The organism is Candidatus Marinimicrobia bacterium CG08_land_8_20_14_0_20_45_22, assembly GCA_002774355.1.
GTDB lineage: Bacteria > Fidelibacterota > UBA2242 > UBA2242 > UBA2242 > 0-14-0-20-45-22.
This window is the reverse complement of sequence record PEYN01000213.1, coordinates 1-49,006: the sequence shown is the minus strand read 5'-3', so window position 1 is coordinate 49,006 and position 49,006 is coordinate 1. Positions and strand designations below refer to the sequence as shown.

The window sequence follows — 49,006 nt, the reverse complement described above, 5'->3', positions numbered from 1 at the left end:
CCGTTTGCGCTCGGTGATATCAATATGGACTGCGACCTGAACTTTCCCATATACAGGATGTTCAAACATCGAAATACTGGCGTAACACCAAAAGGGCGTACCTTCTTTATTGACGTTATAAACTTCCCCACGCCATACATCGATTTTATCAATTTCCTTAACCTTTTCTTCAGGACTTTTCTCAGTGGGGGCATTTATTACAGAGACATGCTTCCCGATAATTTCCCCGGGAGCGTACCCAAACATCTTCTCAAATGTGGGATTAGCATAGACAATTGTACCATCGTGCGCTCGAATAAGACAGACACCCTCAGCCATATTCGTTGTGATTGCACTTTGAAGACTTAGCGCCTCCTTTGCCCTGGATAACTGAACCTCAAGTTCTTCGTAGGTCGGTTTTCGCTCACTCATTACTTTATTTCTTCTTAAAGCGAGCCTCGAAGATGCCGTTTTTATGAGAACGTGACAGGGCTTCAGGCTCTACCTGTGAAGGGAGTAAAAGCTCTTTATAGTATTTTCTATCAGAGCCCATAGCAGACAGGATGAGAATATCACCTTTTATTTCCAGCTCCACATCCTGCTCTTCAACACCGGGCATCTCTGCTAAAATCTGGATTTCATTTTCTTCTTCAAAAACATCTACAATAGGTTCACGAGCCTCCTCTACTACCGGACCTTTCGGAGTAGCTTTGACGTTTCCAAAAGGTTCAACCGCAGGTTTGCCGCCCAGTCCCATTTTTACCGAGAATCCATAGACTCCCTTTAGGTCTTTTAGGGCTCCTTCTCCCCGGAATTCTTTTGTTTTTTCTACAAATTCCTCGCCTTTTTCGGTCATTTGCCCGACGAGATCAATGAAATTCCCGATGCCCTTGAATAAGTTGCCGAACCCTAGATTGATCTTGATTTCATCTTTGTCTTTTTTTGTAGTCATAAAAATATCTCCTTTTCTATTTTACCGCTTTTATTTATTGGAACCTTTGAATAACCTTTGGGCGGCCGACTTACATGATTTTCAAGAGTCATATTCACTTAGTTTACCATCCAAATGATATTTTCACTCAGGTCGTTTCTCCAAATGTAACCAATATTTTCCATTCTATTAAGCACTTGTGCCTGTTTTCTCCCGTTCGGGCGTAGTTAGCCCACTATATCGAACATTTTGCCAACTGGCCAGCCCTCATGATATTGTAAATGATACAATTCATCGTAAAACGAAGTTCGTTGCGGGGCAGAGTCCTCGCCATGGCAAGATCAAGATTCAATATCCGTTTTATATAGGCAAAGGGATGTTCTACTTGAGAACGAATCGACGACAAACGTCGGTTCCGACGTTTTTGTTTGTTCGATAATTTCCGCCCTCGCCGACCCTTGTCAAGAATTCCATAATAGATTCCGGCTTCACGACAACGCCGTTTAACCTCGTCTTTGGCATAGGCCTTATCGCCCAACATGGACCGCTCATCGCCAATGATCAATTTATCGGCCTCTGTACTGTCGTGAACATTCGCCGACGTGTAACTCCTAGACCGGATGAGTATGCTGCCAACATCTGTCCCGATATGCCCTTTATAGCCATAATAACATTTACCGTTTTTCTTCGTCGATTGGGCATCCGTATCCACCTGGGAAGAAGGATTTTCGGATAATTGCTGACGACGCTGACGGCTCAGAGGACGGTTGACCGATCTGATGATCGTGGCGTCGACAATTGTACCTTTCTTGACAAACAGACCTTTGGATTCCAAATCAGACGTGATCATCTCAAACAGTTGGTCCGTCAGGCCAACCTTGATCAGAGATTCTTTGAAACGCCAAATAGTACTATGATCCGGTACCTTTATGTCCAAACCGATACCCGCAAAGCGTTGGAAGGAAAGACGGTCGTTAAGTTGATCCTCCAACTCCGGGTCTGACAGGTTATACAGATACTGGATGAATAAAATCTTGCACATCATCAGGATCTCTTTGCGTGGACGGCCCCCGGTACTTTTATCAGTCTTATCAATAACCGTTACCAGGTTGACAATGTGATCCCAATTCACAAATCCCTCAATTTCCGATAATTTCTTCTCCGCTCGTGTCGCTTTACGGTTTTGATGAACCTGATAATCCCCGATACTTATTTGCCGCCCTCTTTTCATCTAGTGCTCCCTGCTTTTCTTGACGACAATATAGCTAAATCAATCCTTTTAGGAAACAATTTCATCTGTATGTTTTGCAAAGATTCCTTATTTTATTCAACAATTTTTGCTTCTAATTCAGATATTTCCCCCGATTCGACCTTCATGGAAATATCCAGCAGCTCCCGTTTGATTGCATCGGGACTATAGTATTCCTGGTCGACGGCTTCGCTGACCTTCCGGGCAACCCAAACTAAAAACCTTAACACAGTAATGCGGCTCCCTCTTTAAACTTTCAAATGAATATCTACGAAACTCGCCGGTGGAGTTGGGCCGGTATATTTAAATTGAACTTTCCCTATCCGTTTCTCGGCGGCTTCATTTACCAGCTGGTCTAGTTGGGATTCCATCTGGTCCTTCACCAGCACGGCTAAATTTAAAAACATCAACTCGCCAAAGATTTTTGACTTATTCGTCTGTGACGCGATAGAGGATATTTCAGAAACGATGGCGTCCGCCTCTTTTTCACTTTCGGCGATAAGCGCGCGTTCAACCATCTGGCCAAGTTCGATGCTTTTATAATGTCCGGTCTGTCCTTTTAATTTTTGGATGGAGTCTCTGAAAGATCGAATATTCGGATAGCTGTTAATGATATACCCATAGATATACTCTTTCACCCAGAAAGCCTTTATGTTTAGTTCCCGTTTTCCCTGGAAATATAGCAGCTTTGATCGAATTATTGACGAACTTTTATTCAGACCATCATATAAAACGCCCTTAGTTGGAGCCACAATTCCGAATCGCATTGGTAGGACGGTATATTGTTCCATTAAAGATTCTAAAAGCTTTTGATGGGCCATCAGATTATCCCGCGTGGGTTGGACGGTTTTCCCATTAACCGCGCTATAAAGCACACCTATCCCGTGATAAGGAAGGTTATGAACTGAATCATTCCCTCCGACGGCTTTGGTTGTTATTTCAAGCGCTTGATTACAATCTATAAATCCATAGAGATAATAACCGGTGCTCGTGGCCAAAATTTCACCTCATTTTATCTTCTGCCAGCAGTTCTGTTAAAGGCAGTTCCGTACCGAAAGACTTTGAAAAGATGTGATAACGCTCTGTTGATCGCCTGTTTTTTGGGGATATAATAATAGGTAAAAGGACGCAGAATACAAACAGAATACCCAACGAAAAATTTGTAACCGCCCCATCCATACACATTTTCAATATCCCAGTTTCATTGTTTTCAAATTGTGGCTTTCTCCCAAATGGTCGTCAGAAATGTCCTCAACGGCAGTCACTTTCCGGTTCGATGCTTGTGGTGGATTTTCCAGTTCCTCAATTTGCCTTTCGATTACATCAAGCCGGGTTTGGTTTTTTTCAAGTTTGCCTCTGAGTATTTCGTTCACCGCAATCAGTATTTCCTTTTGCCTCGCAAGTTTGAATAAATCAAGATACTTTGATCGATGAGTCTTAGGAAGCGAATTTAAATTAGCATTGCTCGTTTTGGCTGATTTGACTTCACGTCTTTCAGGCATTTTTTACCTCCTTGTCGATCGTCATTTTTTCAGTTTGGGAAGGTTTCGTTTGAGAACAATACTTATCGATCAATCCTTCCACCAAATTCCTGATCCGGTTGTCCCCTCTTTTAGGCCCATAGCGCATCGTTTGCGAAGTTAAAATATCCATACAAATCTGGTGAAATAAAGGATTGGATGCATCCGGATTGATTTTCTGGAAACCGGTTGTTTTAGCGATCATAATACTTGTCCTGACGGTGGGAGCGAACTCACATATATCACTGTTACGCAGCGATCTGGAAATTGAAACAATTTTTTTAGCATCTTTTTTAGAAAGACCGGAGGCTGAGGCTGTTATGCAAATTTCGGTTTCCTCATCAAAGTCTTCGAGATCAATCGTAATCATGCGGTCTCTCAGGGCATCCTGAGTTTCATGGGTGCCGGCATACTCTTCCGGATTACTGGTGAAGATGGCTCTGAAATTTGGATGAACTTTCAGATAAGGATTGCCACCGCGTGCCGCCGGAAGCTCCAATATCCTTTCCTCCAATATTGACAGAAGGATATTATTGGCTTCAGGTCGTGATCGGGTAAATTCATCATAAATAAGGGTAAATCCGTTTTTGGCTGCAACCGTCAACCGATTGTCCACCCAGCGTTTTGTCATATCCTCTTCAGTTTTAAGCACAGAGTGGATAAAATTATCGACAATTTTACGCATCCGATAGCCATATTCACCACCAATCAGATTAGCGGTGGTAAATTCCTCATCACCGTGAATCAGCACTACCGGACGACCGATCTTATTCGCCAGATGCATTGCTAAAGTGGTTTTTCCGGTCCCCGCTCTTCCTCTGAAATGCACGGGAAATCCCGATTCAATGTATTTTAATGCTCTTTCTGAAATGTCCTGTATAAACCAGGTTTCCACAAATCCCGCTTTAGGGGAAGGCGCTATGACCGTTGTTGTGATCTCGTCCATGTTAGAACTCCTGTTTAAAAATTTCCTGCATTAACTGAATTTACTTCAGTGTCTGATTTCGATTTAACTTCTTAGCGGGTTGCCTTTCTGCGTGATATGCTGGTCACGACTCATCGGGTGCAGACTGGTTTAAACGATATGACGCCCAAACCGCGACACCTTATGCAAGGCAGCTTGCTTTCAAACTCAGTCCCGGTTCCGCGGCACTGCGGACAAATGGATATATTCTTCCGGAATAGTGACAGCCCCTTTGCCCCCGCAGACGGTACAGGTCAAGCGGGTATTCGGATACACTCCGGTCCCCCCGCAAAATACACATTTTCTGAAAGGTTTCTTGACCTCGACGGTACCAATACCGGTGCACACCTGGCAGGTGGATAGTGCCGAGAGAAGATCGAAAGGATCTTTGCCTTTTCTCCTGCAAAAGCCGCAGGTTTGTTGTGTTTTTCGCTCCAACCTTACTCTTATCTTCAAAATCATAATGCAGGGCAGTTGCATTCTTTAATCCTTTGCGCTCAAAGAAAGTCACATTAGACTCACTATCCAGGTGGATTTCCCATAGGCCTATAATTGCCATTCGGGCGTATTTGCGCATTTCTTCATCTTCAACCACCGTTTCCACAAGCACAAGCCACTCTTCACCTTCTTTTTTTACACTTATTAACCGAGACGGTTTGGCAAAGGTCTTCGTTGCAAATGATTCCGCCGCTTTAATAATAGACTCAATACCCATAATTTTTACCTTATTTACAGATGAAATTTTATACTATGTGATAAATTCCATCTTTATCTTTGCTTAGCTTTCCATCGTTAATTAGCTCGGTCATGATGGGAATAAGCGCCTGCCAAGCTTTGCCAACCACATTTCCAATTTCGGGAAGTTTTAAAGCATTCTTTTTGACGGCGTTTAAAATCATTGCTTTGGTTTCTTCCAATTCGCGCTGCTTCTTTTCCGCTTCTTCCTGTTCCAGTCTCTTTCTTTCGGCTTCCGCGCGTTCTTTTTCGATTCTTCTGCGTTCCGCTTCTTCCTGTTCCAGTCTCTTTCTTTCGGCTTCCGCGCGTTCTTTTTCGATTCTCCTGCGTTCGGCTTCCTCCATCTCATTAACCTTCGGTATGCCCATGGAACGGAAAGCCTGCATTTTTATACCGAGCTCTTTCCAGGCTGCATGCATATCGTTAATATCATCGCGGATTACTTTCATAATACTATTGAATTGCATTTGCCGGTCATGCTCGCTTTGGGATAAAAATTCCCCAAGTTCTTTCCGCATTGTTTCAAGCTCTTTTTTCGTAGCCTGATGGTACTTGGCCATATCGTCCATAAAGGCCGCTATTTCAGTTTTTCTGGATTCGGTGGCAGAGAAGAGCATTTTATTCAGATCGGATGCCATGCGAGCATGAATCTCCCTGAAATTTTTTAACATAGTCGCCGTATGCTGGACTAATTGATTTGTGAAATTCGCCAGGGATTCTTTCTGTTCGGCTCTTTTTTCCAATCTCATTTTAGTAAAATTATTCAGCAGGTTTTTGGTATCATTGGTGAATTTTTCATGAAAATCTAAAAGCGTTTGAAATGTCTCCTGCCGACGCTGGAGCCGTTCCTGACGCGCCCCGGAAATAAAATTCGCAACATCAGTTTTAATGTGCTTTAAATTTGTTTGTAGTGAAGTATGCAGAGATTCTGACCTCTCGGAATGCTCGCTGTGGAATTTTTTCAGCATTTCTGCAGTATCACTAGCCAGACCTTTTACAAAGCTTATCCTGGTTTCATAGGAATCCATGATATTTCTTGTAATGTTTTCCATGTCATTTGCTAACATAATAATTCTCCTACATATTGATATTAATTGGTTGTTTATACTGGTTATAATCCATATGAGTAAGGTTTTGTACAACGCATTTTACTTCATGGGTACTGATTGTCTGTCCTTTTTTTAAAAGATCATCAATCATTTCAGTAAAACATTTTTGCTCATTTTGAAATCTCCCGAGAATAGTTTTCACTTCGATCTCCCTCCTTTCTTGTTCTTTTTTAGTCTGTTCAAATCTTAAATGAAACTCATCAAGGCGTTCTTTTTCCGTGTTCTGTCGCTTTCGGTTATCCCGATCAAATTGGGTTCGCAGCTCTTCGGCCATTCGTTTATGGGCTTCGATAAAATTTTGTAGCATCATCTTTACTTCCGTTTCTCTCTCTTTATGCCGTAGTTGAATTACAGACATAATCCGGTCGAAGTCCGTTTTTCTCAGAGATTCAGAATGGGCCAGATTACGCTGAAGTTCTTCTAACATCACGATTCGTTTTTCTCTGAATCTTTCCACCAACAGATGTGCGCTTTCAATGATATCACTTACCGCATTTATTCTTTTCTCGTATGACTCGATAATTTCTAAAATAATTTTTCGCATTTTGTTTGACTTTCCGTAACAGATGGAAGGGCGACCATTTTGGCAGGATACGCTTTTATATAGGATACCCTGGCAAAAGGTTCACCTCTTTTTACTACTAGGCCGGAACTGCGGCGCTAGCGGTTAATCCGACTGCTTCAGCATACTTCAGGTACGTCTCAACCGAAGCGATGACGATGCGCGCTTCAATAGCCAAAAGCTCGATACCGACAAGCGATACGCGGGCCCAGATGTCGATCACGACACCCTTGTCAAGGATCCGATCGATTACCTCAACCAGGCTACTGGAAGCATTGGTTTTCTCGACTGCCATTTTTATCACCCCCTTTCATAGGCATTTTTAAAGTTCTTTACACTTCTCCATTTGCGGTTCTATTATAGAAATAATAAAAAACAAATGTTGTAGTTAATTATTGATTGTTTTTGTAGTTATTTATTGATTCCTTTGTAAATAACTACGGGATATTTATCGAGCTCGTTCTTCTTGTTTTAGCCAGTGGCGTTTATGGGAAGCTATCCAGCAATTTTGTATCGGGATGATTGATCATAAAACCTGAAACCGCACTGCGTTTTAAATGTGGATTTTTTCGGTTAATCTTTCTGTTTTTCCAGCTTGGCCGGTGCGTAAGTGTTTTTCTTCTTTTCATTCCGGCCTCAAAAAACAGGAGTCATAGAAGCCTGTCTGGGGGCTCCTTTGGGTAAGCAGTTACGGATAATGAATTGTTTGTTTCAGTAGAACTGACTCATAATTTTCAAGATGTCATCCTGAAGGAATGAAATGACTGAAGGATCGGCTGATTATCTTGATCAGGTATTTGAATCCTTCACTACGTTCAGGATGATATAATATAGCTTTCGGGACAACTCCCTACGGAGATTGGTTTAGGTGGAACTGTTCAAATTCAAAAGCGCTACTCATCTAATTTATGATTGATGGCATAGTGGATCAGCTCCGCAATGTGTTTCAGCCCCATTTTCTGTAAGAGGCGGGATTTATAGGTACGAACGGTGGTAACACCGATACACATTTCCTTGGCGATTTCATTAATTTGCCGGCCGGCAATGATTTTACAAAAGACGTCAAACTCCCGGTCTGAGAGTGTCTCATGAGGTGCATCAGGGTGCTCCACTTCCAATTCCGTCAACATTATATCTATCAACTTTGGGGTAAGATATTTTTCCCATGATGCAACCCGACGAACTGCTTTAATCAATTCCCGGGGCATGACCTCTTTATTGAGGTAGCCGGAGGCGCCGGCCCGAATATACCGGGGGCCATATTGTTCTTCAGGATACATACTTAAAACCAGGACACGCAAATCCGGATAATCATGTTTCACCTGCTGAAGCAGGTCCAGTCCGTTGCGATCAGGCATTTTGATATCCATCAGCAAAACGTCGCAATGATATTTTTTAATTTTGTCTAACAATTCTGCGCCACTGCGGGCTTCTCCCACCACCCGAATATCATCACAGGTCGATATCATTTGCCGTATTCCCTGCAGTACAATCGGATGGTCATCGGCAATAAAAAGATCAATCATCTCATGGTCCTTAAAGTTAAAAGCCAGTGGAAAACCGGGGATTTTTATCTATCGTCATACTTTCGATAGCGCCACCTCATCAGTAAATTTACTTAATATTACATTAAAGTTTCACAGTTATAGTTGTACCTTTTCCGGGTTCACTGTTGATCTCAAACTTAGCTTCTACTGATTGGGCGCGTTCCCGCATACCGTAAATCCCCAATGAATAATTACTATCGATAGTTTGCATGGTCATCCCTTGACCGTCATCATCAATTTGAAGCGTTGTCGATTGGGGCGTCTGGATTAGCTTTATGTCAATATTACTAGCCTCAGCATGCCGGGCAATGTTGGTCAGAGCCTCGTTGAAAATACCGAAAAAGGCCATATTTTGTTCGGGATTTAAAGAAATATCAACCGGAACTGATTTAAACAGAAAATGGATATTCGAATGTTCTTTAAATTGGCGGACTTTCCAGCGAATGGCGGCGCTTAATCCCAGGTCATCTAATATGACCGGCCGGAGTTCGGTCGCTATTTCACGAATTCTGTTCACCAGCGCCTGGATACCCATATTTATATCATCAATTTTCTGCACCATCATAGATCTCTGTATCACTATAGACAATGGATTTTTACCTTGCTTTAACATTTCCAGCTTGACGGATTCCAGGTCCAGTATTATTGTCGTCAAATGCTGTCCCAGGTCATCATGAATTACCTGTGAGATCCGGCGACGTTCCTCGTCCACAATCTCTTCCGTGCGTTTCTGTAACTTTCGAAGCATATGTTCTGAATTGAGCAGTGCTTTTTCCGATAACTTAAGTTCGGTGATATCCCGACCATACAGATTAACATATTTCGCCTCCACAACCGGTACGTAGAAGAAAGAGTAAATATTTCCACCAGATTGCGTTTCGACAATCCTGGTCGTCCGCTTTTCAAGCACTTCGGTGAGGATATTCCGCCAATATTCCGGTACCTTCTCACCTCTGTTCCAGCCCCAATCAACCAGCAACGAGTCACAGGCTTCGTTAGCGTAAAAGACCGTGCCATCATGGTTCAGACGCATAACCGGTTCCGGATCCTCAGAAGGAAATTTTGCCAACCTGGCTATTTCTTCCTCCGTTCGTTTACGCTCGGTGATATCCTTTAGAGAAACTACAATGTCTTCTTCTTCTGCTGCAAAAATTTTACCTGCAAAGTCAAATTCTAATATCAATTCCTTTTTTTCATCATCGACACTTATCTTTTCAGAGACTTTCTTAATTTCAATGAAGCCATGCTTTTTTCTCCTAAAATGGCTACGTAGCTCTGATATAATTTTTCCCCTCAGTTCTTCTTCAGAAATGTTTATTTTAGGAGCATATCTGCGAATAATTTCTTCAAATGCTTTGTTAGAGTTCAGTACCTTCATTTGATCGCTCAAAACAATTAATGATTCTGGTACAAACCGAAATATGTTTCGAAAATTTTTCTCACTATTTCTGAGGGCTTCTTCTATTCGTTTATGTTCGGTGATATCCTTTGAAATTACGTTTACAGCTATGATTGCTTCGGTTTTAGGATTTATAATCGGGCTTAATGTACTTATGAATACCCGGCCATCCCGATGACTTTTATGCTCATAACTGACCGGTTTTCCGGATTTATAGACCTGTTCAACTTTTGCAGAAAATTCCTGTGTGCCTTCCGGAGAATGAAACTGAGAATAATCTTGACTGACAAGCTCATCCAGGGATTTTCCAAGCCTTGATAAGAGTTTCTCATTAGCGAATAGATATTTGAGGTTTCGACCGACGATGTAAATAGGATCATCGCTGGATTCTACCAAAGAGCGATAGCGTTCCTCACTTTCCTGTAATGCCTCTTCTGTCTCCTTGCGCATAATCCCCTGTGCGAGTGTGACCGCTGAGCCAGCCAAAGGACTTAACGTCCTTTCAAGAAGCAACGTGCCTGCAAAGACGGTCAACACACCCACTAAATGGTTTTCGACAAAAAGGGGAAGTCCCGCATAGGCAATAATATTATGGTGACGTGCCCATGAGGCGTCTATCAATAAAGGGCTATCGGGGATCGAATTACTCGCAATCGTCTGTCCTTCAGCTACGACTCGGCTGGCAAGCAATTTTCCAATATGAATACATATATCGGATTCTGGGCAGAGTGTACTGAGTTCTCCATGGGCTTGAAGCTCCAGAGAATTTATTTCACGATTCATAGTCCAAATCTGAACAAAAGCAATATCAAAGTTACGCATGATGACCTCAGCGCTCTGCTGAAGTATCTCCCTAAGCGAAAGCTGACGATTGATTGAATATGTCATCTCGCTGCGGAATTTGTGCAGTCGTGTTTGATACGCCCGCTCTTCTTCTCTCTGCTTGCCTGCCTGTTCGGCAGACAGGCACTCGGTGATGTCTCGGCCGAAGTTAATAGTTCTGGTGATAATACCCTCGTCATTTTTTGGTAGTGTAAGACAAAGTGTATAAACTGCATTTGAATTTAGACATAATTTTTCAAAATATCTTCAAAATAAATTGAAAGTTGCAAATTAATAATTCCCCAATCCGGGTAAGCCATCGTCCACTTTTTTTCAATATCCCGCACCGCCAGAAAAACCAATTTGAGCAGCGCATCTTCTGTTGGAAAGACTGAGCGTGTTTTGGTCACTTTACGTATGCCCCGGTTAAAACTCTACATGGGATTGGTCGTATAGATCAGTTTCCGGATGGCTGGCGGAAATTTGTAAAAGGTCGATAATTCCGCCCAATTCTTCCGCCAGGATTTGGCAATATGGGGATATTTCGAGTCCCATTTCTCCTCGAATGCAGACAACTCCGATTCGGCCTGTTCAGGGGTCACTGCACTATAGATTTTCTTCAAATCAGCAGCCACTGCTTTGCGTTCTTTCCTCCGAAGGAGTTCCCATGGAACAGGGTACAAACTTAAGCGAATTGCGGATCTGGTGAACGATACATTTCTGGATTTCGGCTTTTGGGAAAGCCGTCGCGATAGCGTCCGATATGCCCGTCAGATTATCTACCGCAAAGATCAGGATGTCCTCAACTCCGCGGTTCTTTAATTCGTTCATCACCGTCAACCCGAATGTCGCGGGTGCTCATCCCTTTATCCGGCAGTTGCCGGACTGATGACTTTCATCTCTAACCCCGATATATCCGTCTGGCGCTTCCGTACGATCTCCGGATCAAATGCCCCCAGCCGATCCCGAGGCGGAGATAACTCAATCTCACCCAGGTGGCTCTTAACCGTCTTCTTCCCATGACCGTTCCGGTAATTGCCACCCTTTTCCCCTCCTTGAGCATGACGTTCATACCCCAGGTGGGCCGTCAACCCCCCTTCGTATATCGTATCTATCATCTCCTTCGTCAGATCTCGCAGTAAAGCCTGCAAATCCTCCGTCGTCTTGATGTCATTGGCCATTATCATCTGCTGAAGTGCCTTCTTGTCAATTTCCATGTGTAATTCCTCCAATTTTCTTGCATTAACTTAATCCCTATTTCGAAGGTTTACACACTTTATCTTACAGTCTCAGTTGAGCAAGTGTTCAAACGACCTGGACAAATGTTCAAATGATTTAGATACTTTATAAAATGATCTGAACATTTATCAAAATGACTTGAATGATTATCCGTGCCGTTTGGCAGAATCCGGAAAAGACGGATAACCTCATGCCATTCAGTTACATAAAGAGATTGAGCGCCCGATGAGATTGACGCAAAGGTTGCGTGTCAGGTATAACTTATTCAATAAAATAAATCCCGTAAAGTAACATGAAAATAGCCCACGATTTCAATCGTGGGAACATAGAATTACAAATGTTAATCTACGTCCCGTAAGGACGGATGAATCGAGACATCAATCGATCCATTCAATCGTCCCTACGGGACGGATTGTTACATATGTTATCGTTTCCCGGCAATGAATTGCCGCGTTATTATCGGATGTCCCTTCGGGACAAATAAAAAAAACGTATTTTTATTGATTATAATCCCGTAGGGATTGTGTGAAAATAGCCCACGATCTCAATTGTGAGGAAACGTTTGACATTTAAAAAACCTTGTGATAACGGGCCTATCTGTTTATTTTATACCATGTTCAATAAAGATGATATATTATCGATTTTAAAAAACAATTCAGAAATTCTGAGACGTGATTATCATGTTCAGAAAATCGGTTTGTTTGGCTCCTGCGCCCGAAATGAACAGAGATCCGGTAGCGATGTTGATATTTTGGTTGAATTTGATTTTTCCATAGAGAATATATTTGAAGTGAAATCAAAACTACGGAAATATTTATCAGAGCAATTTGGATGCGAAGTTGATCTCTGCAGAATCAAATATCTTAAACCCTATGCCAGGGAAATCGTTCTAAGGGAAGCGATTTATGCCGTTTAAAGATCGTTTAAATATTATATCGATAATAGAGTCGATCGAAAAGATATTTGAGTACACAAAAGGGTATGAAGATGCCGATCAATTTTATCAGAACTCGCGTGATTTCGATGCCGTTTTGATGAATTTCATTATCATTGGTGAAATGGTCAATCGTCTTTCGGAGGAATTCCTCGAAGATCAACGACAGATAAACTGGAGCAAAATCAGAGGATTCCGAAATATCGTCGCTCATGATTATTTTGGGATCGATGCTGAAGAGGTCTGGGATATTATCCAAAATCATCTGCCTCCATTTTTGATTGAATTGAAGAATCTTTAATAATTGATTAACAAATCGAGACATCGATCGATCCATTCAATCGTCCCTACGGGACGGATTGTTACATATGTTATCGTTTCCCGGCAATGAATTGCCGGGTTATTGTCATATGTCCCTTCGGGACAAATGAAAATAAAAACGCGTTTTCACTGATCATAATCCTGTAGGGATAAATGAAAATAGCCCGCGATTTTAATCGTGGGAACATGGAATTACAAATGTTAATACACGTCCCGTAAGGACGGATGAATCGAGACATCAATTGACCCATTCAATCGTCCCTCCGGGACATTTTTTAAACAATAAAAATCCAGTTGGAATAAATGAATTTGCTCGTCATAATGATCTTTGGAAATATAATATTTGATTGACTTTTAACTATTTCTTGGTTACAATGGACACGTTTTTGGGTTGGTTGAATGAATTAAGGTAATTGAATTTGAACTGAATGGTTGATCTGATATATAAAAGTTAGGTTATCAAATGGTTGAAAATAAGGATGTATTAAATCTGCCCGGATTGGGTAAAATTCTAATGAATAATGGGATGAAACGATTGGTTGCTACGTCGGATGGAACATTTCATGTCGGAAAAGATGATGTTCAGTCGATCATCTCAACAGGCGACGGCAAAGTCGAGTTCGTCAGTTTTCCTGAAAAGACGCTTGCCTGCGTGTTGTCTGCGATGGGTTATCCAGCTTACTATCCGGTTCTTGATGTAGAAATTAAAAAGCCCGTAAAGGCTGTTTTAATGGACTTAGATGGCACCAGTGTGAAAAGTGAAGGGTTCTGGGTGTGGATCATTCAGCAAAGCATCTCAAGCCTTTTGGGAAATCCGAAGTTTGAACTGAGTGAAAGCGATTTGCCGTATGTTTCCGGACACAGCGTTTCGGAACATTTACAACACTGCATCGCGAAGTATTGTCCTGATAAAACCGTTGAGGATGCGAGAGTTTTTTATTTTGAACATACTAGGCGGGAAATGAAAGCGATTCTGGATGGAAATGGTAGAGTGGGAGCCTTTACGCCGCGTGCCGGATTGAAAGAATTTCTCTTGAAGTTGAAAGAACAAAAGATCAAGATCGGTTTGGTGACTTCCGGCTTGTACGAAAAGGCTTATCCGGAGATTTTGTCGGCTTTCAGAACTCTCGATATGGGAGATCCGGCGGAATTTTATGATGTGATTATTACAGCGGGTTTTCCTTTAAAAAAAGGTTCGGTCGGTACGCTGGGTGAATTGTCGCCGAAGCCGCATCCGTGGCTTTATGCGGAAGTTAGTCGAGTCGGTTTGGGAATTCCGTTCAGCGAACGACATCATGTTGTAGGAATAGAAGACAGCGGCGCTGGAATTGTTTCCATCAGATTAGCAGGTTTTAGTGCAATCGGTATTTCGGATGGAAATATTGAAGATAGCAGGGCGAAGGCGCTTTGCAATCATTATTGTCGGGACTTGGATGAGGTTCTTCGCGTTTTATTGTGAGTTACAGAACCGCTAATTAACGCGAATGAACGCGAAAAATGCTGTAGATAAAACGCGTAGCGACGAAGAATCGTGGACAAGTAACGAGCAATCTCACTTGGGAGTGTTCAATATAAACAATAAAGATTCCCCGCAAGCGGGATTTCCACTTCGTTCCAACTTCGCCACGATTTTTCTTTTACACTAATCTTTAGTGTCAATTCTTGTTTGAGTTAGTGTTTCTTTATGCGATTTTCTCTGTGGCTCAGAATGAAAGGAGAGGAGTGAGTCTTTTTTTTCTGCCCGAATTAACCTTCGATGCTTTTCATCACATTGATCAATTGATTGATGTCATACGGTTTGGCAACGACGCCGCAGAATCCATAATCTTTGTAATGCGCCATTAACGGGTCATTCGAATATCCACTGGACACTATCGCTTTAATATTCGGATCGATCTTCAAAAGATGACCGATGGTTTCCTTTCCGCCCATTCCGCCCGGAATTGTCAAATCCAAAATTACCGCATGAAAAGGCTGACCGGAATGCATTGCGTCTTGATATTTTTGAATTGCCTGATCGCCGTTTTCTGCGAAATCCACGTGAAATCCAAGACCGGACAAAATCGAACCGAGCAAATCCCGAACGTAATCTTCATCATCCATCACGAGTATATTGCCGGTTCCTCTAAAATCAGTCGCGGATGATGTTTCTTTTGTAGTTGCCTCTTTTTCGGAAGCGGGGAGAAGAATTGTGAAAACGGCTCCTTTACCAATTTCAGAATCGACTGTTATCGCTCCGTTGTGATTCTTAATGATCGAATAAGTCGTTGCAAGACCTAAACCGCTACCTTTCGATTTGGTCGTAAAGTAAGGATCGAATATTTTTTGTAGATATTCCCTTTGAATCCCTATTCCGGAGTCTTTAAAGATTATGCGGATATATTTACCTGCAGGCAATGCGTACTTGGTTTCTTCGAGGATCGTATTTTCTGCAAAAATCTCAATAATTCCACCTGTAGGCATAGCCTGATCGGCATTGATCACGAGATTGGAAATTACCTGATTCATCTGAGATTCATCCACTTCGACCGTCCAAAGATCGTGTGGAATGGAAAAAACAGATCGCGCTTTTGAACCGCTGAGCGAGAGTGTAACTGTTTCCTGCAAAAGATTTCCGATAGCGATCGGTTTGCGAATCGGCTGACCGCCCTTTGAAAATGTTAGTAACTTTTGAATGAGATCTCTGGCGCGTAAAGACGCAATTTCGGAATTTGTCAGATATTTAACGATTTTACTATCGGGATTGATTAGAGACTTGGAAAGTGAAATATTTCCCAGAATAATCGTCAGGATGTTATTGAAATCGTGCGCAATGCCGCCGGCAAGAATACCAAGCGATTCGATTTTTCTCGCTCTCAATGCTTCTTCTTCAGCAAGTTTTTGATCGGTGATGAATCGTTTGACGCCGACGAGTCCGATAACTGCGCCATGAATATTTTTCATGAGTATTTTGGATGTCGCGGTCCATCCTAATTTGTTGTCTTTTCCGATATACGAACTTTCGACATTGAGCATTGGTTTTTGGGTTCTGAAAATGGTTTGTTCTTCATCCCAGAATATCTTTGCTCGTTCTGGGGGGAAGAGATCGAAATCGGTTTTCCCGACAATTTCCTCGCTTGTTGAAAATCCGTGCCCTTTTAAAACGGCTTGGTTAACAAGGATGAATCGAGAATGAATATCTTTGACGAATATTTCATCCGGGATGTTATCGATAACCAGCCGAAGAAGAATTTTTTCTTCGGCGAGTTTACCTTCGATCTTCTTTCGCTCTACAATCTCTTTAGTTAAATCTTCGGTGGCTTTTTTGACTTTTGTTCTTAAAGTCGATGTCCATACATGAGTTCCGAACAGAGTTGCGCTCATCAAAACAAAAGCGGCAATTAAGATATAAAATAAGGTCATTTTCAGTTTGCTAATATCCGCTTTGCCGAACCAGTGGTCGTATATCATGTAATATTCGCCGGTCGATTTGATAATTTTCAGCCCTCCGTCCAAACGTTTAAGAAGAATAGAGTCGCCTTCAGCGACGGCAAAACAATATCTGACATTATAAAATGAAGCGCCAGCAACGGTGAGATTCGTTATCTTTTTTAAATTAAGATAATATAACCCCTGCATTTCGGCAATCAGTGCGCAGTCGTGTTTTCCAGAAGCGAGCAAATCCAGCGCCTGCTCCGGATTTTCAACGGTGACAATTTTACAGTCAAATTTCCGATTCAGTAGATAATCGTGCATGATGTCGTCTTTTTGGACGATGACCGATTTTCCGACTAAGTCTTTTGGAGATTGAATCGCCGTATTGTCCGTTCGCACAAATATTGTATGAGATACAGTTGTATGCGGATCGGAATAATCGAACACTTTATCGCGTTCTCTTGAATAGAACATTCCTTCGAGGATGTCAATTTTGCGATTTTCCAGTGCAAAACGTGCATTGCTCCATGATTGCAATTGAATGTCGATTCGGATGTGGGCGGCTTTGGCGACTGCTCGCATAACATCAACGACGTAACCTTCCGGTTCGTTTTTTTCGTTTAAATATTCGTATGGCGGAAATTTGTGATCGCCCCCGACATAGTATATTCGGCTATCAGAAGAGGGAATTTCCTGAGAAAGACCGATATGACTTAGAACGATGGTTGAGACCCAAAGTACAAAAGCATAAGAAAAAGTAAACTTATTCGACAAAACAGATCTCTCCTTTTGTTATTTTAAAGCCTGAACAAGCCAGAGACTAAGACCCGGAATATAGGTAATGAGAATCAGCGCAACCAGCATCAGCAGAAGGAAAGGAACGCTCACGCGATAAAGTTCCAGGATTGATTTTTTGAACCGGAAACTGGAGATGAACAAATTTAATCCGATTGGCGGCGTAATGTAGCCGATTTCCAGATTGGTCAAAAAAATGATGCCGAGATGCACAGGATCGATCTGATAACTCAATGCGATTGGCACGATCAACGGCACGACGATAATAATCGCCGAAAAAATGTCCAGCAATGCGCCGGTAATCAGCAGGAAAATATTCAGAGCGATGAGAAATACGAATTTGGAATGAATGACTTCTTGAATAGCAGTTAGTAGGTTTTGCGGAATTTGTGCATCGATCAGGTAAGCCGTCAATCCCATCGCCGCGCTGAGAATGATTAAGATTCCGCCGACCAGTTGTGTTCCGTCTCTTGCGATCCTCACTAAATCCTTGCGGACGGAAAGGTCGCGATACAGAAAAAACTCCGCGATGAAGACATAAAAAGCCATTACCGCCGCCGCTTCGACCGCTGTAAAAATTCCACCGTAAATTCCGCCAAGTATGATGATTGGAATCGGCAATTCCCATCGGGCGGCTATTGTTGTTTGGATGAGCGATCTGATGGAAAATTTCTTTCGAATAGTCGGGCTGATGATATCCTGCTTCGCGGCGTAGAGAGAAAGAATCAGGATGAGCAGAGTTCCCGGTAAAATGCCCGCCAGAAAAAGTTGATCGATGGAAACCGACGCGACGACGCCGTAAAGAATTAATGGTAAACTTGGGGCAAAAAGCAAGCCGAGACTACCGGAGGCGGTGACCAATCCCAGCGAGAATTTTTCCGTATAATTATGCTTGCGTAAAATGGGATATATCAATCCGCCGATGGCGATGATTGTAATTCCCGAAGCGCCGGTAAAACAGGTGAACAACGCGCAAGTGATCAGTGAAACGATCGCGACTCCGCCCGGCGCCCAACCGAACAGAGAATCGGCGAGGTTCAACAATCGTCTTGGCGCTTTGCTTTCCGCTAAGATAAATCCGGCAAAAGTGAAGAGTGGAATTGCTAATAGTGTCGGCGCGGAGGCGATGCGGTAGAGTTCGACGATGACGACAGTTGGATCGATTCCCGACGACAAAAACAGAAGAACCGAGGAAATGCTGATTGCGGCAAAGAGCGGAAGTCCGGCAATAACAAGAAGAACGATAATTCCTGTGAAGATCAGTCCGTTCATGAATCCGCCTTTTGACTTTTATCGAGCAATCTCATTGGAAACGAAATTGCCAGTAGAAAGAAACCGATAGGAATGATGATTTCGATAAGCCACGCCGGACAAAATCCGGCGATGAGGGATTTCATTTGGATTTCCAAGATAATAAACTCGGTAGAATACCATGTCATTACCAGACAAATTATTGCGGCGGAAATGGTAAGCGTCCAATCCAGAATTTTCTTTCCTTTACCTTTTGCAAACCGAGGAAGAATGTCAATGGAAATGTGTTTCCCATGAAGCGTTGTCAGCGCCGCTCCGATAAATGCGATCCACAGAACGCCGTTTCGCATAAACTCGTCCGCCGCATCCATGCTGGCGCCGAACAGATTCCGTAACATGACTTGTAAAAATGAAAACAAGACGAGCGATAACATCAGAAATATCGCCATTCCTGTCAGAAATTTGTCAATGGTTTTCCGGATTTTAGTGATCATGCTTCGTCCGATATTCATCGAGAAGAGCGAGGACTTGTTTCAACAGTTCCTGAGAATAGAGAGAGCCGACGAGTTTTTCACGCGTCTGTCTTCCGATCTCATCGAATTCTGCGATCGTTTTCTTGTCGTTGACGGTCGTCAAATGAATGCCGGATTTCTGAAGAGCTTGGATGGAAGCGAGATTATCTTTACGGCTTTGGATGACGATTTTTAGCATGTTATTTTTAGTCATTTCGACGAAAACTCCGCGTAGATTCTCCGGGATGGAATTCAGTTTTTTCGTGGTGATGAGAATTGCGCCGACGGAATTGGTCAGCGGATAATTCAACATGTATTTTGTTTTGGTAAACCATTGCAAAGCCAGCACGCCGTAAGGCGAGATGTAAACGCCATCGACCAATCCCGTTTGCAGGGAAGTATAAACGTCGGTGATGTCTAACGGAACAGATTGGATTTTCATCACGTCAAAAGTCGCCTTTGCCAGCGGATCGCCTTTCCATAGCCACATCTTGATTTTTCGGAAATCCTCCGGCTTGGCGATCGGCGTCTTGGTAAACGTGTAAACGAATCCGACTTCCGCCCAACCAACGAGAAAGAATCCTTTTTTGATGAATTTTTGCTGAAACTCTTTAAACAGAGCCGTGTAAACGTAATCGACTTCCTCGCTGGTGCGAAACAGAAAAGGAAGATCGAGAATGCGAACTTCCGGGACAATCTCTCCAAGTCCAACGCCGGTAAAAGTTCCGACATCGATTTGTCCAAGCCGCATCTTCCGTAAAACGTCTTTTTCGCCGCCCTGAACCGCATTCGGATAAATCTTAAACTGAATCTGTCCGTTTGTAGATAGACTCAAATCTTTTTCGAAAGCGCGAAACTCTTTCATCCAACTTGATCCTTCGGGAGCGACCGTCGCAACTTTGACAATATGGGGCGCTTGCGGATAAACCGGATCAGCCAGAAATGAACCAATCAAAATTGAAACGCTGATCAGGATTTCTTTGGATAAAGCCACAGATTTACCTCCTTTAAAATGTGTTTGTCGCGGATAGATAGTCATTATTTTCTCATTCTCCAGTATCGAATAAATCCGCTTCCATAAGCCGGAGTTTTGCCGCCTTTTCTTTTGCGAGTGCGTTCATCAGTCGAATGTCTGGGCGCGCGTCAATGTCCGCCTGATCAATTTCAGTCAAAAGGGATTCAAACAGTTTTCGATCCTGCATTTGAACGGCGTAATACTTTGCCATAAAAAATTGGCTCATAAGGAATGAATTGCCGTTAAGTTCATTGTTTCTCTCGAAAAATTGCCTTCCTTTTTCGGGATTTCCGCCAAGAAAGGGTGGACGTGCGGCATAAAAGCATCCGTAAAAAAGATCGACGCCGGCGAAGTTGTAACTTTCGTCTAATTCCATGACGCGCCGCATGATCATCTCGACTTTCGATAGATGAACGATCGTCATCGGATCGTCAAGATGTTGCAGGATAAATTGTCCCCAGTTGTATCCAATCCAAAAAAGCGCCGGAACGTCGTCTTGGGTAAAGTTCGGTAAAAGGTTTTCCAACTGATCGATAGTTATCTGTTCGTTGAATCTTTTTTTCGGCGGAAGCGAGCGAAAGGAATACGCCAATCCGCGCTTGTATAGAGCCGATGCGCGTTCCGGATTTTCGTCTTCGACAAAAGCCATAGAGTACGCGCCGAATGTCTGTGCCGCTAACAAATTCATCTGCGTATTCGAAGTGTCTTTGGAAGCCAGTATTTCAATCATTTTCAGATTGCTCGCGAGGAAATTCTCGGCCAATTCAAGATCGCCTTCTGAATAGACCGATTGAATGCCGCTTTCCATGAACCCTCCGGCGGCGTTTATGACAATTCGATTCAAACTACAGGCAGAGTGAATCGTGATTCCTAAGCAGGCAAAAACCAGTAAGATGGAAGTTTTCAAGAGACTAACGCGCATATTTATGTTGCCTTTGTTCTTCTTCATCTGCCATCGAAATGGCGATTCTACCGACCCAGATTTCAAAATCCGAGCGAACCGGAAGAAAAGTGCGATCGTCGCGAAACCAGCCACGGAATTTTCCGGTAAGTCCAACGATTCCTTTGTAGTAGTTTTCGCCGGAAATGACCAAAGCGTTTTCCGTTTTGTTCCGAACGGCGACAGGTTCTTTTCTATTTTCATAGTTGATATCCGTTATGACGAAATTCTCGTCGATGATGGTCATAACGCGCTCTTTGCGTTTTTCCTTGACGACCTGTCGTGAATAAAAAAGGATGGAAGTCCCGTCGATTGTATTTTCAGGTAAATATTTTTCGAGTATTTGAATATGTCCGTCTTCTTCGATTGACCGACAGATGAATTTCCCTGTTTTAGTTTCGAAATCGTAAACTTTATCGCTGACGATATTATTTTCACGAATATGGAGGAAATGCTGGAGAACTTGTTTGGTGCTTTGATCGATAATCGTGATGTAGTCGCTGTGAAGCGATGCAATGAATTCCAGCGCTGGATTTGAATCTAGACTGAAAATAACTTTGTATGCGTCATGATTTTGAAAGCGGAGCGTTTCGGCGACGACCGTTTTCAACTCGCCAACGCGAATGGGTCCCCAATCGACGCAGTAAACGAAGTTTTCGCCGATTGGTAGAAATCGATCGGAAGTGTTTCTTGTTGGAATAGGTTTGAATTGATGCGAGTAAGGTTTCGTAACGCCATTATTTTTCAGCCAGTTCAAAACATTAATATTTTCAGGATGTTTGGGAAAAAGGTAGGAGAAAAGACCAAAATATTTTTTCGCCTCCGTCAGATTGCCTGCTTTTTCCGTTGCCCGCGCAAGTGTTAGAAGGATTTCCGCGTCATAAGAGATTTTCAGGGCATTGGTAAGAACTTCGACAGCGTCTTTAATTTTTCCCTGTTTGATCAGAATTTCGCCGATAAGTGGATATGGCGGCGTGAATTGTTTATTTTCCGAAACAGCGTCTTTCAACACTTCTAACGGTTCTTTTAATTGATTTCGCTTTGCAAGATGATAGCAAAGATAGAAAAGCGGAATTTCAGGATGCGGGTGATTTTTAGCGGCGGCGCGAAGATAAATGGTTCCAGCCCGAATGTTCCCGCGTTGAAACTCGATTTGTCCTTTTAAAAGAAGCGCCGGTCCGTAATTTGGATCGATTTGAAGCGCCCGATTGACGAATTTATCTGAAGATGATAAATCAGACTCGATAAACCGGATTGTCGCCGCATTCGTCAGCGGGATTTGTTTTTGAGCGGAAGTTTCGGATTCTTTCAGATAGAGTTCGAAAGATTCTTGGCGCTGATTTAACAACCATGCACGTTGAGCGGCTGAAAAATTTGCCAGCGGCGTATCGACGATTGCCGGCAAAAGATTCGCTCGCAGAGCGAGTAGTAAACAAAGGATTAGAGTTTTTTTCATGAACATACTCTTCTTAAGAAATGTCAATAAAGCTAACAGAAATTTATACGCTTTATCCATGAAATCAAATAGTTTATCATAAATTAAAAAAACGGTCCGATGATGAGTCGAAATATACATGCGATAATGAATAATCGCTTCCCCCAATTCACTTCGTTTTGGGGAAACGCCAAAATTTTAGTGATACGGGAATTCTCATTCTTGAATATCAAAGTTTAAAGCCGTAACTTCGCCAGAGTTATTTGTAAAGGATGAGGCAATCCAAGTTGAAGAAGAGATTATTTGTTCTTTTTATAGCAAGTTTATTGTTTATTTCCAACTGTGCTACGGTAGCATTACAATCCCGGGGTCCACGCTATATTCCCAAAACGAACGCTGAAAAAACGGTCATGAAGAAGACAGAACAATTTCTCCGCGTTTGTATACGGGAAAAGAAGCCGCTGAGTTTATCGCCTCAAACAAGGATCCGGAATATTGTCGTTGATTCACAGAAAAAGCACATCGACATTTATTTTAATTCTGATTTTTCCATTATTCCGCTCAGGGAAGAAAATACGAAAGCCGCTTATTCCTTCCTGAAAAAGAAGTTGGGCAAGCGGTTTAAAAATTATTCGCTCACGCTTTTTACATTGGATCGTCCGATAGAAGATCTCGTTCCAAACTTTTATAGAACGAATCTGTCGAATTATGACATTACTCGTTTGCCGAAGACAGGGAAGAAGGCTGTTTCTGTCATTAAAAACTTGAGCAAGCCGGTTCATCCTGAAAACGGTTTAGTAAACCATAATATCGCGCTCTGGAATAGTCACGGCTGGTATTATAGCCTTGATACAGATCGTTGGGAATGGCAAAGATGCCGACTTTTTCAGACCGTTGAGGATTTATTGCCGACCGCTTTTGTCTTGCCTTATATAATACCGATGTTAGAAAATGCGGGCGCCAATGTTTTCGTCCCACGAGAACGAGACATTCAAACGAATGAAGTTATCATCGATAATGATTCGCCGGAAAAAATGGGAACTTATCAGGAGAAATTAATCGATCCGAATACTGTCTGGAAAACTGGCGAAACGAAAGGATTTTCCATTGGAGAACCGCCTTACAAGACTGGGATAAATCCCTTTCAGACAGGAAGTTATCGATTGACACCTTCATCAAACAATGGAACCAGTGAAATTCAGTGGATTCCTGAAATTCCGGAGACGGGAGACTATGGGGTGACTATCGCATATTATTCAGATTCAATGAGCGTTTCAGATGCGATTTATACAGTTTATCATTCAGGAGGACAGACACGATTTTCCGTCAATCAACAGATCGGCGGCGGGACGTGGATTTATCTCGGAACGTTTCACTTTCAAAAAGGAGTAAATCCTGAAATTGGCAAAGTGACTCTGACCAACCAAAGTGCCGAATATGGAAAAATCGTCACAGCCGATGCGGTTCGATTTGGCGGCGGAATCGGTAACATTGAGAGATTCGGTAGTGTGAGCGCTCGCCCCAGATTCGAAGAAGGAGCGCGTTATTATCTGCAATATGCCGGAATGCCCGATTCTTTGATTTTTCATTTCCACCATGATTCGGATGATTATGTAGATGATTACCAGTGCCGCGGAGAATGGGTGAATTATCTGAATGGAGCGCCATGCGGTCCAAATAAAAATCAAAATGTAAGAGGATTGGGAATTCCAATTGATTTGTCTTTGGCATTTCATACGGACGCAGGGACAACGACAAGCGACACGGTTGTTGGAACGCTTTCGATCTATAGCATCGAAGATTCGGATTCTTCTCGGGTTTTTCCGGATGGAGTCTCACGTTTAGCTAATAGAGATTTTGCGGATATTTTGCAAACTCAGATTGTTGAGGACATTCGAATGAAATACGATGCTAAATGGAATCGTCGTCAACTTTGGAATCGACAATACAGCGAATCTTATCGCCCGAATATTCCATCTGCGCTTCTGGAACTGTTGTCACATCAGAATTTCTTGGACATGCGATTTGCCAGCGACCCACGATTTCGGTTCGATGTCAGCCGTTCAATTTACAAATCAATGCTGAAATTCATATCAAATCGATATGGTTATCCTTTTGTGGTTCAACCACTTTCGGTTTCTCACTTTCAGGCGGTATTTGGCAGAGCGGGGGAGATTATTTTAAAATGGAAACCAACTACCGATCCGCTCGAACCGACCGCGAATGCTGAAAAATTTGTCGTCTATACTCGGATAAATGACGGCGGATTCGACAATGGTGTTCTGGTCGATCGTCCGCAATTTGTCTTATCAAATTTTCAACAAAACACAGTTTACAGTTTTAAAGTAACGGCGGTTAACAAAGGCGGCGAGAGTTTTCCATCGGAAATCCTATCTGTTTGTCAAGTGAATCGAGATCAAACGCCGGTTCTGATAATTAACGGATTCGACCGGATTTCTGCGCCGGAGAAAATTGTGACCAGTTCGTTTGTCGGGTTTGCTAATTTTCTTGATCAAGGTGTTCCTGATAAATATGCGTTGGATTATACTGGCGCTCAAATCGATTTTATGCCAACATCGCCGTGGTTGACGAACGATCAGCCGGGTTGGGGCGCGAGTCATGCCGATTACGAGACGACTATCGTTCCGGGTAACACATTCGATTTTCCGTTCGTTCATGGACAATCGCTAAAAGCCGCCGGTTATTCGTTTATCTCGGCGAGCGACGAGGCGATCGCGGAAGGCGAACTGGATATTACAAAGTATAAAACCGTCGATCTGATCTTGGGCGAAGAGAAAGAGACGGAATGGCCAAAGCCGTTGAAAGACAAGCAGTTCAAAGCGTTTACGAAAGAACTACAGCAGGAGATTTCCCGCTTTTGTTCAGCAGGCGGGAATCTTTTTCTGTCCGGTGCATACGTCGGAACGGACTTATTCGCAAATCGGAACAGCCAAGATAGTTCCTTCGCCAAAAATGTTTTAAAGTTAAAACTGGTAACTGGACATGCAAGCGCAAACGGAAAAGTTTTTAGCGTTTCATCGGAATTCGGATTATCACCTAAAAGTTTAGCATTCAACACAGGTTATGATCGAATGATTTACACTTGTGAAGCTCCCGATGCGATCGATCCTTCAACACCGGAAGCCAAGACGATTGTTCGGTATCAGGAGAATTCGTTCAGCGCCGGAATCTCGTATAAAGGGAAATATCGCGTCGTTGCATTCGGTTTTCCGTTTGAGACGATTAAAACATTTGAAGAACGCAATCAGGTAATGATGGGAATCATGCGATTCTTTGAGATCAAATAAGGAAAATATTTCGATTGGAATGATGGTAGAGGAAAATGAGCGGTTGATTAGCTTTTAATTGGGGAGGTTTATTTCATGGAACAAGCAAATTTTAAGGTTTATGGTTATCGCTGGATTGTTTTATCTGCATTCATGCTGGTCGTTGCGGTTAACCAGCTTTTATGGATAACATTTGCTCCAATTACGAGCAAAGCCGCTCATTTTTATGGCGTCTCGGATATCAGTATTGGTTTATTATCCATGAGTTTTATGATTGTTTACATCATCATGTCATTTCCTGCTTCCTGGGTTATCGATACTTACGGTATTCGGATCGCCGTTGGAATAGGCGCCGCGCTAACTGGACTTTTCGGTTTATTGCGTGGATTAGAAGCAGAAAATTTCACGCTGGTATTTATTTCTCAGATAGGAATCGCCGTTGGGCAACCGTTCATTCTCAATGCTGTAACGAAAGTTGCGGCTCGCTGGTTTCCGATTCATGAGCGGGCTACCGCGTCAGGATTCGGTACATTAGCGATGTATTTTGGGATATTTCTGGGTCTTGTACTGACGCCCTATCTTGTAATCGGTTTCGGCATTAGCGGTATGCTCGTCATTTATGGGATTATCTCTGCGATTATAGCTGTTGTTTTTCTCGGATTTGTCAAAGAATATCCTCCGACGCCGCCATGTTCTCCCGAACAGGAAGTGAGAACATTGGTTTTAGATGGTCTCAAAGAAACATTAAAAAAGAAAGATTTCATTTTTCTCATGCTCATATTTTTTGTTTGTTTGGGTGTGTTTAATGCCGTGGCGACGTGGATCGAAAATATCGTTGCTCCGAGAGGATTCTCAATTACACAAGCAGGAATTACCGGAGGTTTGATGATTGCGGGCGGTGTCGTCGGGGCAATCGTCGTGCCAACGATTTCAGATCGGTTTCGAAAAAGAATTCCCTTCCTGGTCTTATCTCTGATATTGGCTACGATAGGCTTTGTTGGTATCACTTTTACCACTCATTACGGTCTGCTTCTTCTGTCTGCCTCAATTCTTGGTTTTTTCTTGCTCGGGGCGGGTCCGATTGGATTTCAGTATGGCGCAGAGATTGCATTTCCAGCGCCAGAAGGCACATCCAACGGATTGCTTTTATTGATGGGACAAATTTCAGGGATTTCTTTTATTTTTGGAATGGACATCTTCAAATCTCCTGTGACAGGTTCTATGACTTTGCCTTTAATGGTAATGATCGGGTTAATGGTGGTTAGTCTCGTGATTTCTACAAGACTCAAAGAGTCTGAACTGATAACGGGGAAAGGAAAAGAATAATTACCAAAGATAAATGGAAGTGGAACCGTATAAATTCAGATCAGCCGTTCAAAGGAAAAAGATTTAGTCTTTTTCTGGGGCGAAATGTTTTTGGATGTATTCGCCAAGCAATTGTGTCGCCTCGTCTTTGCATTGTCCGCAGACAGTTCCGAGTTTGGTCATTTCCTGAAGTTCGATGAATGTTCGCGCGCCTTCAAGAACGGCGTTTTCAATTTCCTGATCGGTTACAATCATACATTGGCAAATGATCCGCGCATCTTCGGTCTCGATCTTTTCTTTTTGATCGTTTCGCCGATAATAATCGGTGATGGCGGCTCTCAGCGCTTTGTCGCCGAGGACGGAACAGTGAATTTTATGTGCCGGTAATGATCCAAGTCCTTTTACGACATCTTTGGGCGTGAGATGGTACGCTTCATCCAGTGTCATTCCTTTAATCATTTCAGATAGAACTGACGTGCTGGCAATAGCGCTGGCACATCCATAGGTCCTCCAACGGCAATCTTTAATGATATTTTTTTCTTTATCAATCTGAATCAGCATCATCATCTGGTCGCCGCACTTGACATTACCGGTGATGCCTTTGCCATCATATTGAAAATTTTCTTCATCTTTCAAGATATTTTTTGGATTTAAAAAATGGTCTTTGACAGTATCGGTGTATAACCAATTCGTCATATTCACTTATCATTCCTTCCGTAAATTGTTGACATTGAGCGGACTTTTCGGATAACTTCTTCCAATGTTTTAACGACATAAGGCATTTCTTTTGCCGTATTTTCGCGTCCAAGACTCATACGAACCGAACCGTGGGCGCGTTCTGCCGACAATCCGGTTGCCAATAAAACATGCGACGGGTCGAGTGAACCGGAAGCGCATGCCGAGCCGGTAGAAATTTCAATTCCGGCAAAATCCAGATAAAGAAGGATGGATTCGCCTTCAGCGCCATCGAAAGAAACATTCAGCGTTCCGGACAGACTGTCGGTTGGATGGCCATTAAATTTAATGTCTGGAATATTTTTTTCGATACCGGCGCGAAGGATATTTTTCAATTCCAAGAGGCGTTTTCCTTCAGATTCCATTTCGATTTTCCGCATTTCAATCGCTTTCCCGAATCCGACGATCCCAAGCGTGTTTTCCGTTCCGGCTCGGCGTCCCATTTCCTGATGACCACCACGAATAAGCGGACAAAATGGAATGCCGCGTTTGACGTAGAGCGCTCCGATGCCTTTCGGGCCGTATATTTTATGTCCGGACATTGAGAGAAAATCAACGCCCAATTCTTTTACGTCAACCGGAATCTTACCAACTGTTTGAATGGCATCCGTATGAAAGAGCGCGCCATTTTGATGAGCGATTTCTGCTAAGGTTTTAATATCTTGAATCGTTCCGATTTCGTTGTTAGCCATCATGACAGAAACGAGAGCGACATCGGAAGTTATTTGTTTGCGCAGGTCTTCGGGATCGATTTTTCCAAATTCATCTACATCAAGATAAATGACAGACGCGCCGCGCTCTTTGAGACATTTCGAGGATTCGAGGATGCATGGATGTTCTATTTTGGTTGTAATTACTCCGTTGCGCCATTTACGAGTCTTTCGGCATTTATCCGAAGGACAACTCATAATTGAAAGAACGGTGTTGTTGGCTTCCGAACCTGAACCGACAAAAATTATTTCGTCAGGTCGCGCATTGATGAAAGCGGTAATCTTTTCACGGGCATCTTCGACGCGACGATGCGCTTCTCTGCCATCTGCATGAAGGCTGGACGGATTTCCGTAGATTTCCATCATTTCTACCATCGTCTTTTTTACTTCCGGGTGCAGTGGCGTTGTGGCATTATGGTCAAGATATATCGTTTTTTTGTTCACTAATTCCTCAATTTAAAATATCTATAAACAGTTGTTAAAATTAAGTAAACAAGGGAAAATTAAAAAGAGAAATCCCGAAGATTCGGGCTCGCTCTTTTTAAAACAATTTGAAGACATTATATCAAATTCTTCCCACGAGGAGTATAGGATGTGTGAAGAAGATGATGGCTGAGATGTCCGCACGGTCCGTCTGTTAAAAATTCCTTGTAAATTCTTAGAATTGCAGGATTTTCATATGATTTACGGACACTGCTTCGCTCATCTTCCATGTAGATCGCTTTAGCGCGAGCCGCACGTATCTTTTCGTCCGTTGGAATCGGCATACCACCGCCGCCGAGACATCCACCCGGGCAAGCCATGAATTCAATGAATTGACATTCGCTGAATTTCCCGCCCGCTTTGATGTTTTCCAAAATTTTCTTGGCATTTGCGGTTCCGTGTGCAACGGCGACTTTCAGCGTGACGCCTTTTAGCCAATCCCAATTTGGAATTAAATGCGCCAGAATTTCCGGGACTGGACCGACTTTGGTTATCGGTAGTTCGGCATACTTGATTCCTTCAAATCCACGAACAGGAATAACGTTTGCCTTTTCAAACAAATCTTCGATTTTCTCGCCGGTAACCAGATCATAAACCGTGCGGATCGCGGATTCCATCACACCGCCAGTCGCTCCGAAAATGACGCCCGAACCTGTTTCTTCACCAAACGGATCGTCAAATTCGGATTTTGCCATATTGGGGAGATCGATACCGGCTTCCTTAAACATCTGCGCCAATTCGCGCGTTGTCAAACCGTAGTCAATATCTTTGAAACCTGAGTCGTTCATTTCCGGACGATTGCATTCAAACTTTTTCGCTGTGCATGGCATCAAGGCGACCGTTACAATGTCTGCTGGATCGATGTTGTACATTTTCGCATAGTAAGTTTTAATGACGGCGCCGAACATTTGTTGCGGGCTCTTGGCTGAGGAGACATGGTCTAACATTTCTGGATAAAAATGTTCAATGTATTTCACCCATCCCGGAGAGCAGGAAGTAAACTGTGGGAGAGCTACTTGTTCCTTGGTGACTAAGGATTTATATAGCCTTTTGATGAGTTCCGTGCCTTCTTCGAGAATTGTCAAATCAGCTGCGAAATTCGTGTCGAAAACTTTATCGAATCCACAATAACGCATGGCTGTGTTCATTTCGCGCGTCAATGGGATTCCCGGTTCAAGCCCGAAGCATTCACAAATAGCCGAACGCGGTGCAGGAGCAGTTTGAATGACGACATGTTTTGTTGGGTCGTCGATCGCCGCCCAAATCGCATCGGATGGATCATTAGCATGAAGCGCGCCGGTTGGACAACGATTAATGCATTGTCCGCAATTGATGCAAATCTGTTCCGCCATTGGATTTTCCATAAACGTTCCGATGTGCGTTTCAGTGCCTCGATTGAAAGCCTCGTAAACGCCGACTTCCTGAAGATCAATGCAAGTGCGTACACAACGACGGCATAGAATACATTTATCCATGTCGCGGATGATTGCGTAACTGGAATTGTCACGTCCATAGGTCGGTTTATCGACATGTCCGAAGCGGTAGAAATCGACGCCGTACTCTCTCGCCAACTCTTGAAGTTCGCAGTTGTTGTTACAAACGCATGTATAACATTCTCCATAATGTTTGGAAAGCAAGAGGTCAAGAATGTGTCGTCTTGCCTGACGCACTTTTCGCGTGTGTGTATGAATGACTAATGGCTGGGAGATTGGGTAACTGCAAGACGACTGAAGTGTGCGTTGTCCTTCAATTTCGACGACGCAGATTCGGCAGACGCCGCTAATACATAAGTCTTCATGATAGCAAAGCGTCGGAATGCGGATTCCGATACTTCGAGCCGCCTGAAGTATTGTAGTTCCCATGGGAACTTTGACGTCTATTCCGTCGATAGTGATTTTAATCAGAGCGCCGATAGATTCCATATTTTCCGGAGTTTTCATTGTGGAAGTCGTTGTACTTTTCGGCGCGCGTGAAAGTGTTTGTTCAGTATCCAATTTTTCTAATTCCATAGAATAACCTCATTAATTTATTTCCGGAACGCGACCAAGAATTTCGGATTTAAAATTTTCCATAATTGAAAGGAAGGCATTAGGACTGGATTGTCCGAGACCGCATTTGGATGCCAACTGAATGGTTTCGTCCAATTTCATCAGTTCATTCAGGTAAGTGACCGAACAAATGCCTTTTTCGAGTTTTTCGATCCCATCCAAGAGTTTGACGTTTCCTTCGCGACACGGTGTGCATTGTCCGCAAGATTCCTCAACGAAAAACTCCATGAAATTTTTTGCGACTGCCAGCATGTCCGTATCCGGACCAAAAACGATGATGGAACCGCCGGAGGCAATGTCTTCGAAAGCGATTGATCGATTGAAATCTTTCCTTGCTAAACATTTCCCCGAAGCACCGCCAACTTGTACGGCTTTTGCGTTCTCGCCGCCAACTTCTTTTAATAGTTGCGAAATCATGATGCCAAACGGCAATTCATAAATTCCGGGACGCTCACAATTGCCAGAAACGCTGAATATTTTTGTTCCGCTGGACCTTGCCGTTCCGTGTTCGAGAAACCATTTTGCACCTTTGGAAATGATGATAGCCGCGTCAATAAATGTTTCAACATTATTAACGATTGTCGGATGTTTTTGAAAACCAGTGTCCACAGGAAAGGGCGGACGGTTTCTCGGTTCGCCGCGATAACCTTCTAAGGATTCGATGAGTGCGGTTTCTTCGCCGCAAACATAAGCGCCGGCGCCCATGCGGATTTCGATATCAAAATTAAATTTATCTTTTCCAAGAATATCTTTACCAAGCAAGTTAGTCTTGCGTCGGTTTTCAATTTTTTCCTCTAGATATTTTTTCATGTATTTATATTCGCCACGGAGATAAATAAAACCTTTCTGCGCGCCAATGGCGTATGCGGCAATGGCCATGCCGTCCAGCATGATTTCAATGTGATCATACAGCAAATAGCGGTCTTTGAATGTGCCAGGTTCGCCTTCGTCAGCGTTGCAGACGACGTATTTTTTGTCATCGATAGCCGCACCGGCTAATTGCCATTTGATCGAAGTCGGAAATCCTGCGCCGCCGCGACCTTTCAAATTTGATTCGCGAATGATTGAGATGATTGCCGAACGACTCATTGTCAAAGCAGTTTTCAAAGATTCACTGGGTTGAAGTCCATGGTTCAATATTGGGCCGCTTTTTTGAACATCAGACGGAACGACTTTGGGAAATTCAGATTTAAGGAAATCGCGTCGGCAATCGGCAATGATGGCAGAGGCTTTTTCCGGGGTGACTTTCGAGAATAGGCGGTCATTGATCATCAAAGCCGGTCCCTGATCGCACATTCCGAGACAGTTGGTATATTCTAATGTAAACATGCCGTCGTTGGTCGTTTGCCCGAATTTGATTCCAAGTTCGTTTTCAAATTGACGAGCGACGTTGACCTTTTTGGCTAAATTACAAGAAATTGTTTGACAGAGACGGATGACATATTTCCCCTGTTTTTCCTTTGTTCTCAAGAAACTATAAAAAGAGGCGACGCCTTCAACTTCCGACGGATGAATTCCGAGAGAATGAGCGGTTTCTTGCATAACGATGTAAGGGAGATAGCCGTAGATTTCCTGAAGTTCTTGTAAAATGGGAATAAGAGCCGAGCGGTCTTGCCCATACTTTTCCCTTAGGCATTCAATTTCATGGTTTACTTTCTGACGATCGATAATTTGCATGAAGGACGCTCCTTATTTAAAGAGATGTTCTTTGACTTTGGCGAGTAATCGGTTCGGCATGATTGGTTTTTGCTCGAAATCGTCCACTGGAACCATCTCTGAATCTTTATCAAAAGACATTCCGGTCACTTTTCCGACGCTGGTCAACATCACGATTGGAATATTTGAATCCTGCTTTTTCATATCTTGAGCAAGGACAAATCCGTCGTCCGGGTCTTGCATCATGACGTCCAGCAGTACCAAATCCGGTTTGTATACATCAAACGCTACAAGTCCTTCTTGGCGCGTATGCGCGACTTCAACGTCGTAGCCAGCGCTTTCCAAGATTAAAGTGACAGCCGATACGAAATCCTGATCATCGTCAACTATTAAGATTTTTGCCATAGAATCATTCCTCCTTGATGGGTTGGCATTTAAGTGGATTAATTGTCATCGGAATCATTTTTTTGCTACTTGAAAATGATATAGAAAATAAATTAACCAAAATTAAAGAAAGTCTAATATAAATGTAATGTTTCCTCAGCACAATGGCTTCAATTTTATATCAGAAACGAACGTCTTGTTTTAGACGATCTATAGTCTCAACATGTCAAAAACTAGGCGAAAGTTACCCAAAATATTTTAAAGTTCAATGGGAAAAATATTTTATTAGTTTAAAGGTGAATATTTTCACGATGAATCAATCCAGAGATCGAAACTGGTTTCTGTCAATCTGGCGGATTAAATTCTTGGCATGATGTTCGTTGCGCTCATCTGCGATTTTTGGAAATGTAAGTAGACAACAATATGAAAGGAAAATCATGACAAAAAATTCTGAATCCGCACCGACAACCTACGAGTTCAAAGCGGAATTAAAACAACTTCTAAATATTATCGTGCATTCGCTTTATACGCAACCCGAAATATTTCTTCGGGAACTGATTTCAAATGCTTCGGATGCGCTGAATAAAGTTCGATTTATGCAGGTTACAAGCCAACCGGTTTTGGACTCTGATGCCGAGTTAAAGATCACTATTGCGGTTGATGAAAAAAGGAAATGGTTCACCATCGAAGATACCGGAATCGGAATGACTCATGATGAATTGGTTCAGAATATAGGAACTGTCGCCAGCTCCGGTACACTGAAATTCATGGAAGAACTTCAGAAAAATGGTAAAGTACCGGATAACGATTTGATTGGCAAGTTTGGAGTTGGATTCTATTCGGTTTTTATTGTAACCGATGAGGTGATCGTGGAAACGCGACACGCGAATTTAGAATCGAAAGGTTATCGCTGGAAGTCAGACGGTAAAGGAACATTCACAATCGAAGAAATCGATCGAAAAGAACGCGGCACGAAAATTACCTTCACTCTGAAAGATGAATATAAGGAATTTGCCGAAGAGTATCGTATAAAATCCATCATTCAGAAATATTCTAATTTTGTAAACTTTCCCATCCAAATCGGCAAGGAAAAAGTCAACAAACTGGATGCGTTATGGCGTAGATCGAAGGATGATATTAAAGAAGAAGAACTCGTCGAATTTTATAAATTCATTGCGAGCGATTGGGAACCGCCGCTGGGACATTTACAAGTTTCCATCGAGGGAGCAGTAAACTTCAAGGCATTGTTATTTATCGGAACGCGGAAGCCGGAAAATTTTCTTACAGATATTCGTGAAAAAACACTTCACCTCTATGCGAATCGCGTTTTCATTCAAGATGATGCAATCGATCTTTTGCCCGAATATCTTCGGTTCGTAAAAGGCGTCGTCGATACGGAAGATTTGCCGTTGAACATTTCCCGTCAGGTCACTCAGCAGAGTCCGGCGATGGAGAAAATCCGAAATGTTCTGACTTCGCGAATTCTCCAAATGCTGGATGAATGGGCAAAGAATGATCAGGGGAAATATGAAAAATTCTTCAAGACATTCGGAATGTATTTTAAAGCCGGTGTCGGAATGGATTTTACGAATAAAGAGAAAATAGTCAAACTTCTACGGTTTGAATCGACGACCCAACCAAAAGGCGAATTGGTTTCATTAGACGAATATGTCGCAAGGATGAGACCGGAACAGAAGGAGATTTACTATATTTTAGGCGAGAATCGCGAAATAGTCGATAAGAACCCTAATCTAGAATATTTTCGGAAACATGACATTGAGGTCTTATTTATGATCGATCCGATGGATGTTTTCATCCTCCCGCAATTGGATGAATTTGATAAAAAGAAAATTAAATCCATCGATAAAGCGGACATCGATCTGAAAGAAAAACCATCCGAAAATCCAGAAGATTCTCTTGCCGAAAGTTCGCTGAATTCGCTGATTGCGGTTTTTAAAGAAACATTGGGGGAGAAAGTGGCAGACATCGTTGCCTCAAAAAGATTGGTAAATTCTCCAGCTACATTGGTTTTGGGTAAGGACAGTATCGACCAGCAGACCGAAAAGATGATGAAATTGATGAATATGGAAGTTCCGGCTCACAAAAAAATTATGGAAATCAATCCCAATCATCCGCTTATTCGGAATTTGTCTCGTCTGAACTTTGGAAATAGTAATGATCCGATTTTACGGAATACAATCGTTCATTTGTATGAATCTGCACAACTTTTAGATGGGAATTTGGCTGATCCCGGCGAATATCTGCGGCGAATGAACGAACTCTTGGTTCAAGCGACGAAGTGAGTGGAACACCGATAACGCAGAGTAGAACACAGATAGTCGCAAATAAAAAAGAGTTTCCGTGAAAATCTGCTAAATCAGAGTCATCTGTGTTCTCATTCTTCTCGGACAGCATTTTTTTGTTTGTATCTTCAGAAAATCCGTATAGTTTAAGGCAGTTATGTTGGTAGATTGAATTGAATATACTGCGAAAATAAATATATGTTTGTTGATTACACAAAAGTTTTGGTCAAATCTGGAAAAGGCGGGAAAGGAAGCGTTTCTTTCCGTCACGAAAAATACATTCCAAAAGGCGGCCCAAATGGTGGCGATGGCGGCGTAGGCGGCGATGTTATCGTCAAGGTAGAATCGAATCTTTATACATTACAAGATGTCAAATATCGAAAAAGTTATCGTGCGCATGACGGTCAACAAGGAATGGGCGCTTTGAAAAGCGGTTCGTACGCTGATTCTGTTGTAATTCCAGTTCCAATCGGAACGCTGATTACGGACGAAAAGACCGGGGAAATCATCGCCGATCTTATAGAAGATGGACAAAGCGTCATTGTCGCCAAAGGTGGCAAAGGTGGAAAAGGCAACGCACATTTTGCAACATCGACGAACCGTACGCCGCGTTATGCGCAACCCGGGCTTCCCGGCGAAGAGAAAACTTTGAGTCTGGAATTAAAAATACTTTCAGACGTTGGCTTGGTTGGATTGCCAAATGTCGGAAAATCTACATTGATCTCTAAATTGACGGCGGCTCGTCCCAAAATCGCCGATTATCCATTTACAACGCTGGTTCCTAATCTTGGCATCGTGAAATATGGGAATTATAGAAGTTTCGTCATGGCGGACGTGCCGGGATTGATCGAGGGCGCGCATCTTGGAAAAGGACTTGGACATAGATTTTTAAGACATTTGGAAAGGACGAGAGTGCTTGCGTTTTTAATCGAAGTGACCGATCCGCATCCCGATAAAACCTATCAGTTGCTCAATAGCGAATTGATTCAACATTATCCTGAATTTAAAAATCGCAGTCGTCTTATTTTATTGACAAAATCGGACATTCTGGAAGTTCCTTCCAAAAAACGAAAAATCGGCGGGGTCAATGTTATACCGATTTCAGCTGTAAGTGGTTATGGGTTGGGAACATTTGTCGATAAAGCCGTTCAAATATTAGATGGAAATGGAAAATAAACGGATATTACTGAAACTTCTTTCGGTTAACGGACTCGGTTCGCGGCGAATCGTAAATCTTCACACGCATTTCCCAAATCTGGAAGACGTTTTCGGTTCGACGGTTCGGGAACTGTGCAAAATTCCGCTGATTGATACTGTTATCGCTCAACGGATTTTACATGAATTAGACGAGACTTTTGCTGACCGGCAGATGAAAATATTGAGTCAGAATCCGTATAAAATGACGACGATTTTCGATTCGGATTATCCAGTGAGATTACTGAATATCTACGACCCGCCTACGGTATTGTTTCATTTTGGAGATTTTTCGGAAAGAGATGCCGATTCGATTGCGATTGTCGGAACGCGTCAGCCGTCAGTTTATGGGAGACAAGTGACAGCATTACTCGCCAAAGAATTGGTCAGCCAAAATATCACTGTTGTCAGCGGATTCGCGCGTGGCGTCGATACGGAAGCGCATAAAACAGTCATCGCATCCGGAGGGAGAACGATTGCCGTACTTGGAAACGGAATCGACGTCATCTATCCATCTGAAAATAGAAATCTGCGCAATCAATTGGTCGATAATGGAGTTTACTGTTCTGAATTTCCGCTTGAAACGAAACCGGACGCGGTCAATTTCCCCAGACGAAACCGTATCATTTCTGGTTTATGTCTGGGAACTATTGTGATTGAAGCCGGAGAGAAAAGCGGGGCACTGTTAACGGCATATTATTCGCTTGATCAGAATCGTGAAGTCTTTGCCGTTCCGGGAAGAATCACAGATGAAAAGAGTATCGGGACCAATCGTTTAATACAAAGAGGCGCCAAACTTGTGACCAACATTGACGATGTTTTATCTGAAATTGAATCTATTCGGAAATTTTCAACGGCTCCAAAACAAATGGAGATGCACTTTTTCTTGGAAGGAGAAGAAAAGCGAGTTTATGAATCTCTTACGTCAGAGCCGATGCATATAGACGCTATTTCGGAAAAAATCGGTAAACTGTCCTACGAAGCGCTTACCACTTTATTGGCGCTGGAAATTAAAGGAGCGGTGCGGCAGGTTGCCGGGAAAAATTTTGTGAGAGTAGGTTAAAATACGAATAAACAAAATCACATCTTGGCTGTAATCGGAAAATTCTACGGTATTTCACTTTTACTGATTGTGTTAACATTGAATTTGACAGCACAAGACATTTGGAATAAGCCGGTTCGTCTGTATCGAATGGGAGATTGGATTTCGTATAAAAACTGCAATTACCCAACAAGTCTAACAGAAGGCAACGAATATTATTATTTTGGCACGAGCGGCGGCGTTGTTCCATTCCAAAAGTATTCTCGTCGCTGGGAGGAACCTTATACGACAAGCGATGGAATGGCGGGCGATTCTGTCACAGCCGTATATTTCGATAAAACCACGAGTTATCTCTGGGCGGCGCACGAGGCTGGAATAAGTTATCTTACACCAACAGCGGATCGTTGGGTTAACTACATCAATCCACAGTGGCGAATCGATCGATTCGGTGCGGACAATAATTCTCTTTGGGCGAAGACGATCGATGGCGCATATCACCGAATTTCAAGACTTGGCGGCGACTTGCAACCAAGCGAATTCCAATTGCCTGAAGATGTTATTTGGGCGCCTTCAAATTTAGATCCTCTGCCAAACTTTGGTCTATACGCAATCAACGCTGATCTGCAATTTGATATGAAAGGGGTTATCTTCGATCAGGATTTCAGGGAATTCCCTATATGTCTTTTCCATTCCACAATTGGAAAAGACGTTTATGGAGGAGCATGGGGACTCGGAATGATCACGGGTGACGATAATGTTAAACGATTGAATGTAACACCGATGGGTCCGCTTCAAAATTCCATAACATCTCTCATGTTAACAGATAGTGGAATTTGGATGAGCAATTCCATACCTGATGGAAATCGAGTTTCTAACAGGACGGGAATCAGTTTCCTCAATTTTTCCGACTGGACATGGAAATACAATGAAACCTATCTCGTTCAAGAATTAGCGACGACGCAAGTATTCGACATTAATTATCGCAATCGGCGTCTGTGGATCGGAACGGATATGGGATTGGTTATTCACGACATGGAAAAAGATCAATGGAAGCGAATGGGGATGACCAAAGGACTTTCGGATGAAATCGTGACGACGATCGGACTGGAAGATTCGCTGGCGTGGATCGGGACGCCGCACGGTCTGACGCTCATTTCGCTTCCCGGTTTCAAAACGCGCCGCGTTAATTTATCTCCATCGAAAATCCCTGTTCGCATCCAAAAAATTGTCGTTGGAAAAGATTTTATCTGGCTCGGAACCGATAATGGGATTTATTCCGTTGATAAAAAGAATCATTTTGTTCGGCATTTCGACGCTTTTGGCGATGAAGTGGAATTGAATGAATTGATTAGTGGAAATTTTTCAGGAATTGCAGTGTCGGATTCCGTCGTGATTTTTAGTCGTCAGAACATCTTAGTCAAATATGCGCCTTTCTTGGATGAATGGGATATTTTACAATATTCCCACGAACAAGAAGTGGTCACGATTTTTGACATGGCAATTGAAGACGGATATTTATGGTTAGGAACCGATTTCGGCGCTTTGTTAATTCGCCTTTCGGATAATTACTTGGAACGGTACACGACCGTAGATGGATTGGCAGGCAATCATGTCTATAAAATTAACATAGATGGCGAGTGGGTTTGGTTTGGCACGGATAGAGGGTTAACCCAATATCATTGGAGGTTATATGCTTCGAAAAATTAATATTCTATTTATTTTTCTAATTATAACAGTTCAGATGATTCTGGCGCAAGGAAAAGAACAGAACATGAATTTTAAACCGGATGAACCGGATGCGCCGTTTTTTTATTATGATGTGATAGAATATCCGTTGCTTAGTCGTGATTCGATCAACATTGAAATCATTATCAAAGCGCCGTTCGATGCCTTTCAATTCGTGAAAAACGAAACGGGATTTACGGCAAATTACGAGGTTTCCGTTTTATTGCTTAACGAAAACGAGATTCAAGCCGCATCGAAAATCTGGAAACAAACCATTCACACCCAAAAATATGAGGAGACCAATTCTCAAGAACATTTTGATGTCAGTAAAATCACGTTCCGGGTTGATCCGAACAAATTCTTTCTGACACTCGGTATTTTGGATATGGATACGCGAAAGAGCGGTTACCGAAAGAAGGCGATGGATTACAAAGATTTTTATGCCAAACCTGTCGTTCTGAGTAAAATAAATATCATTGAAAAAGTCGTTTTGGGTGAAGATGGCATGTCCGAAGAAATTCCTTCGGTCATCGGTTCGATAACCGACGATTATCCTGATTTTACTATTTCATTTACCGTCCTTTCTGATGGCGGAAAAGGAACCATTCGGTATATCATTTACGATCAGAAAAATCAGGCCGTCACCGAAGGAAAATTCGATCGTGAATTTCAAAAGGGATTAACACAAGAAAAGTTGACAATTCCCAAAGAAAAGATGACGTTCAACCGGTATCGTCTCGAAGTTATTATCAAAATTGGAAACAATGAGACAAAAGGTGAACGATTATTTCAGCTTCGCTGGCTGGGCATGTCTAATCTGATCGATAATCTTGATCAGGCGATCGAACAACTGAAATATATTGCCTCGAATAGTCAAATCAGGGCGATGAAAAAGGCAAAACAGGAAGCGAAAAAAGAGTTGTTTGTCAATTTTTGGGCAAAACGTGACCCGACTCCAAACACTTCCGATAACGAATTGATGAACGAATATTATAAACGTATTCACTATACGATTGAACATTATTCAGGATTCATGCCCGGATGGAAAACCGACATGGGGATGATTTTTATTCTATTTGGTCAGCCGAATGACATCGAGCGTCACCCGTTTGAAGTTCAGACGAAACCTTATGAAATTTGGTATTACTATGAAATCAATCGTTCGTTCATTTTCGTCGATGAATCAGGATTCGGCGAGTATCGTCTGATTACGCCGTATTACGATCTGCAACCTAACTACTGAGGAGTTTAGGGAAAGGAAATGAGCAATCGTCGTATAGCGCTTATTCCCGGAGATGGAGTCGGACCGGAGATTTTTGCACAGGTGGTGAAAATTATTGAGGCGCTAAACCGGAAGTGGAATTTGGAAATCGACGCGAAAATTTATCCATATTCAGCGGAGAATTACCTCCGAACTCGCATCACGATTTCCGATTCATTTCTGGATGAAATACGCAAGAATTTCGATGCGGTTTTTGTCGGACCGTTTGGCGATCCGCGTGTCCCGGATAATCGTCATGGACGCGAAATCATTGGCAGAATTCGCGAAAAATTGGACTTGAACCTGACAATCTATCCTATCAAACTTTACGCTGACTGGCTTTGTCCTATCTCTGGATTACAAGATAAAAATATAAATTTAATTATCGTTAAAGAGAACATGGAATACAGCGAAAGTCTAATCAGCAGTTTGACGAATCAGGGAAGGAGTTCGGAACTCGCTATAGAGACAAAAGTTTTTACCTACTCCGGCACGGAGAGATTTTTTCGTGAGGCGTTAACCATTTCTAAGAATTTCGGCAGAAACCGCGTTTGTCTTGTTGATAAAAGCAACGTGTTTCCTTCCTCCAGATTACTATTTCAGCGGGTGCTTGATTCTGTTATTAAGGAATTTCCCGAACTTTCTGTGAATTATTTGACAGCAGATCTGGCACTTTACGAATTACTCCAGAAGCCATCCAAATTTGACGTCATTATCTCGACCGGGTTATCTGGAGACGAAATGTTCCAAATTGCGACGTTTCTGATCGGCGGACACGGATTATCTTATAGTTGCGAAGTAGGGCTTGATCGCCAGATTCTGTATCGCGTTATGCAGAATTCATCACCACGGATTGCCGGACACGATTCAGTCAATCCGCTGGGTGCCATTCTGGCGTTAAGTCGATTGTTAAAGCAACTTCATCTTCCACAGGAATCCAAAATCGTCGAAAATGCTGTTCAGGATTTAGTGATGCAAAAAGCCGTGACGCTGGATCTGAACGGCATTTTGACGACACAGGAAACGGGATTCCGGATCGTCGATTTTATCAATGCAAGTTAATTCGAGTAAAAACTCGAATAATTCTCAAAAATATTTCGATAAAAGAAACTGTGTAAGATATTTTTGTTTTCCGATATTTTTCATTATATATTTCTGACAAAATTGAAGGAATTGATTTATGCGTCATTTTAAAATTTTCTGTCTTCTCTTGCTGTTCGCTTGCAAGCTTTTTCCGCAAACAAATGCTGTTGAACGCGTCGATTTTTCCGTCAAGGATAAGACAATCGACATTCGTTACAACCTGAATGGAAACCCGAAAGTGAAATACCAGGTTTCAGTCGTACTGTTACGCAGAGACCAGCCGGATTTTCAACTCGTTCCAAAAAAGGTTATGGGCGATGTTGGTAGAGGTAAATTCGCCGGGCAAAACCGTTCGATCAAATGGGATTTTTCTGACGAGTTACAATTGGGGGCGAATATCGCCGATTATTATTTTCAGGTAACTGCCAAACCGGTTAAAAACCGCACGCTGTTATACGGCGGAATCGGATCGGCGATCATCGTCGGGACCGTTGTTGCGATCCTTATCGGTGTAGAACCCGAAGGAAAACCAATAGATTTGCCGCCCACCAGACCGAATTAATAAACGAGGAAGATCATGAAGAAGATATTTTTTATTATCGTTTTATCCATATTGTCAGTCATACTTTTTGCCGAAGAGAAACCGCAAATTGCGCCGTTGAATCCGGATTTTATCCGTTATCAGAATCAAAAAATATTAGGAAAACCAACGGCAGAATATTCCAGTGAAGGTTATCTGCTTGGTGAAATTCCGCCGCCGTTCCTGCCAAGTTTTGCCGGCTTTTCTCCGGATTCGTTTGATAAAGCTGTTATAACTGATCCGGTTTTTGATTTAAGAACAGCTGGGCAGGGGGGGACATCTCTCGTTACTTCGGTCAAGGACCAAGGAGATTGCGGTTCATGTTGGACTTTCGCGACGATGGGCTCCATCGAATCCAAATGGAAAAAAGAAGGACTCGGCGACTTCGATCTCTCTGAGGAGAATTTGAATAATTGTCATGGATTCGAACTCGCACCTTGTGAAGGTGGAAACATCGAAATGGCGATGGCATATTTTACGCGAAGATCCGGCCCGATTCTGGAATCCGAAGCGCCTTATACCGCGAGCGAAGGAACTTGTCCAACCGGATTTCATGAAATTGCCTATCTCTCTGATCTGCGCCAACTTCCAAACGATTCCAGCACAATCAAGCAAGCGTTGCTCGATTATGGCGCGCTCTATACAAATATGAGGTGGGAAAACGGTTCTTACAACCGTGACGATTTCACTTATTGTTATAGCGGTTCAGTCGATTCATCGACGAATCATGCAGTTTTGATCGTAGGTTGGGATGATACCAAAGTGACTTCCGGAGGCACCGGTGCATGGATCATTCGTAATAGTTGGAGTGCGAATTGGGGCAAAAATGGATTTTTTTACATGTCTTACAAAGATTCTTTAGCCAATTCGTCTGTCGGTTATTTTCCATCAAGACTGGACTATAATTCCAGCGTTCGCGTACTCGGGTATGATGATCTCGGTAACACGACTTCACTTGGTTATGGCGGAATTTCCGGTGCAGGATTGGTTCGACTGATCACTAATGGCGCCATGGTTGTTCAGAAAATCGGAACTTGGGTGACCGGCGCGAACGCTTATATCAAGATTGATATTTACGATGATTTTGATGGTATCACATTATTGGATGATGATTTGATCGGTTCGATTTCTTATCAAACCTGCAAACTTCCGGGTTATTATATGTTCGATCTACCGACGCCGATTTCTTTCAAAAAGACATCCGATTTCTACGTCAAAGTTAAGTACCAAACAAACAACTACAACTATCCCATACCGGTTGAATCGATTTCAGAAGGTTATTCTAACCCAACGTTAGAAACGGATAAGTGTTGGATCAGTTCGAGTGGCTCAGTATGGACAAAGATCGGAACTGGAACAGAGAGTCTTTATGATTTGTGCATTAAAGCCTATGGCGCGGCGCCGACGATTTCTATTGCGTCGCCGTGTTCTGGAGAAAAGTGGCCAACTGGCTACGTCAGGAACATTGAATGGATTTCTCAGAATATCGCGAATGTAAAAATCGAATATTCAGTCGATAACGGAACGATATGGCTTCCTGTTGTCGCTTCTACGCCAGCGGCGTCTGGTAATTATGAATGGACGGTCGCCGATGATGCTAATGCAACATGTCTCGTCCGCATCAGCGACGCCTCGAACGCCCTCGTTTCGGCGGTCAGTTCGGAATTTGCAATATTTTCATATCCACAGGAATTTCGCGCGTCGAAAAATGTCAACTTTGGAAATGCTGACAATACGGAAAACTACAAGATCGTTGGAATGCCCGGAGCCGATCAGGTGGCAATATCTAAATTTCTCGAAGGGAAATCGCCGCGTGACTGGAATGCCTGCTGGGATAACGGCGATTTGACGAATTACCAGATCGAATATGACGGTTCCGAAACCTTCAAGTTTCAACCCGGACGCGCATTCTGGATTCTCGCACGGAATCCGATGAAAATCTCGAAAGAAGTTACCGCAGTTCAATTAACGTCCGATCTGACCTATTCTATTCCGCTTCATGACGGTTGGAACCTGATTTCGAGTCCGTTTACAAAAAGCGTGAATTGGACGGATGTTCAATCAGAAAACAGTTTGGCTTCAAACGCAGTTATTTATAGTTGGAATGGCAGTTGGTCTCAACCATCGACATTCGATCCGTACGTTGGATATTATTTCTACAATCAAAATAGTCTGGCCGAATTGGGTATTCCGTTTAATGTTACCGCGGCATTGACAAAGACGGTTTCTTTACCAATAATCGCTGAAAAACATTTGGCGCTTACACTATCCGATGATGAAGAGGAACTTTCATCCGTTTTCATCGGCGAAGATGCTACTGCCAAAGACGGTTTTGATGAGAAGGATTATTTCTGTCCGCCTTCGGCTTTCGAAAAGGTAAGAATGTTCATTGAAAAGCCGGAATTATCGGATCAATACAAATCGTTTTCTGTAGAACATCGATCGGCTATCCGAGTTGGAAGTCAATTTGATCTGCGCGTCATCAACCGTACGTCTAAAAAGATCGCGTTGAAAATCATCGGAGTCGAAAACTTCTCCGATCTTGAGATTGCTTTAATAAACCGGCAAACGAATAAGGTAGATCGGCTAACCGCTAACGCTTCGGTCGCGATTCCGGCAAATTTAGTTGACGGGCGTTACCTGTTGGTTTTCGGAAATCAGCAGACGATCGAAGAACTGGTCAAGAGTCTGACGCCAAATACTTTTCGGCTTTCGCAAAACCATCCGAATCCATTCAACCCGATGACGACCTTCAGATACCAAATTCCCGAAGTCGCGACGGTTAGTCTGAAAATATTTGATGTTCTCGGAAACGAAGTGACAACATTGATCAATGAAACGAAACCGGCGGGTGAGTATCAGATCGTATTTGACGGAACGAATATTCCCAGCGGCATCTATTTTTACAAATTGACTGCCGGGAAATATTCCGAGACACGAAAGATGATTCTGATGAAATAATGGATTTTCAACCGGATAAATTTCGGAATCCGCCGGGGGCGGAGTTGAAGATTATTGAATAAAATCGTTCACGATGACGAGTGAAATAGTTGTCGTGAACGATTTTTTTGCGATTTTTTGCGTAAAAATATATTTTCATCGGTGTGTATCTTTTTCTTTGCAGTTCTGATTAGGAGTACTATATTTTGTTCGTGAGTTTATTCTTAACTCAATATGATGTTATGGCAGTGACAAATGGCGAGCTAAGAGGATCGTTGAAACAACAATAAAACAGCATGGGAGGAAAAAATGCGGAAGAGTCTTTTGGAAGTAATGTTTTTAATGATGTTGATCCCTGTTTTGGTTTTTGCGCAGAACGGTGTCATCGAAGGGAGAGTCACTGACCGTGCGACCAGTGAAGGCATCGTTGGTGCGAATGTAGTTGTCGAAGGCACGGAATTGGGAGCGGCAACAGATGAGGAAGGGATTTTCACCATTTCCAACGTTCCAGCTGGGAAAGCGAAATTTTTTGTATCGGTAATCGGCTACCGCAAAGTCACAAGAGAAGTCTCGGTAACTGCGGGAAAGACGATCAAAATTGATGTGCAGTTGGAAAGTGAAACTCTGGAACTGGGCGCTTTGGAAGTTCTTGCATCCAGAGCGACACGTTCAACGCCGGTTGCTTACACAAACGTTGAGAAACTGGATATGGAGTTAAAACTTGGTTCGAGAGATATCCCGATGGCGCTCACGACAACACCCAGTGTCTATGCAACGGAACAAGGCGGCGGCGCTGGCGATGCGCGCGTGAATGTTCGCGGTTTCAATCAGCGTAACGTTTCTATCATGATCAATGGCGTTCCGGTCAATGATATGGAAAACGGATGGGTTTATTGGTCGAACTGGGACGGCGTTGCAGATGCGACCTCATCGATCCAGATGCAACGCGGTCTGTCGGCTGTTAATCTTGCGGCTCCGTCAATCGGCGGGACAATGAATATACTGACCGATCCGACGAAAATGAAACGCGGCGGGATGGTCAAGCAAGAATTCGGCAGTGGCGACTTTCTGAAAACGACGGTGAATTATAATTCCGGTCTGATTGCCGATAAGTTTGCGGTAAATGGAACTGTCGTTCGTAAAACAGGTGAGGGCGTTATCGATGGAACATGGACGGACGCCTGGGCATATTATTTCGGTTTGAGTTATGCCGTCAATAAGAATAACCGGCTAGAATTATTTGCTCTGGGCGCTCCTCAGCGACATGGTCAAATGAGATACGCACAGAATATTGCCGCGTACTCTCATGACTTGGCAAAAGACACTTTTGATAAATCGGTTTTAGACGCCGATGCCGATGCGAACGGTGTCGCCGATGTTTTTGATAAGTTTCCGGAAGTAGGTCGCGAATACAACGAAAACTGGTACAAAATCAGCAGTGATTACAAAGGAAAACAGTATTTTTACATGTATGGTGATGAGACCGTAGATCGTCAGTATTCGGGCTATATGAATGAGATCGAAAACTATTTTCACAAACCACAGGTTAATTTAAACTGGTATCTGACTCTCAATGAAAAGACACGGCTATCTTCGATATTCTACTACTCTGGCGGCTCCGGCGGCGGCTCAGGAACGTTTGGCGACCTACTAAAGGTTCCTTCTGGCGTTGGAACGGAGTATCCTTCCCAGATCATGGATTGGGATGCCACAATTGCCATGAATGAAGATATTGTAAATAGTAAAGGAAAAGCCAAACCGGCAGGTGAGGCGGTAGGGTTCCTCCGCAATAGCGTGAATCAGCAATGGACGATTGGTGCGATTTCCAAATTGAATTACGATTTCAGCAAGGCAATGAAAGTTCAATTTGGCCTAGATTGGCGGACGGCTTCTATAGATCATTTCAGAGAAGTGCGCGACTTGTTGGGTGGAGATTATGCCATCAATGGTCAATATGATAAGTATGCCTCTGATGTCGAGAAACGTTATAAGAAATTTTATAATGAATTTGATAGCGTATATGTGAATAATGTTTTTGATCTCGATGCCACTCTTACGAAAGCGACTCGGGAATTAGCTGGAAAGATTTATTATAATAATACGAATACGATTGACTGGCTCGGTTTTTTTGCGCAGGGCGAATATAAAAAGAACCTGTTCTCTTTGTATGCTATGGGCGGCTTCTCGATGATTAAATACAGTTTAGTCGATCACTTCAAGAAAGAGGCAAATCATCAAGCTTCTTATGTAGAAGCTACAGACAATGGCGAACTGAAAATCGTTTCGGATTGGATTAGCGCCATCCAATTTAAATCTGGTGGTTTGTACAAACTCTCTGAAAATATGGATGTTTTCGCCAATTTCGGTTATGTCGAAAAAGTTCCAATTCTGGATAATGTCATCGACGATGTTGAGATTGCTCTCGCTCCGGACCCAACTAACGAGAAATTCATTAGCACAGAATTGGGCTGGAATGGTCGCGCGTTGGCAGACAAATTAGCCATAAAGATCAATGCTTACAACACGATGTGGAAAGACCGTAATGTAGTCAAAGCGGTTACATCCGGCGCGGGTACTAGCGGTGACACTGATTTGATCTTCCTGACCGGAATGAATCAAACACATCGCGGCTTTGAGTTGGAAGTTGCCTATCAGCCGGTTTCTTTGGTACGTTTTGACGGTGCGGTTTCCATCGGCAAATTCCAGTACACGGACGACGCCGAAGGAACTTATAAAGATGTCGAAGCTGATACAACTGCGAAATACACTTATGCGATCAAAGACCTGATGGTCGGTGATTCTCCGCAGTCTATTTATTCGTTCACTACAACCGTATATCCGATTCGCGGACTGACGGTTCAGGCGACGGTAAATTATTATGATCGTTACTGGGCGGAATGGGATCCCACCAGCCGGATCATCGGCATAGATGGTATCGCGGATCGCGAACAAAGCTGGCAGGTTCCCGCTTACTCGAATATTGACGCTCACATTTCATATAATATTCCTGTTTCGTTTGTTGGTGTCCATTTCCAGGTTTTCTGTCATATTTTCAACCTGATGGATGCGCTTTACATTCAGGATGCTATTGATAACAGCCTGTACAATGCTTACGGAACAAAAGCACATCAAGCAGACGACGCTGAGGTATTTGTCAACGCTCCACGGCGGATTAATTTTGGTTTAAATATGTCCTTTTAACCATTCCTTTTCATCGTTTATCAGGAAGGGCTGGGCAACCAGCCCTTCTTTGTTATTGTGAGGGTTGATTCTGTCATTCTGAGCCATAGAGACAGATGGAAAAGGAAAGGACAAATCAAACAGGAATTGAAACGGTGGATTAGCGTAAATAAACGACCGTGGCGAAGTTGGAACGAAGTGGAAATCCCGCTTGCTGGGAATCTTGGACAAGAATACTCAATCTCTCCAGGATTCTTCGTCGTAACGTATTTTATCCATTCCAAGAGGTTATGATTCTGGATTGATTTTACTCTTAATGTTCCACTCCTCAGAATGACATGTTTCGACTCCGTCGAAAGCGTCAACGCGGTTGACGCACTCCATATAAATAAAAAAGCCGCCCTCATCAGGCGGCTT

Annotated in this window: 38 protein-coding genes and 2 pseudogenes; 15 read left to right on the top strand and 25 right to left on the bottom strand. The window is 42.8% G+C overall.

Annotated elements, in window-relative coordinates:
• From COT43_12275 to COT43_12210, 14 genes and pseudogenes are all read right to left on the bottom strand, one after another.
• Positions 1-411 (bottom strand): hypothetical protein (locus COT43_12275; GenBank protein ID PIS27132.1); only part of this gene is annotated, 411 nt, incomplete at its 3' end.
• A 4-nt stretch (positions 412-415) separates the two neighbouring features.
• The gene (locus COT43_12270; GenBank protein PIS27131.1) at positions 416-931 is read right to left on the bottom strand and encodes a heat-shock protein Hsp20; all 516 of its coding nucleotides are present in this window, start codon (positions 929-931) and stop codon (positions 416-418) included.
• Between the two features lie 214 nt (positions 932-1,145).
• On the bottom strand, positions 1,146-2,141 hold the full coding sequence (locus COT43_12265; protein ID PIS27130.1) for a hypothetical protein: 996 nt from the start codon (positions 2,139-2,141) through the stop codon (positions 1,146-1,148).
• A 92-nt stretch (positions 2,142-2,233) separates the two neighbouring features.
• On the bottom strand, positions 2,234-2,395 hold the full coding sequence (locus tag COT43_12260; protein PIS27129.1) for a hypothetical protein: 162 nt from the start codon (positions 2,393-2,395) through the stop codon (positions 2,234-2,236).
• 12 nt (positions 2,396-2,407) lie between these two features.
• Positions 2,408-3,160 carry a hypothetical protein gene (locus COT43_12255; protein ID PIS27128.1) on the bottom strand — a complete coding sequence of 251 codons (753 nt, stop codon included), beginning with the start codon at positions 3,158-3,160 and terminating at the stop codon, positions 2,408-2,410.
• Positions 3,161-3,346: 186 nt separating this feature from the next.
• Positions 3,347-3,661: a hypothetical protein gene (locus tag COT43_12250; protein ID PIS27127.1), complete on the bottom strand. Its 315-nt coding sequence runs from the start codon at positions 3,659-3,661 to the stop codon at positions 3,347-3,349.
• Positions 3,654-4,625: a gas vesicle protein GvpN gene (gene gvpN / locus COT43_12245; protein PIS27126.1), complete on the bottom strand. Its 972-nt coding sequence runs from the start codon at positions 4,623-4,625 to the stop codon at positions 3,654-3,656. The genes COT43_12250 and gvpN overlap by 8 nt, the downstream gene beginning before the upstream one ends.
• Before the next feature lie 110 nt (positions 4,626-4,735).
• Positions 4,736-5,081 (bottom strand): annotated as a pseudogene (locus COT43_12240) (hypothetical protein).
• Positions 5,082-5,386: 305 nt separating this feature from the next.
• The gene (locus COT43_12235) at positions 5,387-6,445 is read right to left on the bottom strand and encodes a hypothetical protein (protein ID PIS27125.1); all 1,059 of its coding nucleotides are present in this window, start codon (positions 6,443-6,445) and stop codon (positions 5,387-5,389) included.
• Positions 6,446-6,455: 10 nt separating this feature from the next.
• Positions 6,456-7,031 carry a hypothetical protein gene (locus COT43_12230; GenBank protein ID PIS27124.1) on the bottom strand — a complete coding sequence of 192 codons (576 nt, stop codon included), beginning with the start codon at positions 7,029-7,031 and terminating at the stop codon, positions 6,456-6,458.
• 97 nt (positions 7,032-7,128) lie between these two features.
• The gene (locus tag COT43_12225) at positions 7,129-7,344 is read right to left on the bottom strand and encodes a gas vesicle synthesis protein GvpA (GenBank protein PIS27123.1); all 216 of its coding nucleotides are present in this window, start codon (positions 7,342-7,344) and stop codon (positions 7,129-7,131) included.
• 598 nt (positions 7,345-7,942) lie between these two features.
• Positions 7,943-8,575 carry a DNA-binding response regulator gene (locus COT43_12220; GenBank protein ID PIS27122.1) on the bottom strand — a complete coding sequence of 211 codons (633 nt, stop codon included), beginning with the start codon at positions 8,573-8,575 and terminating at the stop codon, positions 7,943-7,945.
• A gap of 103 nt (positions 8,576-8,678) precedes the next feature.
• The gene (locus COT43_12215) at positions 8,679-10,883 is read right to left on the bottom strand and encodes a hypothetical protein (protein PIS27121.1); all 2,205 of its coding nucleotides are present in this window, start codon (positions 10,881-10,883) and stop codon (positions 8,679-8,681) included.
• A gap of 176 nt (positions 10,884-11,059) precedes the next feature.
• A pseudogene (locus COT43_12210) lies at positions 11,060-12,034 on the bottom strand (hypothetical protein).
• A 584-nt stretch (positions 12,035-12,618) separates the two neighbouring features.
• Between COT43_12210 and COT43_12205 the strand changes: the two are divergent.
• The 3 genes from COT43_12205 to COT43_12195 all read left to right on the top strand — a co-directional run bounded on the left by COT43_12205 (position 12,619) and on the right by COT43_12195 (position 14,770).
• Positions 12,619-12,972: a hypothetical protein gene (locus COT43_12205; protein ID PIS27120.1), complete on the top strand. Its 354-nt coding sequence runs from the start codon at positions 12,619-12,621 to the stop codon at positions 12,970-12,972.
• A complete protein-coding gene (locus COT43_12200; protein PIS27119.1) occupies positions 12,962-13,291 on the top strand; it encodes a hypothetical protein in 330 nt (109 codons plus the stop codon). The genes COT43_12205 and COT43_12200 overlap by 11 nt, the downstream gene beginning before the upstream one ends.
• Positions 13,292-13,774: 483 nt before the next feature.
• Complete coding sequence (locus COT43_12195; protein PIS27118.1) at positions 13,775-14,770, top strand: haloacid dehalogenase; 996 nt, start codon at positions 13,775-13,777, stop codon at positions 14,768-14,770.
• Positions 14,771-15,057: 287 nt separating this feature from the next.
• On the opposite strand, the gene COT43_12190 is transcribed toward COT43_12195, so the two are convergent.
• Genes COT43_12190 through COT43_12165 form a run of 6 tightly spaced genes read right to left on the bottom strand, consistent with a single transcriptional unit; the run spans position 15,058 to position 22,841 of the window.
• Entirely contained in the window at positions 15,058-17,499 is a 2,442-nt protein-coding gene (locus COT43_12190) for a hypothetical protein (protein PIS27117.1), read from the bottom strand.
• Between the two features lie 18 nt (positions 17,500-17,517).
• Positions 17,518-18,783: a C4-dicarboxylate ABC transporter gene (locus COT43_12185; GenBank protein ID PIS27134.1), complete on the bottom strand. Its 1,266-nt coding sequence runs from the start codon at positions 18,781-18,783 to the stop codon at positions 17,518-17,520.
• 5 nt (positions 18,784-18,788) lie between these two features.
• Positions 18,789-19,283: a hypothetical protein gene (locus COT43_12180; GenBank protein ID PIS27116.1), complete on the bottom strand. Its 495-nt coding sequence runs from the start codon at positions 19,281-19,283 to the stop codon at positions 18,789-18,791.
• Positions 19,255-20,322 carry an ABC transporter substrate-binding protein gene (locus COT43_12175; GenBank protein PIS27115.1) on the bottom strand — a complete coding sequence of 356 codons (1,068 nt, stop codon included), beginning with the start codon at positions 20,320-20,322 and terminating at the stop codon, positions 19,255-19,257. The genes COT43_12180 and COT43_12175 overlap by 29 nt, the downstream gene beginning before the upstream one ends.
• Before the next feature lie 7 nt (positions 20,323-20,329).
• Positions 20,330-21,247 (bottom strand): hypothetical protein, encoded by a 918-nt coding sequence (locus tag COT43_12170; protein PIS27114.1) that lies wholly within the window; start codon positions 21,245-21,247, stop codon positions 20,330-20,332.
• Positions 21,210-22,841 carry a hypothetical protein gene (locus COT43_12165; GenBank protein PIS27113.1) on the bottom strand — a complete coding sequence of 544 codons (1,632 nt, stop codon included), beginning with the start codon at positions 22,839-22,841 and terminating at the stop codon, positions 21,210-21,212. The genes COT43_12170 and COT43_12165 overlap by 38 nt, the downstream gene beginning before the upstream one ends.
• Positions 22,842-22,999: 158 nt before the next feature.
• Here COT43_12165 and COT43_12160 point away from each other — a divergent pair, with 158 nt between their 5' ends.
• Together COT43_12160 and COT43_12155 are read left to right on the top strand one after the other, a co-directional pair.
• On the top strand, positions 23,000-25,981 hold the full coding sequence (locus tag COT43_12160; GenBank protein PIS27112.1) for a xanthan lyase: 2,982 nt from the start codon (positions 23,000-23,002) through the stop codon (positions 25,979-25,981).
• A gap of 75 nt (positions 25,982-26,056) precedes the next feature.
• Positions 26,057-27,286 carry an MFS transporter gene (locus COT43_12155; protein PIS27111.1) on the top strand — a complete coding sequence of 410 codons (1,230 nt, stop codon included), beginning with the start codon at positions 26,057-26,059 and terminating at the stop codon, positions 27,284-27,286.
• A gap of 63 nt (positions 27,287-27,349) precedes the next feature.
• Here the strand turns inward: COT43_12155 and COT43_12150 are convergent, their stop codons facing one another.
• The 5 genes from COT43_12150 to COT43_12130 all read right to left on the bottom strand — a co-directional run bounded on the left by COT43_12150 (position 27,350) and on the right by COT43_12130 (position 33,302).
• Positions 27,350-27,961, bottom strand: a complete 612-nt coding sequence (locus COT43_12150) for an iron-sulfur cluster assembly scaffold protein (GenBank protein ID PIS27110.1) — start codon at positions 27,959-27,961, stop codon at positions 27,350-27,352.
• Between the two features lie 2 nt (positions 27,962-27,963).
• A complete protein-coding gene (locus tag COT43_12145) occupies positions 27,964-29,154 on the bottom strand; it encodes a cysteine desulfurase NifS (GenBank protein PIS27109.1) in 1,191 nt (396 codons plus the stop codon).
• A 116-nt stretch (positions 29,155-29,270) separates the two neighbouring features.
• Positions 29,271-31,133: a hydrogenase gene (locus COT43_12140; protein PIS27133.1), complete on the bottom strand. Its 1,863-nt coding sequence runs from the start codon at positions 31,131-31,133 to the stop codon at positions 29,271-29,273.
• An 81-nt stretch (positions 31,134-31,214) separates the two neighbouring features.
• Positions 31,215-32,918, bottom strand: a complete 1,704-nt coding sequence (locus COT43_12135) for an NADH-quinone oxidoreductase subunit NuoE (protein ID PIS27108.1) — start codon at positions 32,916-32,918, stop codon at positions 31,215-31,217.
• Between the two features lie 12 nt (positions 32,919-32,930).
• Positions 32,931-33,302 carry a response regulator gene (locus COT43_12130; protein PIS27107.1) on the bottom strand — a complete coding sequence of 124 codons (372 nt, stop codon included), beginning with the start codon at positions 33,300-33,302 and terminating at the stop codon, positions 32,931-32,933.
• Between the two features lie 416 nt (positions 33,303-33,718).
• On the opposite strand from COT43_12130, the gene COT43_12125 reads away from it, so the two are divergent.
• The 10 genes from COT43_12125 (at position 33,719) to COT43_12080 (ending at position 48,883) form a co-directional block, all read left to right on the top strand.
• Positions 33,719-35,584 (top strand): molecular chaperone HtpG, encoded by a 1,866-nt coding sequence (locus COT43_12125; GenBank protein PIS27106.1) that lies wholly within the window; start codon positions 33,719-33,721, stop codon positions 35,582-35,584.
• A 198-nt stretch (positions 35,585-35,782) separates the two neighbouring features.
• Positions 35,783-36,760, top strand: a complete 978-nt coding sequence (locus COT43_12120; protein PIS27105.1) for a GTPase ObgE — start codon at positions 35,783-35,785, stop codon at positions 36,758-36,760.
• Positions 36,744-37,841, top strand: a complete 1,098-nt coding sequence (dprA, locus tag COT43_12115) for a DNA-protecting protein DprA (protein ID PIS27104.1) — start codon at positions 36,744-36,746, stop codon at positions 37,839-37,841. Before COT43_12120 ends, dprA begins: the two co-directional genes overlap by 17 nt.
• A gap of 24 nt (positions 37,842-37,865) precedes the next feature.
• The gene (locus COT43_12110; GenBank protein PIS27103.1) at positions 37,866-39,527 is read left to right on the top strand and encodes a hypothetical protein; all 1,662 of its coding nucleotides are present in this window, start codon (positions 37,866-37,868) and stop codon (positions 39,525-39,527) included.
• Positions 39,511-40,788 (top strand): hypothetical protein, encoded by a 1,278-nt coding sequence (locus COT43_12105; GenBank protein ID PIS27102.1) that lies wholly within the window; start codon positions 39,511-39,513, stop codon positions 40,786-40,788. The genes COT43_12110 and COT43_12105 overlap by 17 nt, the downstream gene beginning before the upstream one ends.
• Positions 40,789-40,806: 18 nt before the next feature.
• Entirely contained in the window at positions 40,807-41,868 is a 1,062-nt protein-coding gene (locus tag COT43_12100) for a hypothetical protein (GenBank protein ID PIS27101.1), read from the top strand.
• Between the two features lie 118 nt (positions 41,869-41,986).
• A complete protein-coding gene (locus tag COT43_12095; protein PIS27100.1) occupies positions 41,987-42,451 on the top strand; it encodes a hypothetical protein in 465 nt (154 codons plus the stop codon).
• 15 nt (positions 42,452-42,466) lie between these two features.
• Positions 42,467-45,430 (top strand): hypothetical protein, encoded by a 2,964-nt coding sequence (locus tag COT43_12090; protein PIS27099.1) that lies wholly within the window; start codon positions 42,467-42,469, stop codon positions 45,428-45,430.
• Positions 45,431-45,718: 288 nt separating this feature from the next.
• Complete coding sequence (locus tag COT43_12085; GenBank protein ID PIS27098.1) at positions 45,719-48,610, top strand: TonB-dependent receptor; 2,892 nt, start codon at positions 45,719-45,721, stop codon at positions 48,608-48,610.
• Positions 48,611-48,667: 57 nt separating this feature from the next.
• Positions 48,668-48,883 carry a hypothetical protein gene (locus COT43_12080; GenBank protein ID PIS27097.1) on the top strand — a complete coding sequence of 72 codons (216 nt, stop codon included), beginning with the start codon at positions 48,668-48,670 and terminating at the stop codon, positions 48,881-48,883.
• The last annotated feature ends 123 nt before the right edge of the window (positions 48,884-49,006 follow it).

Excerpts from the sequence above, each read along its gene's own strand:
- dprA (PIS27104.1), top strand. The coding sequence starts at position 36,744 with ATGGAAATGGAAAATAAACGGATATTACTGAAACTTCTTTCGGTTAAC.
- COT43_12265 (PIS27130.1), bottom strand. The coding sequence starts at position 2,141 with ATGAAAAGAGGGCGGCAAATAAGTATCGGGGATTATCAGGTTCATCAA.
- COT43_12100 (PIS27101.1), top strand. The coding sequence starts at position 40,807 with ATGAGCAATCGTCGTATAGCGCTTATTCCCGGAGATGGAGTCGGACCG.
- COT43_12140 (PIS27133.1), bottom strand. The coding sequence starts at position 31,133 with ATGAAAACTCCGGAAAATATGGAATCTATCGGCGCTCTGATTAAAATC.
- COT43_12085 (PIS27098.1), top strand. The coding sequence starts at position 45,719 with ATGCGGAAGAGTCTTTTGGAAGTAATGTTTTTAATGATGTTGATCCCT.
- COT43_12130 (PIS27107.1), bottom strand. The coding sequence starts at position 33,302 with ATGGCAAAAATCTTAATAGTTGACGATGATCAGGATTTCGTATCGGCT.
- COT43_12195 (PIS27118.1), top strand. The coding sequence starts at position 13,775 with ATGGTTGAAAATAAGGATGTATTAAATCTGCCCGGATTGGGTAAAATT.
- COT43_12105 (PIS27102.1), top strand. The coding sequence starts at position 39,511 with ATGCTTCGAAAAATTAATATTCTATTTATTTTTCTAATTATAACAGTT.
- COT43_12180 (PIS27116.1), bottom strand. The coding sequence starts at position 19,283 with ATGAATATCGGACGAAGCATGATCACTAAAATCCGGAAAACCATTGAC.
- COT43_12150 (PIS27110.1), bottom strand. The coding sequence starts at position 27,961 with ATGACGAATTGGTTATACACCGATACTGTCAAAGACCATTTTTTAAAT.
- COT43_12200 (PIS27119.1), top strand. The coding sequence starts at position 12,962 with ATGCCGTTTAAAGATCGTTTAAATATTATATCGATAATAGAGTCGATC.
- COT43_12175 (PIS27115.1), bottom strand. The coding sequence starts at position 20,322 with ATGACTATCTATCCGCGACAAACACATTTTAAAGGAGGTAAATCTGTG.
- COT43_12125 (PIS27106.1), top strand. The coding sequence starts at position 33,719 with ATGACAAAAAATTCTGAATCCGCACCGACAACCTACGAGTTCAAAGCG.
- COT43_12225 (PIS27123.1), bottom strand. The coding sequence starts at position 7,344 with ATGGCAGTCGAGAAAACCAATGCTTCCAGTAGCCTGGTTGAGGTAATC.
- COT43_12250 (PIS27127.1), bottom strand. The coding sequence starts at position 3,661 with ATGCCTGAAAGACGTGAAGTCAAATCAGCCAAAACGAGCAATGCTAAT.
- COT43_12170 (PIS27114.1), bottom strand. The coding sequence starts at position 21,247 with ATGAAGAAGAACAAAGGCAACATAAATATGCGCGTTAGTCTCTTGAAA.
- COT43_12215 (PIS27121.1), bottom strand. The coding sequence starts at position 10,883 with ATGACATATTCAATCAATCGTCAGCTTTCGCTTAGGGAGATACTTCAG.
- COT43_12235 (PIS27125.1), bottom strand. The coding sequence starts at position 6,445 with ATGTTAGCAAATGACATGGAAAACATTACAAGAAATATCATGGATTCC.
- COT43_12135 (PIS27108.1), bottom strand. The coding sequence starts at position 32,918 with ATGCAAATTATCGATCGTCAGAAAGTAAACCATGAAATTGAATGCCTA.
- COT43_12220 (PIS27122.1), bottom strand. The coding sequence starts at position 8,575 with ATGATTGATCTTTTTATTGCCGATGACCATCCGATTGTACTGCAGGGA.
- COT43_12230 (PIS27124.1), bottom strand. The coding sequence starts at position 7,031 with ATGCGAAAAATTATTTTAGAAATTATCGAGTCATACGAGAAAAGAATA.
- gvpN (PIS27126.1), bottom strand. The coding sequence starts at position 4,625 with ATGGACGAGATCACAACAACGGTCATAGCGCCTTCCCCTAAAGCGGGA.
- COT43_12155 (PIS27111.1), top strand. The coding sequence starts at position 26,057 with ATGGAACAAGCAAATTTTAAGGTTTATGGTTATCGCTGGATTGTTTTA.
- COT43_12120 (PIS27105.1), top strand. The coding sequence starts at position 35,783 with ATGTTTGTTGATTACACAAAAGTTTTGGTCAAATCTGGAAAAGGCGGG.
- COT43_12095 (PIS27100.1), top strand. The coding sequence starts at position 41,987 with ATGCGTCATTTTAAAATTTTCTGTCTTCTCTTGCTGTTCGCTTGCAAG.
- COT43_12270 (PIS27131.1), bottom strand. The coding sequence starts at position 931 with ATGACTACAAAAAAAGACAAAGATGAAATCAAGATCAATCTAGGGTTC.
- COT43_12090 (PIS27099.1), top strand. The coding sequence starts at position 42,467 with ATGAAGAAGATATTTTTTATTATCGTTTTATCCATATTGTCAGTCATA.